Source organism: Saccharicrinis aurantiacus (genome assembly GCF_001660705.2).
Lineage (GTDB): Bacteria > Bacteroidota > Bacteroidia > Bacteroidales > Marinilabiliaceae > Saccharicrinis > Saccharicrinis aurantiacus.
In genome coordinates, this window is record NZ_LYBV02000026.1 from 1 (window position 1) to 57,671 (window position 57,671).

General features: G+C 34.6%; 42 protein-coding genes. 17 read left to right on the plus strand and 25 right to left on the minus strand.

Annotated features, from left to right (window positions below):
* The 3 genes from A8B35_RS10200 to A8B35_RS10210 form a co-directional block, all read right to left on the minus strand.
* Nucleotides 1-529 (minus strand): carboxypeptidase-like regulatory domain-containing protein (locus A8B35_RS10200; RefSeq protein ID WP_171973187.1); only part of this gene is annotated, 529 nt, incomplete at its 3' end.
* Between the two features lie 112 nt (nt 530-641).
* A complete protein-coding gene (locus A8B35_RS10205) occupies nt 642-1,064 on the minus strand; it encodes a hypothetical protein (RefSeq protein ID WP_068472574.1) in 423 nt (140 codons plus the stop codon).
* A gap of 221 nt (nt 1,065-1,285) precedes the next feature.
* Complete coding sequence (locus tag A8B35_RS10210; RefSeq protein WP_068472577.1) at nt 1,286-2,044, minus strand: SDR family NAD(P)-dependent oxidoreductase; 759 nt, start codon at nt 2,042-2,044, stop codon at nt 1,286-1,288.
* Nucleotides 2,045-2,196: 152 nt separating this feature from the next.
* Between A8B35_RS10210 and purL the strand changes: the two genes are divergently transcribed.
* The 3 genes from purL to porT all read left to right on the plus strand — a co-directional run bounded on the left by purL (nt 2,197) and on the right by porT (nt 6,054).
* Nucleotides 2,197-4,419: a phosphoribosylformylglycinamidine synthase subunit PurL gene (gene purL, locus A8B35_RS10215; RefSeq protein ID WP_068472580.1), complete on the plus strand. Its 2,223-nt coding sequence runs from the start codon at nt 2,197-2,199 to the stop codon at nt 4,417-4,419.
* A 136-nt stretch (nt 4,420-4,555) separates the two neighbouring features.
* Nucleotides 4,556-5,287, plus strand: a complete 732-nt coding sequence (ubiE, locus tag A8B35_RS10220; RefSeq protein WP_068472581.1) for a bifunctional demethylmenaquinone methyltransferase/2-methoxy-6-polyprenyl-1,4-benzoquinol methylase UbiE — start codon at nt 4,556-4,558, stop codon at nt 5,285-5,287.
* A gap of 53 nt (nt 5,288-5,340) precedes the next feature.
* Entirely contained in the window at nt 5,341-6,054 is a 714-nt protein-coding gene (gene porT / locus A8B35_RS10225) for a type IX secretion/gliding motility protein PorT/SprT (protein ID WP_068472585.1), read from the plus strand.
* 55 nt (nt 6,055-6,109) lie between these two features.
* On the opposite strand, the gene A8B35_RS10230 is transcribed toward porT, so the two are convergent.
* The gene (locus A8B35_RS10230) at nt 6,110-6,946 is read right to left on the minus strand and encodes a CvfB family protein (RefSeq protein ID WP_068472587.1); all 837 of its coding nucleotides are present in this window, start codon (nt 6,944-6,946) and stop codon (nt 6,110-6,112) included.
* Nucleotides 6,947-7,077: 131 nt separating this feature from the next.
* Between A8B35_RS10230 and A8B35_RS10235 the strand changes: the two genes are divergently transcribed.
* The gene (locus A8B35_RS10235; protein ID WP_068472588.1) at nt 7,078-8,205 is read left to right on the plus strand and encodes a hypothetical protein; all 1,128 of its coding nucleotides are present in this window, start codon (nt 7,078-7,080) and stop codon (nt 8,203-8,205) included.
* Nucleotides 8,206-8,246: 41 nt separating this feature from the next.
* Here the strand turns inward: A8B35_RS10235 and A8B35_RS10240 are convergent, their stop codons facing one another.
* The gene (locus A8B35_RS10240; RefSeq protein WP_068473059.1) at nt 8,247-9,095 is read right to left on the minus strand and encodes an HAD-IIA family hydrolase; all 849 of its coding nucleotides are present in this window, start codon (nt 9,093-9,095) and stop codon (nt 8,247-8,249) included.
* A 212-nt stretch (nt 9,096-9,307) separates the two neighbouring features.
* On the opposite strand from A8B35_RS10240, the gene A8B35_RS10245 reads away from it, so the two are divergent.
* Complete coding sequence (locus A8B35_RS10245) at nt 9,308-10,924, plus strand: ABC-F family ATP-binding cassette domain-containing protein (RefSeq protein ID WP_068472589.1); 1,617 nt, start codon at nt 9,308-9,310, stop codon at nt 10,922-10,924.
* A 57-nt stretch (nt 10,925-10,981) separates the two neighbouring features.
* Here the strand turns inward: A8B35_RS10245 and A8B35_RS10250 are convergent, their stop codons facing one another.
* Together A8B35_RS10250 and A8B35_RS10255 are read right to left on the minus strand one after the other, a co-directional pair.
* A complete protein-coding gene (locus A8B35_RS10250) occupies nt 10,982-11,254 on the minus strand; it encodes a DNA-binding protein (protein WP_068472590.1) in 273 nt (90 codons plus the stop codon).
* Between the two features lie 90 nt (nt 11,255-11,344).
* Complete coding sequence (locus A8B35_RS10255; protein ID WP_068472591.1) at nt 11,345-12,037, minus strand: phosphatase PAP2 family protein; 693 nt, start codon at nt 12,035-12,037, stop codon at nt 11,345-11,347.
* A gap of 106 nt (nt 12,038-12,143) precedes the next feature.
* On the opposite strand from A8B35_RS10255, the gene A8B35_RS10260 reads away from it, so the two are divergent.
* Nucleotides 12,144-13,121 (plus strand): diacylglycerol/lipid kinase family protein, encoded by a 978-nt coding sequence (locus tag A8B35_RS10260; protein ID WP_068472594.1) that lies wholly within the window; start codon nt 12,144-12,146, stop codon nt 13,119-13,121.
* 30 nt (nt 13,122-13,151) lie between these two features.
* Here the strand turns inward: A8B35_RS10260 and yidC are convergent, their stop codons facing one another.
* From yidC to A8B35_RS10330, 14 genes are all read right to left on the minus strand, one after another.
* Entirely contained in the window at nt 13,152-15,008 is a 1,857-nt protein-coding gene (gene yidC, locus A8B35_RS10265; protein WP_068472595.1) for a membrane protein insertase YidC, read from the minus strand.
* Nucleotides 15,009-15,037: 29 nt separating this feature from the next.
* Complete coding sequence (locus A8B35_RS10270) at nt 15,038-16,648, minus strand: CTP synthase (protein WP_068472596.1); 1,611 nt, start codon at nt 16,646-16,648, stop codon at nt 15,038-15,040.
* Nucleotides 16,649-16,755: 107 nt separating this feature from the next.
* Complete coding sequence (gene hemH / locus A8B35_RS10275) at nt 16,756-17,754, minus strand: ferrochelatase (RefSeq protein ID WP_068472597.1); 999 nt, start codon at nt 17,752-17,754, stop codon at nt 16,756-16,758.
* Between the two features lie 5 nt (nt 17,755-17,759).
* A complete protein-coding gene (gene hemG / locus A8B35_RS10280; protein ID WP_068472599.1) occupies nt 17,760-19,127 on the minus strand; it encodes a protoporphyrinogen oxidase in 1,368 nt (455 codons plus the stop codon).
* A 9-nt stretch (nt 19,128-19,136) separates the two neighbouring features.
* Nucleotides 19,137-20,516 carry an oxygen-independent coproporphyrinogen III oxidase gene (hemN, locus tag A8B35_RS10285; RefSeq protein WP_068472600.1) on the minus strand — a complete coding sequence of 460 codons (1,380 nt, stop codon included), beginning with the start codon at nt 20,514-20,516 and terminating at the stop codon, nt 19,137-19,139.
* Nucleotides 20,517-20,577: 61 nt separating this feature from the next.
* The gene (locus tag A8B35_RS10290; RefSeq protein WP_068472604.1) at nt 20,578-20,904 is read right to left on the minus strand and encodes a DUF6787 family protein; all 327 of its coding nucleotides are present in this window, start codon (nt 20,902-20,904) and stop codon (nt 20,578-20,580) included.
* A gap of 16 nt (nt 20,905-20,920) precedes the next feature.
* Nucleotides 20,921-21,952, minus strand: a complete 1,032-nt coding sequence (hemE, locus tag A8B35_RS10295) for a uroporphyrinogen decarboxylase (RefSeq protein WP_068472606.1) — start codon at nt 21,950-21,952, stop codon at nt 20,921-20,923.
* A gap of 109 nt (nt 21,953-22,061) precedes the next feature.
* On the minus strand, nt 22,062-23,354 hold the full coding sequence (gene hemL, locus A8B35_RS10300) for a glutamate-1-semialdehyde 2,1-aminomutase (RefSeq protein ID WP_068472608.1): 1,293 nt from the start codon (nt 23,352-23,354) through the stop codon (nt 22,062-22,064).
* A gap of 75 nt (nt 23,355-23,429) precedes the next feature.
* A complete protein-coding gene (hemB, locus tag A8B35_RS10305) occupies nt 23,430-24,398 on the minus strand; it encodes a porphobilinogen synthase (RefSeq protein ID WP_068472609.1) in 969 nt (322 codons plus the stop codon).
* A 5-nt stretch (nt 24,399-24,403) separates the two neighbouring features.
* Nucleotides 24,404-25,183, minus strand: a complete 780-nt coding sequence (locus tag A8B35_RS10310) for a uroporphyrinogen-III synthase (RefSeq protein ID WP_068472611.1) — start codon at nt 25,181-25,183, stop codon at nt 24,404-24,406.
* Entirely contained in the window at nt 25,183-26,115 is a 933-nt protein-coding gene (hemC, locus tag A8B35_RS10315) for a hydroxymethylbilane synthase (RefSeq protein WP_068472612.1), read from the minus strand. The genes A8B35_RS10310 and hemC overlap by 1 nt, the downstream gene beginning before the upstream one ends.
* Before the next feature lie 9 nt (nt 26,116-26,124).
* Complete coding sequence (hemA, locus tag A8B35_RS10320; protein WP_068472613.1) at nt 26,125-27,381, minus strand: glutamyl-tRNA reductase; 1,257 nt, start codon at nt 27,379-27,381, stop codon at nt 26,125-26,127.
* Nucleotides 27,382-27,450: 69 nt separating this feature from the next.
* The gene (locus A8B35_RS10325; RefSeq protein WP_068472614.1) at nt 27,451-27,798 is read right to left on the minus strand and encodes a hypothetical protein; all 348 of its coding nucleotides are present in this window, start codon (nt 27,796-27,798) and stop codon (nt 27,451-27,453) included.
* A 107-nt stretch (nt 27,799-27,905) separates the two neighbouring features.
* Nucleotides 27,906-29,828 (minus strand): DUF349 domain-containing protein, encoded by a 1,923-nt coding sequence (locus A8B35_RS10330; protein ID WP_068472615.1) that lies wholly within the window; start codon nt 29,826-29,828, stop codon nt 27,906-27,908.
* Nucleotides 29,829-30,047: 219 nt separating this feature from the next.
* Here A8B35_RS10330 and trmD point away from each other — a divergent pair, with 219 nt between their 5' ends.
* Nucleotides 30,048-30,722: a tRNA (guanosine(37)-N1)-methyltransferase TrmD gene (gene trmD, locus A8B35_RS10335; RefSeq protein ID WP_068472620.1), complete on the plus strand. Its 675-nt coding sequence runs from the start codon at nt 30,048-30,050 to the stop codon at nt 30,720-30,722.
* On the opposite strand, the gene A8B35_RS10340 is transcribed toward trmD, so the two are convergent.
* Nucleotides 30,723-33,626 carry a PD-(D/E)XK nuclease family protein gene (locus tag A8B35_RS10340; protein ID WP_068472621.1) on the minus strand — a complete coding sequence of 968 codons (2,904 nt, stop codon included), beginning with the start codon at nt 33,624-33,626 and terminating at the stop codon, nt 30,723-30,725. It lies immediately after the preceding gene.
* 210 nt (nt 33,627-33,836) lie between these two features.
* On the opposite strand from A8B35_RS10340, the gene A8B35_RS10345 reads away from it, so the two are divergent.
* From A8B35_RS10345 to A8B35_RS10375, 7 genes are all read left to right on the plus strand, one after another.
* On the plus strand, nt 33,837-36,653 hold the full coding sequence (locus A8B35_RS10345; RefSeq protein WP_068472622.1) for a 2-oxoglutarate dehydrogenase E1 component: 2,817 nt from the start codon (nt 33,837-33,839) through the stop codon (nt 36,651-36,653).
* A gap of 54 nt (nt 36,654-36,707) precedes the next feature.
* Nucleotides 36,708-37,952, plus strand: coding sequence for a 2-oxoglutarate dehydrogenase complex dihydrolipoyllysine-residue succinyltransferase (gene odhB, locus A8B35_RS10350; RefSeq protein ID WP_068472623.1), 1,245 nt, complete (start codon nt 36,708-36,710; stop codon nt 37,950-37,952).
* A gap of 147 nt (nt 37,953-38,099) precedes the next feature.
* The gene (locus A8B35_RS10355; RefSeq protein WP_068472629.1) at nt 38,100-42,248 is read left to right on the plus strand and encodes a hybrid sensor histidine kinase/response regulator transcription factor; all 4,149 of its coding nucleotides are present in this window, start codon (nt 38,100-38,102) and stop codon (nt 42,246-42,248) included.
* Nucleotides 42,249-42,700: 452 nt separating this feature from the next.
* On the plus strand, nt 42,701-45,715 hold the full coding sequence (locus tag A8B35_RS10360; protein WP_171973188.1) for a SusC/RagA family TonB-linked outer membrane protein: 3,015 nt from the start codon (nt 42,701-42,703) through the stop codon (nt 45,713-45,715).
* A 19-nt stretch (nt 45,716-45,734) separates the two neighbouring features.
* Nucleotides 45,735-47,615: a RagB/SusD family nutrient uptake outer membrane protein gene (locus A8B35_RS10365; RefSeq protein WP_068472631.1), complete on the plus strand. Its 1,881-nt coding sequence runs from the start codon at nt 45,735-45,737 to the stop codon at nt 47,613-47,615.
* 19 nt (nt 47,616-47,634) lie between these two features.
* On the plus strand, nt 47,635-49,362 hold the full coding sequence (locus tag A8B35_RS10370) for a hypothetical protein (RefSeq protein ID WP_139314863.1): 1,728 nt from the start codon (nt 47,635-47,637) through the stop codon (nt 49,360-49,362).
* Between the two features lie 65 nt (nt 49,363-49,427).
* Nucleotides 49,428-49,925 carry a hypothetical protein gene (locus A8B35_RS10375; protein ID WP_068472635.1) on the plus strand — a complete coding sequence of 166 codons (498 nt, stop codon included), beginning with the start codon at nt 49,428-49,430 and terminating at the stop codon, nt 49,923-49,925.
* A 184-nt stretch (nt 49,926-50,109) separates the two neighbouring features.
* On the opposite strand, the gene A8B35_RS10380 is transcribed toward A8B35_RS10375, so the two are convergent.
* Complete coding sequence (locus tag A8B35_RS10380; protein WP_139314864.1) at nt 50,110-50,601, minus strand: outer membrane beta-barrel protein; 492 nt, start codon at nt 50,599-50,601, stop codon at nt 50,110-50,112.
* Nucleotides 50,602-51,370: 769 nt separating this feature from the next.
* On the opposite strand from A8B35_RS10380, the gene A8B35_RS10385 reads away from it, so the two are divergent.
* The 3 genes from A8B35_RS10385 (at nt 51,371) to A8B35_RS10395 (ending at nt 54,412) form a co-directional block, all read left to right on the plus strand.
* Complete coding sequence (locus A8B35_RS10385) at nt 51,371-52,888, plus strand: sulfatase (RefSeq protein WP_075602900.1); 1,518 nt, start codon at nt 51,371-51,373, stop codon at nt 52,886-52,888.
* Between the two features lie 89 nt (nt 52,889-52,977).
* Nucleotides 52,978-53,319 (plus strand): hypothetical protein, encoded by a 342-nt coding sequence (locus A8B35_RS10390; RefSeq protein ID WP_068472641.1) that lies wholly within the window; start codon nt 52,978-52,980, stop codon nt 53,317-53,319.
* 277 nt (nt 53,320-53,596) lie between these two features.
* Entirely contained in the window at nt 53,597-54,412 is an 816-nt protein-coding gene (locus A8B35_RS10395) for a universal stress protein (protein ID WP_068472643.1), read from the plus strand.
* Between the two features lie 57 nt (nt 54,413-54,469).
* Here the strand turns inward: A8B35_RS10395 and glyA are convergent, their stop codons facing one another.
* Together glyA and A8B35_RS10405 are read right to left on the minus strand one after the other, a co-directional pair.
* Nucleotides 54,470-55,750 (minus strand): serine hydroxymethyltransferase, encoded by a 1,281-nt coding sequence (gene glyA / locus A8B35_RS10400; RefSeq protein WP_068472645.1) that lies wholly within the window; start codon nt 55,748-55,750, stop codon nt 54,470-54,472.
* A gap of 108 nt (nt 55,751-55,858) precedes the next feature.
* Nucleotides 55,859-57,637, minus strand: coding sequence for a chloride channel protein (locus tag A8B35_RS10405; protein ID WP_068472646.1), 1,779 nt, complete (start codon nt 57,635-57,637; stop codon nt 55,859-55,861).
* Nucleotides 57,638-57,671: the final 34 nt, after the last annotated feature.

Sequence of the window (57,671 nt, forward strand, 5' to 3'; positions counted from 1 at the left end):
AACCTGCCAACAAACCATCAATTACAGTGCGGGTTTCGTATGCTTCACCTCCTCTTACTAACAGCCTTCCATCATCGTTTGCTGGTTGAGTTCCTGGTAATGTGGTTATGGCACCAATAGCATCTCCAACAGCACCTGCAGTTGTATAAATATCTAATGGTTTAAGAACAGAAGCTTTGCTCTCATCGCCAGCGGCAAAATTCCCTGCAGTTATGGTTACTGCATCAATACTATTTATATTCTCCTTGAGTACAATAAGTAATTTGCTTGTTTTATCAGGTTCAATTTCTTGTTCAAATCTAGTATAACCTAAAAAACGGGCTATTATTATTGTATTTTCAGAATTGGTTTCAATGTGAAAATTACCTTCCAAATCACTTGCTGATCCATCATAAGTATCTTTGAAATATATGTTTACTCCAGTTAAAGGCTTACCTTTTTTATCAACTACAGTTCCAATTACTTTTGTTTGAGACGATATTACAAAACAAAAGCTAAAAAGGTAGATAATAATAATTGTTGTTTTCATTACGTTTAGTGTTTAAGAACAATTCAAAATTGGCTTAACAAAACGTAACAAGAAAAATAGCTTTACTGAGTTGTTGTTTTATTGGGATGAGTGGTAATTATTCATCAATAATTTATCGTAGGGAATCTAAATTACTTTTAAGTTGATCAATTTCAATGTGGCTTGATAAGTGTGATTGAGCAGCCTCAATTGTAGAAATGATATGTGGAGTTACTTTTGAGTTTTTAATGAGTTTGCTGTATAGCGTAGTTATAACAACCTCGTTGGGTTTGTTGGTTAAATAAATTGAATTGCGATATGCATCTAGTTTAGGATCTATATCAAGAAAATTTGAGATGCGATTAAGTTCTTTTAAATTGATATTCAGGTGACAAGTCTGCATATCAACTATTGAATCATAGTCAACCGAATAGTTAGGATGGCTTATTATTTCCTCAACTGATTGTAAAATACTATCAATTGTAATTGTTCCTTTATAAACAATATATAATATTTTACTTTCAGTATCTATTTTATAGTTGATGTAACCAAACATGTTTTATCAGAATAAGAGGGTTATTAAAATGTATTTTTGCCTATTTATTTGTCATAAGACGAATTATTGCTTTGATAGTTACATAATTAGTGAAGTTTTATTTGAAGAGTAGTATTTTGTAGATTAATGATTCAAAACTAAAGCTTAATCTTGTTAGTGATTAAATATTAGGCACTAACAAATAATATGCTGTGCCTAATATTTTGTATTGTAAGGATGTTTTATTTACGATATATATTTGTTGCATCGGCTTGCTGCGTTGGCATTATTAGCATGTCGTTGATATTTACATGGGCCGGACGAGTTACTATATATTCTATCGCATCTGCAATATCTTCAGCTAAAAGTGCATCAACTCCATTGTAAACATTGTTTGCTTTTTCTTGATCCCCACCAAATCTAACTAATGAAAATTCGGTATCAACCATACCAGGAGATACTGATGAAACTTTTATATTATGCGGTAGTAAATCAATTCTCATTCCTTTAGTAATTGCATTTACAGCATGCTTAGTCGCACTATAAACGCTGCCTCCAGGATAGGTTTGTATTCCTGCAATGGATGATATATTTACAATATGACCTTGTTTACGACTCACCATTTCTTTAATAATCTCTTTAGATAGAAATAATAGTCCAGTTATATTGGTATCAATCATTTGTTTCCACTTAGTCCAATCAGCCTGATCAACAGTTTCGGTACCCGATGCTAAGCCAGCATTATTGATTAAAATATCTATTTTGCTCCATTTTTCGCCTAGTGTATTTAATGCTGCAGTAGTTTCTTCTTCATTTCTAATATCAAAGGCAAGAGCTTTTGTATGGATACCAAATTCACTTTGTAGCAAGTTGGAGAATTGATCTAATCTTTCCTTTCTGCGTCCGGTTATTATCAGATTATACTTTAGTTTAGCTAATACCTTAGCAGTTGCCATGCCAATGCCCGAAGTTGCGCCAGTTATAAGTGCTATTTTGTTCATTTACTAAATTTTATTGAGTAATTAATTCTGTTACAAATTTACAATCAGATAAGTAAAGTTGACTACGTATTCTTCGTAAATTTTTATTTACTTTATGGGAGTGATTTCTATTTGGCGATTGAGCAATCTATCGTTACTTAATATTCAATACCATGGGACAGGAAAATATAGCAAGTGAAATTAACCTAACAGCCACTGAACAAGATCTTATATTTGAAATTTTAAAAAGAGAACCCAATTCTCTCGAATTAGAGATGTTTTCCCGTTTGTGGAGTGAGCATGCATCCTATAAAAACTCAATGAAATGGCTACAAATGATGCCTACATCGGGTGATAAGGTAGTTGTTAAGGCTGGTGATGAAAAAGCCGGAGCTATTGATATTGGTGACGGATATGCTTGTGTTTTTAAAATGGAATCCCATAATCACCCCTGTTCTTTTCAACCTCGATTGGGAGCTTTAACGGGTATGCGTGTTGTAACACGAGACGTGTTTGCCATGGGAGCAAAACCTGTTGCATTGCTCGATTCATTGCGTTTCGGAGAGGCAAACAGAGATACTGCACGTTGGTTATTTAATGAAGTTATAGGTGGAATTAGTGAATTTGAGAAAACAATGCGTTTGCCGGTTGTTGGGGGCGAGGTTGTTTTTAATAAAGCATTTAACTCAAGTCCCATTGTTAATAATATGGCAATTGGAATTGCAAAAAAGGATGAGTTAATTTCGGGTACTGCAAGCGGCTTGGGTAACCTTATTTTAATAGTAGGTGCATTAACCGGAAATGAAGGTATTGATGGCGACACTTTTTCAGCAGATTATATTTCCAATACAGAGCAAGACTCCTTTGGAATTGAACAAATGCTCGATTCAACAGTAGAAGGAAACCTGATTAATGCGATTAAAGAACTAAAAGAAGAAGGTAAAGTAATTGGGATTCAAACTATAGGTGCTGCGGGTATTGCCGGAGCAGCAACCGAAATGGCTTCTCGTGGTAATGTCGGTATTACTATAAATTGTGATAAAGTTCCAACTCGTAACGAAAATATGGGATGCAGAGATGTCCTGTTTTCAGAAACGTGGGGCCGAATTTTAGTTTGTATCGATAAGGATAATCTGGCACAGATTCAAGGGTTATTGTCTCCAAAACAGTTGTCATTTGCTGTAGTAGGTGAGGTTGTTAAAGGTGAAAACCTTATTTGTTTAAATAATAATGATGTTGTTGCAGATATTCCAACTAGCTATGTTGGTTTGGGAGGCAAATCACCTATTTATGAAAGAGAGGTAAAAGAGCCAGAATCTAATAATATAAAAGCTCTTAATATTGAGGATATTCCTGAGCCAGAGGATTATCAAAAAGTGATTGCGGAGATGCTGAAGAATATTAATTTATCATCAAAAGAAAGTTTGATGGATTTATTTGATCCATCATTGCAGCATGAATCCTTTAATAATAGTTTTCCTTCAGATGCAGCTTATGTACATATTGAAGAAATTGATAAAACATTAGCCATTTCAATCGATAGTAATTCTAATTATCTTGAGGCAGATCCTTTTGTGGGAGCGCAGATTGCAGTAGCAGAAGCTGCACGTAATATTATATGCGGAGGAGGTGTTCCATTAGCTGTAACTGATTGTTTAAATTTTGGAAATCCATATGATCCTGAAGTATTTTGGCAATTTACAAAATCAGTAGAAGGGTTATCAGACGCATGTGAGAAGTTTAATACACCTATTGTAAGTGGAAATGTAAGTTTCTACAATCAAAAATCTGTTGAAGGCAGAATAACCGCAATTACACCATCACCAATAGTTGGAATGCTTGGTTTAGTTGAGTCAAAAGATCATCATTCAGTTTTACCATTTAAGCATAAAGGTGATGTGATATGTTTAATCGGGGAATCTAAAGATGATATTAATGCCTCAGAATATTTAATTTACTATCATAAGCAAAAAAGTCATGCTGCACCATATTTTAATATGGAAGAAGAATTAGAATTACACGAAATTGTGAAACAAGTAATTCGTAAGAGGTTAGTTCGTTCGGTTCATGATGTTTCAGCGGGTGGATTATTTTTTAATCTTTTAGAATCGGCAGCGCCACTTGGCTTTGGATTTGATATTACAAGCGATGCTGAAATCAGAAAAGATTCATTCCTATTTGGAGAATCTCAAGGTAGGGTAGTGGTTTCTGTAGCACCAAGTTTACAAGATGATTTTGTTGATTTTATGCTTGAAACCGAAACAAAGTTTTCAGTGCTTGGTCATGTAACTAAAGGTGAGGTAAGAATTGATGATGAATCGTTTGGTTTCATTGATGATATAAAATCGGAATATTCAAATTCTTTTAAAGATTGGATGAATAACGAAGACGTTTAATTGCAATATAATAGAAAGATATATTAAAGACTTGCTATTTGTCCACCTAGGTATAAATATGCCGGTCTTTTTAAATTTATTCGCAATTGTAAAATTCTATTGTATTTTTGCCCCTGTAAATTATTAAAATGCAACAATGTCGGTAACTCCATATAAAACGTCTGAAGAGGGAAAGAAAAAGCAAATAGAATCAATGTTTGATAACATTGCTCCTAAATACGATTTTCTAAATCATTTATTATCATTTGGTATTGATAAAATATGGAGGAGGAGAGCTATTGGCTTGTTAAAAAATATTCCTTCTCCCGTATTGCTTGATATTGCTACAGGTACCGGAGATTTAGCTATTGCCGCAATGAAACTAAAACCAAGTAAAATTGTAGGTTTAGATTTATCTGCAGAAATGCTAAAGGTAGGTCAGGAGAAAATCGAAAAGTTGAACCTTACAGATACCATTTCCTTAGTGCATGGCGATTCTGAAAATTTACCTTTAAGTGATAATCAGTTTGATGCTGCTACAGTTGCCTTTGGTGTACGTAATTTCGAGAATTTAAATAAAGGCTTAACTGAAATTTGCAGGGTTTTAAAGCCAGGAGCCAAGTTTGTTGTACTTGAGTTTTCTAATCCATCTTCATTTCCTTTTAAGCACATCTATCAATTCTATTCTAGTAAAATATTACCATGGTGGGGCGGCTTGTTTTCTAAAGATAAAGCAGCGTACGAATATTTGCCAGAATCTGTTGCAGCATTTCCTGAAGGACAGGCTTTCGTAAAAGAACTTGAAGCTAGTGGTTTTACTTCGTTAAAAGTATGGAAACAAACTTTTGGAGTGGCTACAATTTATTTTTCTGAGAAGAAAGTACAATAAAACATAATATTCAGAGTTTTATATTTAGTATTGATTGATAAAAAATATTTGAATTGAAGCATTTAATTATAGTATTCTTTTTAGTGTCTTTGGGTTTAGGTACAAATGCCCAATCATCAAAGAAAAAGGTTGTGCCAAACCTTGTCACATTCGATCAAAAAAGACTGCACTTTGGTTTTTTAATAGGTGTGAATACTATGGATTTTACCATTCATCATTCTGGTGCTTCAACTCCCGAAAATGGTAATAATCCACTATATGCCTCAGTTGAAAGTTTAACTCCGGGTATAAATCTGGGTATTGTAAGTAGTTTACGGTTAAATCAGAATTTTAACCTAAGGGTTCTTCCAGGTATAAGTTTTGGACAGAGAAATCTTTCTTATATTGATGAAAATAAAGTTGAGAAAGAAGACGACCTTCAAATTAAATCTACCTTTATTGAGATGCCTATTTTGATTAAGTATAGCTCATCACGTATAAAAAACTACAAGCCATATTTAGTAGCAGGTATAAATCCACGATACGATTTGGCAAAAAGTAAGCAGGACGGTTTGGCTCTTAATAAAATGGATTTATACTACGAAATAGGGTTTGGTATCGATTCGTACTTAAATTACTTTAAACTAACTACTGAATTCAAGATATCAATCGGTATGTTTGATGTATTAAACCATGAGGGTACAGGCGATATGGTAGACTTACCATATACACAAGCAATTGATAAACTTACTTCAAATATTTTTCAGCTTACCTTCTATTTTGAATAAAAAATGCCAAGATTGTTAAACCTTGGCATAATGTATTTTATAAATAAAATATAGCTTATTTTACTAACCTTATTCCTCCATCTTCAATGGTAATAATTCGTTGTTTGTAAAGTGCTCCAATCGCTTTCTTAAAACTCTTTTTGCTGATACCAAACATTCTTGAAATCTCATCGGCAGGACTTTTGTCCGTTACAAGCATAAAACCATCTTCTGATTTTAGTTTGTTTAAAATATCCTGAGAAATTCCATCAACTTTTTGATAGCCTGGTTTCTCAAGGCTTAAGTCAATTTTGTCGTCTTCTCTAACTTTTTTAATATAGGCTTTTACCTTTTCGCCTTTGTGTATATCTCTAAATACTTCATTATGATAAAGCATCCCAGAGTGGGTACCATTAATAATAGCTTTATAACCAAGGTCTGTTTCCTGAAATATCATGATATCTACCTCTTGGCCTTCTTCATATTCAGGCGGTAAATTATCTAAATACTTTTCAACTTTAGACGACGCTGCAATACGGCCACTTTCATCATCTAAATAAATATAAACAGGATAGTATTTCCCTTCCTCAATATCTAATTTTTGCTCTCTAAATGGTACTAATAAATCTTTAGGCAAGCCCCAGTCTAAAAAGGCACCTACTTTACCTACAGATATGGCTTTTAAATAGGCAAATTCTCCAACAATAGCATGTGGCATTTCAGTAGTAGCAATTAGTCTATCTTCAGAATCTAAGTATAGAAAAACCTCTAATTCTTCATCTACTGTACAATTAATAGGTACATATCTTCTTGGAAGTAAAATTTCGCCTAGTTCTTCCCCTCCATCAAGGTATAGCCCAAAATCTAAATCCTTTACAACCTTTAAAACATTATAATTACCTACTTCTACCATCGTACTCTATATATTTATTTGCTGCAAAGATATACAAAACATTGAGTAAATTTACTTTGTTATCATAACGGCACTGTTATTGTTACCGGAATTTTGTAAATTTCTATACTAAACTAAATAACATAAAAACGATGCATCATTTAAAACTTATTTTATCCCTAATCATTCTATTCTCAGTATCCTCGTGCTCTTTATTAAATATTGCTATTGAATCAGATGTTGTTCCTCTGCCAAAAAGAGAACTTAATACACGTATGGCTGTCCGATCTTTTTATCATGACTTTTCTGGGAAAGTAATATTGGCTGCGGATTCTATCTATCAAGTATCAGAAGATGTTGAAATAAAAGGACGTGCTTTAAAATGGAAGATGAGTGCAACAGGGGCAGCAGCAAGTGCAGCCTATCAAACGGTACCACAAGTTTCGTTGGTTGATACTTGGTTGCTTTGTTTACAAATGGAAGATTATTTTAATAGTAGTTATGGTGATACTATTTTTCATACAAATACACATTTGGCGAGTGAGGTTTCTGCAGAATTGAGTAAGGAAATTAGCTTAGTTGCAAAATCGCTTTATGGCAAAGAGTTTAAAGATCTAGAGTCTTTTGTAAATCAATATGCGAAAGAACATGCGGTGCACGAAATGTTTTTTCCTAGAGAGAATATCATGCCTAGTTTAGCAGAGTATCTTGAAATTCCAGATACCAGCTATGTTGAAACAGTAGGTTCTGCTGCTGAAGTGATGAATGATTTTACAGATCGCTTAAGCGGATATAATACACAAATAGGCAATCAACTAAATTGGCAAAAAGATTTATTTACCCTAAAATGGGAGAATGACAGCTTAAGCGAGAAATATCTTGAGAAAGCAGATTCTTTATCTGCAACAATAAATAGGTTGGCAATTATTGCACAAGAATCACCCGAAATGTTAGGTATAGTTGCAGAGCGTATGCGCGAGGAATTAACGCCTCTTATTTATCAGATGAATAATGGTATGGAAACGTCGATAATGCAACTTTCTCAAGAGCGTGACTCCTTACAAAAGTTTATTCATGAGCAACGTGCAATTTTGGTGGAAGATATGAATGCTACAGGTGCTAACCTTATAAAGGAGACCACAGAAAATGTTGGTAAAATGATTCGATCAGTATCGTGGGTATTAATCATTTTAGTGCTTGTATTAGCGGGCGTAATGTTTGGAATTCCATTTTTTGCAGGTTACCTTTTAGCTAAGGCTAGATTTAAAAAGAAAGAATAAGATCAATATAAAGCTCAGGCCATAAACCTGAGCTTAATTTTTTAGTCTAATACCGAGTTGCAAATATAATTCGGATGTATATTTTTATCTTTAATCAACTTTTCTGCTTGATTGGCTAGCGTACTACCCGATAGAACAAGTACAGTGTCAATGCCAAAATTATTGGCTCCAATAATATCAGTATCTAAAGTATCCCCAACCATTACAATATCTCGTTTTTCAATCTTTTGCTTTGCATTAACCATATTAAAGCCAAATTGAAAGATGCTTTCAAAGGGTTTTCCAAATTTAAAAAACTTGCGATCAGAAACAGCTTCAAACATGTTTGCCAAACTACCAATTGCAATAGCAGTATCTTTATCGTTAACCGGATAAATTAAATCGGGGTTAGCCACAATCACAGGAATGTTAGTTGATCTAATAGCATTTAAGGTACAATTAATACCTTGTTTAAAATCATATCCACTATCATCAAATAACATGATAGCTCCTAACTCGGCATAATTATATTCAGAGTCTTCCTCTATTTTTACAGGAATTAACTCAGCATTTTTTATATAGAATTCTGAGCTTTTTCTACCTAAGTATGCTACTTTATTTCCTGGACTAATGTTTTCTTTTAAGAATGATTCAGCCATCATAGCAGAAGATACTATATTCTCAGCTTTAATTGTATCAATACCTTCTTTGTGATATGCTTCAGCTAGTAATTCAGGAGAGCGTGAGGCATCGTTTGTAATAATGTAAAACTGAATGTTCTCTTCTAAAAGAAAATCCAACATTTCCTTAACACCTTCAATTGCACCGTTATGTTTTTTAAGCACACCATAGGCGTCAAAAAACACAACTTTATAATTTAATACTACATCTTTAAATTTCTGTAATTTCATATTGCTAAGAATAAAATTTGTTTGGCAAACATAGTTAAGTAAATATTTATTTGCCATTAAGCCTGTTAATAATTAGGGATATTTTCAATAAACATTAAAAAATCATCATTATTAAACATTAGTTAACAAATAAGAAGAGGTAATGTAAGGTTTGGTGAATTTAAATAATTAATTTTGCGCTCCTTTTTAGATATAAAGCAAAACATATACAAATGATTACAGTATCGAATTTAAGAATTCAGTTTGGTAAAAGAATACTTTTCCAGGATGTTAACCTAAAATTTCTTCAGGGTAACTGTTATGGTATTATTGGGGCTAATGGTGCTGGTAAGTCAACTTTATTACGTATTCTAAGTGGTACTCTTGATTCAACAGGAGGAACAGTAGTGTACGGACCAAGTGAGCGCTTATCGGTACTGAAGCAAGACCACCATGAGTTTGATGAGCAAACCGTTTTAGATACGGTATTAATGGGTCATCAACCTTTGTGGGATGTAATGCATGAGAAAAATGCGTTGTATGCCAAAGAAGATTTTTCGGATGCAGACGGTATAAAAGCTTCTGAATTAGAAGAGAAATTTGCTGAAATGGATGGTTGGAATGCAGAAAGTGATGCAGCCAATTTATTAAGTGGTTTAGGTATTAAAGAAGACCTACACTATTCGCAAATGGAAACTTTACCTGGTAAGGTAAAAGTAAAAGTTCTTTTGGCGCGTGCCTTATTTGGTAAGCCAGAAAACTTGTTGTTGGATGAGCCAACTAATGATTTAGATTTAGAATCGGTACAATGGTTAGAGAATTACCTTTCTAATTTCGAAAATACTGTTTTGGTAGTATCCCATGACCGTCACTTCTTAGATGCCATTTGTACGCATACTGTTGATATTGATTTTGGTAAAGTTAAATTGTTCTCAGGTAACTACAGTTTCTGGTATGAGTCAAGTCAATTAGCATTGCGTCAGCAGCAACAACAGAACAAAAAAGCAGAAGAAAAGAAGAAAGAACTCCAAGAGTTTATTTCTCGTTTTAGCGCGAATGTTGCTAAGAGTAAGCAAACAACTAGTCGTAAAAAAATGCTTGAGAAACTTAATGTAGACGATATTGAACCTTCTACACGTAAGTATCCAGCATTGATTTTTACTCCAGAAAGAGATCCAGGTAATACAATATTAGAGGTGCGTAATTTAAGTAAAACCGTTGAGGGGAAAACTTTATTTAAAGATGTATCTTTTAATGTTGAGAAAGATGATAAAATCGTTTTCTTATCAAAAGATCCTAGAGCGATGACTGCTTTCTTTGAGATTATTAATGATCATGAAAAACCAGAGACAGGTGAGTATCGTTGGGGACAAACAATTACTACAGCATATTTACCAGTAGATAACTCAGAGTTTTTTAATAACGATTTAAATCTTACTGATTGGTTAGCTCAATTTTCTAGCGATACCACAGAAATGTTCTTAAGAGGTTATTTAGGTAAAATGTTATTTTCAGGAGAAGAAATCTTCAAAAAGAGTAGTGTTTTATCAGGGGGAGAGAAAATGCGTTGTATGATATCTCGTATGATGCTTAGGAATGCTAATACAATGATTTTAGATACTCCAACTAACCACCTAGACTTAGAATCAATTCAGGCATTTAATGAGAAATTAACGCAGTTTAAAGGCATTGTTTTGTTTTCTAGTCATGACCATGAGTTTATTCAAACAGTATCTAATCGTATTATCGAGTTAACTCCTAATGGAATTATCGATAAGCAAATGGATTACGATGATTATATTTCGGATGAAGCTTTAAAAGCGAAGCGAGAAAAAATGTATCAAGAATAATATTATATTTATTTATACTAAAAAAGGGCTGAATTTCAGCCCTTTTTTTATTGGTTCTTAGTTGTACTCATAAACTTTTTTCTTACCCTCTAAAATGTCTTTGGCAAGTTGTAAAATTGTTGTGTCGTCTAGTTCAACAATACCACCATCAGGTCCGGGTTCAATGTGAAACCCTACACTTCTGCCTTGGCGATAATTATACCCTCCAAAATAGTTCCGCACTGTTTCTACGTTTAATTCCAAATCATTAGCGATAGTTCGCATGCTGCCAATAGGTAGACTGTCTTTTAGCTTTCTTAACTGGTTAAAAGTGATTGTTGTAGTACTCATAAGCCATCTGATTTTAAAATTTGAAGTCCCATTAATTTAAGAAAAACAAATTGCAATTAAAACAGATTTAACATTTAAGTAATTTCTAGGTTAGATTAAAACTTTAGAGGAAAGTAAAATTATTGCGAAACTAATGATACCCGCAAATACAATCTGCAAAATATCTTTACATTGAAACTGTTCAGCTACCCCACGTTTTAAACCTTTACCATTGAAAAAAGTAAGTCTTATAAATCGAGGCGTTAAAGTAATGTATATTTTGTATACAATTAATGCGATAATGCTTCCTAATAGTAAACCTCCTAATACATCGCCTGGGAAATGAACACCTAAGTATATACGTGAATACGATATTATTAAAGCCCAAATAAATATAAATGCTGAGAAAACTTTGTTTCTGAATACTAAGGATGTAAAAACTGCTATTCCCATTGTGTTAGCTGCATGTGAAGATACAAAGCCATACGTACCACCTCTGTATCCATTTACAATTTTTACAAAATCTTGTAATAACGGGTCATGAGTTGGGCGGAAGCGAGCTATTGTTGGTTTTAAAAATCCAGACGATACTCTATCACACAGCACAATTAAAATGATTATAGCAATAACAGAAATCCAACTTTGATATTTTTGGTTTTTTATAATGGTATATAATATCATTACATATAAAGGTATCCAAACAGTTGTGCTAGATATAATCCACATAAAATTGTCCCAAAAATCTGTGTGGAAGTAATTTAAGAATAATAATAATTGACTGTCTAAATCAAGTAATGCTTGCATTCTCTAATATTTAAAGTATTTAATATAAATCTATTATTGAAAAATCATCAGTGTTAAATTTCTCACTACATTTGTTACCGACAATGATACAAAACTTACGTGTTATATGATGAATAGGTTACTATTTCTTATAAATCCTGTTTCAGGAATTGGGAAGCAGCGTACAATTGAGAAATTAATTGAATCAGAATTAGACAAAAATAAGGTACAAGCAGATGTGGCCTACACTCAATACAAAGGACATGCCAGAGAACTTTCGGCCGGAGCTGTTGATGATTATGATGTAGTTGTTGCCGTTGGAGGAGATGGAACTGTAAACGAGGTTGCATCTCGTTTAGTAGGGACAGATACCGCCTTAGCTATTATTCCGGCCGGTTCAGGTAATGGTTTAGCTCGTTACCTCCAAATACCTTTACGTGCACAAAAGGCGGTTCAGGCTTTAAATTATATAAATCTTCGGAAGATAGATACCCTAAAAGTGAATCAGTTTTGCTCAGTAAATGTTGCAGGTGTTGGTTTTGATGCTCATATAAGTCATAGTTTTGAAGGGCGAAAGTTACGGGGGCCATTGAGTTATGCACAGCTAGTTTCTGCTGAATTTGCAAAGTACAAAACCAACTTTTTTAAAGTTACTATAGATAACGAAAAGAGCTTTAAAGATGTATTTCTAATAAGCTTTGCTAATTCATCGCAATATGGAAATAACGTTTATATTGCCCCTAATGCTAAAATTGATGATGGCTTAGTTGATGTATGTGTTATAAATCGTTTTCCTAAAATAATTGCAGGTGCTATATTGTTAACCTTGTTTGGTAAAACAATGGAGCAAAACGATTTTGAGGAGATAACTAAAGCCAAGCATATTGAAATAGAAAGTGATGATGAGATAAAAGGACATATAGATGGAGAACCGGTAATGCTAGGAAAAAAGGCTATTGTTAAAGTAGTTCCGTTATCATTAAATGTGGTGGTACCTCCTAAGCACTTAGTGGATAGATGGACAGATCCTTTTGTAGAATTTATCCCGAATATTGAAGATTTTGTAAACGAGTATATATTAAACAAAAAAAAGGAAGACCAATAGTCTTCCTTTTTTTGTATAGAGTAAATAATATTACTTTTTCTTTTGAGCAGCTTTAGCTTTTTGTTGTTGCTTAGCCATCTCTTCTAGTCTGGCTTGAAAACCTGATTTCTTTTTCTGAGGTTTCTTTTGATTCGCATTTAGTTTTGCTAAAATAGCTTCTTCATCAACAAAACGTCTAATTAATACGGTTTGGAGAATAGTAATTAACGTTGAGATGAAATAGTAATAACTTAAACCAGCAGCGTAGTTATTAAAGATGAATAAGAACATAATAGGCATCATATACATCATGCTTTTCATTCCAGGCATCTGACTTGTAGATGCTGTCATCTCTTGATTCATCTTAGTGTAAACAATATTAGTTACTGCCATTAATAATGTAAACAAACTAATATGGTTACCGTAGAAGCTACTAATTAATGGGATGTTTGTGGTCCACTCAAAAATTGAATCGTAGGTAGATAAATCGGTTGCCCATAAAAAGCTTTCTCCTCTTAATTCAATTGAGGCAGGGAAGAAGCGGAACATGGCAAACAAAATAGGCATTTGTAATAACATTGGTAAACATCCGCCAAGTGGGCTAACACCAGCTTTACGATATAGCCCCATTGTGGCTTGTTGACGCTCCATAGCTTTATCAGCAGGTATCTTCTCGTTAATGGCATCTATTTGAGGTTTTAAAACTCTCATTTTAGCGGATGACATATACGATTTATATGTAAGAGGGAATAAGGCTACCTTAATTAATAAAGTTAAAATTAAGATTATTAATCCATAACTTGCAATTGAGCCTTCTAACCAATTAAATACTGGGATAACAACAAAACGGTTGATCCAACCGAAAATACCCCAACCTAGAGGAATCATTTTGTGTAGCTCAATGTCCTTGTACTTTCTAAGCGTTAAATAATGGTTTGGACCATAATAAAACTGAAAATCTTGAGAACTTTCAATGCCACCTTCATAAGGTATTACTAATGATGATTTGTTAGTAGAAATAACTTGAGATCCTTCTATATCATTTACCACTGCAGCAACAGACCCACTTGTAAACTTATCTTTTGCAATAAATACAGAAGCAAAAAACTGATCTTTGTAGGCTACCCACTTTAAAGGTGTACGAATTTCTTCTTCTCCTGATTTTCCTTGTATTTCATCAATATCATCTTGATCATATTTAAAGAAAATACCTGAGTTTTGAAGTTCATTTTTTCTACCCTTTTCTTGAGCGAAAACATTAACTTTCCAATCAAAGTCTAAACTACCTCTATTGGTTTGAATAATACCATCCATATTTTTCTGAGACATGGTCATATCAATCATATATGAATCCTCAGGCAATGAATATGTAAAGGTCAATTCTTGATCATCTGCTGTTTGCAACGCGTAAGCAATAGATGTTTTAGAACTTGAATTTAACTTATTGAAAAATAAGTTATTTGTGTTGAATGGTTTATTGTTATGGTAAAAGTTAAAACCAAATGTATTGTTTTCACCATCAAATAAAATTAATGGTTTTTCATCATAGGTTTTAAAATCTTTTAATTCAACAGAATAAACTTTACCACCTTTATTAGAGAAAGTAATTTTAACCAAATTATTTTCTAAAGTAGAAAACTCAGTTTCTCCTTTTATCGCATTTGAAAAAGAACCAAATTTCGCTTTTAATTCTTCATCACTGGTTGTGTCAGCAATTGATTCTGTAATTTTATCAGCAATTGGCAATGCGTCTTTTGCAGCTTCTTTTTCTTGTAAAGCGGCAATTTGATTTTGTCTGTTAAGTTCTCGCTGTTTGGCAAGTTCTTCTTCACTAGGCTTATTCATCCACCAAAATACTCCGAGTATTAAGGTTATAAGTACTAGTCCTGTAACGGAATTTTTATCCATTTCTTAGTGAAATTTTATTAAGAATTAGCTTATTTCTTTTGTTGTTTGATTGCAGCCTCTATAAATGCCATAAAAATTGGATGTGGCTTTAATACTGTACTGCTGTATTCAGGGTGAAACTGTACCCCGGTGAACCAATCTAGTTCTGGAATTTCTACAATTTCCACTAAATCAGTATCAGGGTTAGTTCCTGATGCAATCATACCATTTGATTCGAATTGCTCTATATAATCATTATTGAATTCGTAACGATGGCGATGACGCTCTGAAGTTTCATTCCCTTCGTATGCTTTATAGGCATTGGTATCATCTTTAAGCTTACAAGCATAGGCTCCTAAACGCATTGTACCACCCATATCAGATACATTTTTCTGATCTTCCATTAAATCAATAACCGGAAATTGTGTTGAGTGATCCATCTCGGTAGAATTTGCCTTGTTAAGGTTGGCAACATTACGTGCAAATTCAATAACTGCACATTGCATACCTAAGCAAATACCTAAGAAAATCTTATTGTTCTCACGTGCATATTTAACCGCAGATAACTTTCCTTCAATACCTCTGCTTCCAAACCCTGGAGCTACTAAAACAGCATCCATAGCTTCAAGTTTGCTAGCTGCATTTTCGTTAGTAATTTCTTCAGAGTGTATTAAATGAATTTTAGCTTTTCTATCGTTATAGGTGCTCGCGTGAATTAATGCTTCAATAATTGACTTATAAGCATCAGCTAACTCAACATATTTACCAACAATACCAACGTTAATTATTTCGGTGGCATTTTTCATCTTGTCAAGGTAGTTTTTCCAAAGTTTTAAATCAGGCTTCTTGCTAATTGGTAAGTCCAACTTCTCAAGAACAATTTCATCTAAACCTTCTTCCTGCATTTTAACAGGTACCTCGTATATGGTTGAAACATCAATTGATTGTATTACAGCACGTGGGTTTACATTACAGAATAATGCAACTTTACGTCTGATATCGCTACCCAATTCCTTCTCTGTTCGTAAAACTAATACATCAGGCTGAACTCCAGCTTCTAATAATGTTTTTACAGAGTGTTGAGTAGGTTTCGTTTTTAATTCGCCAGAAGCATTTAAGAAAGGAACCAAGGTTAAGTGTATAACCATTGCTCTATTTCCTAATTCCCATTTTAACTGACGCACAGCCTCAACATATGGAAGTGATTCTATATCACCTACAGTACCACCAATCTCAGTTATTACAACATCAAATTTGTGCTTTGTGCCCAATAATTTAATGTTACGTTTAATTTCGTCGGTGATATGTGGTATAATTTGAACGGTTTTTCCTAAGAAGTCGCCTTTTCGTTCTTTATTAATTACATTTTGATATATTCTACCTGTAGTAACATTATTTGCTTGCGATGTAGGAGTATTTAAGAAACGCTCATAGTGACCTAGATCTAGATCAGTCTCAGCACCATCTTCAGTTACATAACATTCTCCGTGCTCGTAGGGGTTTAAGGTACCTGGGTCAATATTCAAATATGGGTCAAGTTTTTGAATAGTTACTTTATAGCCTCTCGACTGCAATAATTTTGCCAATGAAGCTGAAATAATTCCTTTTCCCAATGATGAGGCAACACCTCCTGTAACAAATATATACCTAGTATTCGGCATGTACTTTTTATTTTATATTAAACCAAAAAAATCAAAGCGCAAAGGTATAAAAAATATAGTGTTTGTGGGGATATTAGTTTAAAAGTTTGTTAACGAAACTTTTATTCTTAGTTAATAATATTGGTAATGGCTTTTACCCAATGATCTGAATCGTTAAGACTTTCTACTAGCGTGAGCTTTTCGCCACCAGCCTTTAGGAAATCTTGTTCGTATTCATATGATATTTCAACTATGGTTTCTAAACAATCGGTTACAAATGCTGGAGCAACTACAAGAATCTTCTTTTTTCCATCCGCAAGTAGCTTCATCAGTAATTCATCAGTAAATGGAGTTAACCAGTTTTTTGATAAACGCGATTGAAATGATACAGAGTAATTTTTTGAATCGATGTTAGAAGCAGCGGCTAATAAACGTGTAGTCTGGTAACAGGTTGCTTTATAGCATTTACTGCCATAATCAGGCATCTGTTTCTCACATATACATTGAGCTCCGCTGTGTTGCGGGTGTAATTTTTCAACCTGGCGAATAGGTAGGCCATGATAGCTAAATATTACATGGTCATAACTATTCGGTTGCTTTGCTAAAATATTAGTTGTGAAAGCCTCAATAAATTTAGGATGATTATAAAATTGATCGACAAAAGATATATCCGCTTCAATTTTTAGCTTCTTAGATAGGCTTTCAATATTCTTTATTGTTGATAAAGTTGTTGATGTTGCATATTGCGGATACATGGGAAGTACCTTAATTTCAGTATGCTTATTTTTTTTAATTTCAAGTAAAGCCTTTTCAACACTTGGATTACCATAACGCATTGCAGAGTATACTGTATACTCACCCTTTGAATGGTGATTAAGTTTATCGCGTAAGCTATTTTGATGGTATAAAAGTGGAGAACCTTTACTAGTCCATAATCGTTTGTATAATTCTGTAGAATTATTTAATCTGAAAGGGATTATTATTCCGTTAACCAATAATTTACGAGCTAACCACGGAATATCAATTACGTATTTATCGTTTAAAAAAGGCTTTAAAAAACGTTTTACTGAAGGTTTGTCTGGTCTATCTGGTGTACCAACATTTACTAATAATAATGCTTTTCTCATATTAACTAAGAGTTTTCAATAATTTGGATAGCAATGTCTTTGGCTTGTTTAATACGATCTGCCATACCTATACCATCTCTGATATTACCGGCAATTATTAATCCCGGATATAGCTTTTCTAATTCTTTAATTGTTTCGAAACGATGTTTTGAAGTTATTTCGTATTGAGGAATAGCGTGTTTGTACCTATTTATATGTATTAAATCAGGGTTTTCACTGGAATTTAGAGTTTCCCTAATTTCTTTCTTAACAATAGACGTCAACTCATCATCAGTCATTTCAAAAATATCAGGACGTCTAACACCTCCCATGAATACTGAAAGAAGTGCACCTTCTTCTGATTTTCTGCCTTTAAAAAGCGAACCCGTAAATAAAATACCTAAAGCATCACGTTTTTCAATGGTTGGGTTTAATCCTCCAAAAGCATTTAAAGGAATTCCTTGCCATTTTTTATAGCCGACAATTACTTGGCATACCTGAGCGTATTTTGTGTCGTTTATTGGTTTCATATTTTTATCAGAAATAAAAGAGAAAACCTTACTTAAAGCATAGCCACCAATTGTACTAATAACTCTTTGAGACGGAATTGTTTGAGAACGGTTTGGTGTTACAATAGTGCTGACATACTCAGGCTTCTGATAATCAATATTAACATTAGCTTCACTAATGATGTTCTCTTCACCAATTGCTTTCACTAGGGCTTTCACCAAATTAGATAAGCCACCCTCTGCCGAAAAAACCTTACCCGTAGCCTTTTTTTGAAGTTCTGTTTTAGGTTCCTTCTTCTTTTTGAAGCCACCTTTTATAAAACTGCCATACTTTTGTTCTAAGTTATACAACTTTGGCAATGCATATTTTGGAATTAAGGTTTCAGGATTACCTGCATAAATTCCGGATATAAATGGATTAACGGCATAGTTTAAAAAGCTATCACCCAAGCGTCGCCTAACCATATCCGCTAATGTTTCATTTGGGTTAGTTCCTCTGGGTTTGAATGGTTCGCTTAAAATACCAAGTTTATCTTTTCTTGAAAATAAAGGGGTTTTAAAAAAAGCTATTGGGTTTGATGGAAGCGAATTCCATTTGTTGTCTTTCCAAATCCAACGATTATTTGCTTGAGGATTTGCAATTTCAAGCGTTACGTCATTTTTTAAATCCTCAAATAATTGAACTGTTTCAGCATTGCTTAAAGTACCCGTATTAGGACCGATTTCAAAAGTAAAACCATCCTTTTTAATGGTTTGAATTACACCACCAATATGCTTGTTTTTATCAATCACCACAACAGACTTACCAGCTTTGGTAAGATAATAAGCCAACGTTAAGCCAGTTAATCCTGATCCAATAATTACAATATCTTTACGGGTATTCATATGCTGGGCTTATAATGATTTTGAATATTGTTTTTCGCTTTGTTTCAAGGCTGGATCAAATGCAGCTACAATGTTTCGTATAAAAACGGTACCTAATTCAGTAATATGAATTTCGTTTTCATCGTAGCTTAATAAATCATCCGCTTTGAAGCTTTCTAATACTTCTGCATTATAACCAACTGTTTGTTTTATTTTATCAGCTGATATATCTAATGATTCGCCAAGTTTATACCAATTGATATATTTATTACACATCAATTCATTAATTACTTCACGTATTATAATCTCGTGAGCTTTTACCTTGTAGCCCTTTTCAACAGGAAGAATACCTTTGTTAATTTGGCTTATATATTTAAATTGATCTTTTGTGTTTTGTGCATAACCTTCGGTTAATTGACCAATACTTGATACTCCAAAACCATAAACTTGTCCGGTAGTACGTTTGGTACAATATCCTTGAAAATTACGATGTAGTTTATGATCGTTTAAGGCAACGGCCAACTCATCTTCAGGAAGAGCATAGTGATCAAGTCCAATTGGAATGTAACCGCCATCTTTCATTAATTTATACGCGGTTAAAAACATTTCCATTTTTTCTTCAGCATTTGGCAATCCCTTTTTCTCAAGAATACGTTGGTGCGTTTTCATCCAAGGCACATGCGCATATGAGAATGTTACAATTCTATCGGGACGCATGGCAATTGCCTTTTTTATAGTTTCGCCAAAGCTTTCGGCATCTTGCTGAGGTAATCCATATATAAAGTCGAGGTTAACCGACATCTTTGGATCGTGCTTTTTCACGTATTGAATCAATTCATCAACAGGAAGTGCAGATGGTAAACGGTTTACGTTTCGAAGAATGTCAGGATCAAAATCCTGAATTCCGAAGCTAAAACGATTAAAACCAGCATCAAATAGCTGGTCCATATATTCCCATGTTAATAGTGCGGGGTTACATTCTATAGCAATCTCTGGGTTATCAATGAATTCAAAATTATCAAATAATAATTGATTCAATTCTTTTAAGAAAACCGAGTTAATTGCATTTGGAGTTCCTCCACCATAATGAATTTGAGTAACTTTTCTGCTTTTATCAATGTCCTTAATGGTTAGTCTGATCTCTTCCTTAACTGCATCAATATACTTTTTAACAGCATCGTCGTTTACCATTACAATGAAGTTACAGCCACAATAAAAACAGATTTGTTTACAAAACGGTATGTGAATATAGAATCCAATATGATTCGGGTCACTCAGGTTTGAAGCTGTAATTAATGAGGTGTAATCATCACCTGAAAAAGTATCGTTGAAATGATTTGCAGGTGGGTAACTCGTATATCGAGGTACCTGCACATTATATTTTTCTAATAGTTCGTTACTAACCTTCATCTTCTTTTGTGTTGTGTCAAAGTGTTATTAAATAAGTATGAAATATTAATCAATACTTATATTAAACCGTTTGATGATTTGTATCTTTTTCTGATTGGTTCAACTCTTTCTTTTTTCGCTTAAAGCGAGAAAAGCTTTTCTTTTGAAAATTATAGAAGAATCTGAACTGACCGCATAATGTACCAATAACAATTAACAGTATTTGGTAGTTTATAATAAACAGCGGAATCTTTATCCAAAGCGATAATTCAGTTTCAATTCCTAAAAGATTAAAAATAAAAGTTCGCACATATAGCGAGGCTGAACCAGCTGCGGAAAATACAAAGAGAATAACTACTAATTGAAAATTAGAGTTGATTCCCCATCGTGTTTTTAATGACTTTAACATTGAGTATAATTAGTATTTATCGTTTCCAATCGGCAGCTTTAATCCAATCGGCTAAAAACTTGGCATTTTCGTATGGGATATCCGGTAAAAATCCATGACCAAGATTGATTATCCAGTCGTGATTTTTACTACCAAAGTCTATGTATTGATTCAGTTTGTTTTCAATTGTTTTTTGATCGGCATAAAGTAAGCGAGGATCAATATTTCCTTGTAAGCCAATAGATGAATCAACCCACTTACGAGCAGTTTCCATTGGAGTTTGCCAATCAATACTTAAAAAGTCACACATGTCAGGGGTAATATCCTGAATACCCGCACCAATTCCTTTGGGGAAATAAATAAACGGTGTACCTGTTTCGCGCACTGCTTGAGCAATTTTTTTAACAGCAGGAATAAATAATTCTTGGTATAGATCCCATGGAATTAGACCTCCGTGCGTTTCGAATAGCTGAAATACCTTAATTCCATTTTTAACTTGCTCTTTGGCATAAATAATTGAAAGCTCAGTAATAGCTTCAACTATTTTTTTAACCATTTCCTTATTTTGGTATAGGTATGTAGTAGTAACCGGAAAATCTTTACTTCTTCCGATCCCTTCGAGCATATATGAAAGAACAGTTAATGGCGCTCCACAAAATCCGATTAATGGAATATGTGCAGGCTTTTTTGCCATAATCTGTTTAATTACCTCGTAAATGTATTGTAGCTTGTCGGGTTGAGGATTTAAAACCTCAAGTGGGTTAGCTCTTTCAGATAAAGGCACATCAAACTCGGGCCCTCTATCTGTAAATTCCAATCCCATTCCCATGGCATAGGGTATAACTAAAATATCCGAAAATAAAATAGCTGCATCAACACCCAAATCATTTATAGGAAGTAAAGTAACATCAGCTCCAAGCTCTGGCTTTTGCATCATTTCCCAGAAACTATGTTTTTCCTTTAGTTTCATGTATGAAGGAAGCACACGTCCTGCTTGTCGCATAAACCAAAATGGCGGACGTTCAGTTTTTTCTCCAGCTAATGTTTGTAATAATATAGAGTTACTCATCTATTTAAATTTTCTTCAATTTTAGAAAGGAGGTTATAAATAATACCCCCTTTCATTTAGTATGTATAAGCCTACCGTTATAGGTTAACCTATGTAAGCTTCAAATGTTTTATTGTAATTGTTTTAGTGCATCGAAGCTAGCTTCAATTGTTTTTTGTAAATCGGCCTCGCTATGGGCTATAGATACAAATCCTGCTTCAAATTGCGATGGGGCAGCATAAATACCCGCTTCTAATCCCAATTTAAAATATTTTGCATATAATTCTGTATCACAAGTCATCACATCACTAAAGTTTTTAACTTCTTTTTCTTTGGTAAAGAAAAGTGTGAACATTGCACCAACTTGATTTATTACAGCAGGGAAGCCTAATTTATCAAGATTACTTTGTAAGCCTTGTACATAAAAATTAGCTTTTTCCTCTAGCTTCGCATAAAAATCAGGTGTTTCGTTTAGGATGCGTAGCGTTGTTAAACCAGCTGCCATAGCCATTGGATTTCCGGATAAGGTACCGGCTTGGTAAACTGGGCCATTGGGAGCTAAGCAGTCCATTATTTCTTTTTTACCACCGTAAGCTCCAACGGGTAAACCACCACCTATAATTTTCCCTAAGGTTGTTAAATCAGGAGTGATACCAAAAAGTTCTTGAGCGCCACCTTTGGCAACTCTAAAACCAGTCATTACTTCATCAAAAATTAAAACAGTACCGTTGTCAGTACATGCTTTGCGTATACCCTTAATAAATTCATCGCTTGGGCGGATGACCCCCATATTACCTGTTACGGGTTCTAAGATTAGTGCCGCAATTTGGTTTGGATACTTTGTGAATAGATCTAAAACAGAATCCAAATCATTGTAACTAGCCATTAAAGTATCGCTTGCAGTTCCTTTAGTTACACCAGGTGAATTTGGAGTACCCAGCGTTAAGGCACCCGAACCTGCTTTAATTAAAAAACTATCGCCATGACCATGGTAACAGCCTTCAAATTTAATTACTAGGTCGCGTTTTGTGTAGCCTCGCGCCAAGCGTAAAGCACTCATTGTTGCTTCAGTACCTGAGTTTACCATACGAACGCTTTCAATAGAGGGAACCATTTCGCAAATTAAATTGGCCATTTCGGTTTCCATAAGGGTAGGGGCCCCAAAGCTAGTGCCGTTTAATACCGTTTGGTTTAAGGCTTCTACCACAGCAGGATGTGTGTGTCCTAGAATCATAGGTCCCCAAGAACCTACGTAATCAATATATTCGTTATCGTCAATGTCAGTTATCTTAGAGCCTGACGCACTTTTTATAAATAATGGGTTTCCTCCAACAGAATTAAAAGCACGTACTGGAGAATTTACTCCTCCTGGGATATGTTTTATTGCTTCGGCAAAAGCCGCTTTGCTATTTTGAGTATTCATTTTTTGCGATTTTTAAATTTTTAGATGAGAATAATGTTTAATCATTTGCTCTCATTTAAAATCTTGTGATTAAACCTATAATTTGTCCACAACATCTTGAGTGTGGTATGAAATAATAACATCAGAGCCTGCTCTTTTAATCGAAGTTAAAACTTCAAGCGTGATGCGTTCTTCATCAATCCAACCTTTTTCGGCAGCTGCTTTGATCATTGAGAATTCGCCACTTACGTTGTAGGCAGCAATTGGTATGTTAAATTCGTCTTTTACGCGTCTGATTATATCTAGGTAACTCAAGGCTGGTTTTACCATCACAATATCGGCCCCTTCAAAAATATCAAGCTCTACTTCACGGATAGCTTCGTTTGAATTGGCAGGGTCCATTTGGTAGGTTGCCCTATTTCCGAATTGAGGAGCACTTTCTGCAGCATCTCTAAATGGTCCATAAAAAGCTGAAGCGTATTTGGCGGAGTATGCCATAATTGGCATGTTTTTAAAGCTATTTTCATCTAGAGCGGCTCTAATAGCGGCTACTCTTCCGTCCATCATGTCGCTAGGTGCAATCATATCAACACCTGATTCAGCTAAAGAAACGGATTGTTTAGAAAGTGTGATTAATGTAGAGTCGTTATCAACATCACCATCGATAATAGTACCGCAATGTCCGTGTGTGGTATACTCGCAGTTACAAACATCAGCAACAATAAATAACTGGGGCACTGCTTTTTTAATAGCACGTGCAGCTTGTTGTACTATACCATTTTCTTGGCAAGCAACCAAACCATGCTCGTCTTTATGTTCAGGAATACCAAATAATAAGATTGATTGAACCCCTTTATTATATAGTCGTTTACATTCTTCAACCAATAAATCAACAGATAATTGATAGTTGCCAGGCATACTACTTATCGGATTTTTCACATTTTGTCCGTAGCGTACAAATAAAGGCATAATTAAATCGTCGCGAGTTAACTTAGTTTCGCGTATCATATTGCGAGTTACCTCAGTGCTTCGTAAGCGGCGTAATCGAGTTGTGGGAAACGACATAGTTGTTATATTTTAATGGTTGAATTGTTTTTGTAATAGTTTAATATGGCATCACACAAACCTTTGTTTGTTGGTGTGTCTGCCATTGCCAAAGGTTGATACCCCTTATTTATAGCTGCCTCTGTAGTTGTTTTGCCAATGCATACTAATTTTAAGTTGTTGGCTTTTGTTACCTTATTTAGGTTGTTAACTGCCGAGGGGCTTGCTGTGATGATTAAATCATATTCATCTTTCTCAATCCTATTAATTATAGAATTATCAATGCTCGATGGCATTGTGTTATGGTAAATATTTATTCGAGTCAACTCAATATTAGGATCGGTATTTTCTAAAATCTGGTTGGGAGAAAGATTGCCCGTTGGCCATAGTACTTTAATCGATTCCCCATTAATATACTTGTTGAAACGTACCGCAAAATCATAACCAGTTTTAGCATTAGCATCAAATGCGATATTAAAGCCAGCTTTTTTGATTTCCTCGGATGTACGGTATCCTATGGAAGTAATTTTAATTTTATTTAGAAGTGTTTTATAGTTGTCAAGTTTCTTAAAACAATCAAGAAAGAAATTAAATCCAAAAACACTAGTAAAGGCAATGTGCGAAAATGACTCAAAATTATTTAGCGCAGAATCAATATTGTTGTTTTGTGCTGCACTAAGTTCAATTAATGGAAATTGAATTAGTGTGCCACCTTCATTTTCTATAAGTTCAATCAAATCCTTGCTTCTATTTGCAGGCCTGGTTGAAATAATGGTTTTACCTTCTAATAATCTTTCTTTAATCATTATAAGTTTTCTCTTATTTGATTAAGAATAGTTGTTGCACCCAAATTAACCAATTTATTGGCAAGGTTTTCTCCAAGCTCTTTTGAATTTTCAATAGATGCTGTTGCACTCTCTTTTAGGTAACTTTTGCCATCTAAAGAAGCAACAAAACCTGTTAAGGTAATTTGGTCTCCCTTTACTGAACTATATGCTCCAACAGGAACCTGGCATCCACCTTCAAGAGTTCTCATAAATGCACGTTCGGCATCAACTTCTATCTCGGTTTCAGCATGATTTATTTGTTTTAATAGATCGTTTACTTGTGTATTGCTGCTAGCTGTTTCAATGGCAATTGCACCTTGAGCAACAGCAGGAATAAATTCTGTTGGATCTAAAATCTCAGTAATATGTTGGTCTAATTCTAATCTTTGAAGGCCTGCAGTAGCCATGATCATACCATCGCACAGGCCATCTTCCATTTTTTGTAAGCGAGTATTTACATTTCCTCTAATGTCAACAATTTTAACGTCCTTGTTTACTCTTCTGAGGTTAGCAATGCGTCTCAAGCTTGATGTTGCCACTGTATGTTCTGCAGTTAGTTCGCTAATTTTAAGACCATTTTTACTTACGAATGCATCTCTAAAATTTGCACGTTCTAATACTGCAGCTACCTTAAATTCGCTTGGTAATTGTGTAGGCAAATCTTTAAGGCTATGTACTGCTAAGTCAATTCCTCCATTAAGTAATTCAACTTCAAGTTCTTTTGTAAATAAACCTTTATCTCCAATTTTCGATAAGGCTACATCAAGTATCTTATCACCTTTGGTTTTGATGATTCTTACTTCGGTGCTGAAATTAGGAAATGCCTCGTTAAGTATATCTTGCACTTTGTGGGCTTGGTAAAGTGCTAGTTGACTACCACGAGTACCTATAATTATTTTATTGTCTGTCATTTTATCTGATTAAGAATCAAACTTAAAAAGTTGCTCTATGGAATCCAAAGACTTTGTGGATTCCCCGTTTTTAGTAACATCTTTTAAATTCCTTATAAAGCTCCTGATGCATTTTTGGGTAAGTAGGTTGGTGTATTTTTCTATTTCCTTAGCTAACTCTGGCGTTAAGTTATTTTTGTATTCATTTAATTCTTTAGCACTCAGTTCTTGAAGGTTATTGGTGATAGAATTAATTACTGGACGTAATGAACGACTATTTAACCATGCTATTGAATCACTAACCAATTCATCAATAATAATTGTAGCACCATCTACACTTAATGCACGTTTTTCACTGTGTGAATCAACAATCTTTTGTAAATCATCTACACTGAAAAGTTTTACTGCAGTTAAGGAGTTGATGTTTTTATCTATGTTTCTAGGAACCGATAAATCGATATACCATTGCTTTTTATTGTCACGGTCGTGCAATGCTTTTTCAACATCTTCTTTTGAAATTAGATATTTACCGGCATTTGTTGCTGTGATAATAATATCGACTGATGATAAGTGCTCGTGAAAATTAGCAAACAAAATAGGGTTGGCTTCAAGGTTGTTAGCAACTTCTAGTGCTTTTTCATTTGTTCTGTTCGTGATCGAAATATGTTTTACTCCTCTGTGTTTTAAATTTTGCAATGAGAGAACACCTGTTTCACCAGCTCCGATTATCAGTACTTTACTGTTTTTAAAATCAGTGGCTTCTTTCTCACAAAGATCATTGGCAACGTAGCCAATAGAGGTTGCCCCTTTTTGAATTTCAGTTTCGCTGCGAACCCTTTTGCTGCACTCAAAGGCCTTTTGAAACATACGCATTAAAACGGCATCCGTTAGGTTAGCCTCTGTCGCTGTTAGGTAGGCATTCTTTATTTGGTTTACAATCTGGTTTTCACCAATAACCATAGAGTCAACACCTGAAATTACGGTAAATAGATGTTTGATTGCATCGGCTTTGGAGTAATGATAAAAGTAATCACTATAATCTTCAGATATATCAAGTACTTCATGCACTTTCTTTAGCATATGAGCTCGCGAACGCGAAGTACAATCCGTATGTCTTGAATAGTATATCTCAGTACGATTACATGTTGCAATAATTACAATTCCTGTAATTTCAGAATGTTGCATCAAATATTCCGCAGTTGGAATTATTTTGTCTGGTGCGATGGAGAATTTATCTCTTACGTCAATTGATGCTGTTTTATGATTTAATCCAAGTATCCCTATCATTAATAATGCTTTCAGTTAAATAAATAGTCGGCTTAATTCACTGTAATTATAGGCCGATATTGCAATTTATTAAACCAAAAATGGGGGCGGGCGAGAGGTAATTTCTTCAGCATGTTGTACTTGAAAAAAACTACAGGTAAAAGAAATTAAAGGGATTTGTTTCTTATTAAAAAGAGTGTTTTTTGCCTTAATTAGCAGTTTGTTTTCAATAATTTTATTTTGAGTACAATTAAAGCTTTGAGAAGTGTAAGCTTTTGAGTCTTCAAAAGAATGAGCATCAACATTTATTTCAATGTCAGTTAAGCTTAGAGCATTGCCTTCATCGGAATTTAACACCATACTTCCATAGCCGCAGATATATACCGCAACTAAGATAATGTATGTTATATGTGAAGTCAGAACTCCGAAAAAGAACATATTGATGTTTTAAATGTGTTGGCAAAAATACTATTTGAATAGCTAAAAAACAAAAAAGCTACCTCTTAGTTCATAAGGTAGCTTTAGTATTTTAAATTAACTAGGTATTAGTCAATTCTATTTAGCATTTTAATTTTCTCTTTGAGTAATTCAATACTACGTTTTCCATTTTCTATTTTACGTTGGAAATCTTTTAGCATAGAATCAGCATTTTTACTTTTTGAGAAGAAACCAATGTTGTTTTCCCATGTGGTTATATCGGCTTCAAGTTGTTTTAATTTAAGCTGAAGCTTATGACGCTCTTGGTATACTTTATCATCAGAGTTGCCAGAGTTCTTAAGATTCTCAATTCTATTTCTGAATTTCTGAACATTCTTATGATACTCATCCATGTTGAGTGAATCGAAATGCTTGTTTATTTCATTTCTAAATTCTTGGTTCACATTGTCTTTTTCCTTGTAAGGAACGTGACCAATCTCTGAAAATTGTTTTTGAAAAGCCTGAAGAGCCTTAAACGTTTCTTCGTTATCTTCTTTGTTTACAAAAGCCTTTACTTCAGCAATTAAAGCAACCTTTTTGTCTAGGTTAGCAACTTGAGATGCATCTGCTTTATTTGCATTTTTGCTTTTGTTATCAAAAAAGAAATCGCAAGCAGCTCTAAATCTGTGCCAAATTGCATCTGATTGTCTGCGAGGTACTGGTCCAATTTGTTTCCAATCTTTCTGGATTTTTATCAGAGCTTCACTCGTTTTACGCCACTCAGTACTGTCTTTTAATTGCTCTGCAAGTTCGCAAAGTTCAACCTTTTTATTGTAGTTGTCTGATTGCTCATTTTTATAATCCTTGAAAAACGTTCTTTTGTTTTCAAAGAATTTGTCACAAACCCCTCTAAAGCGTTCGTAAATTGTATTATTATCTTTTTTAGGAGCAAAACCAATCGTTTTCCATTTTTGTTGAATGGCAATTAATTGCTTGCTTTTTTCTTCCCACTGTTTTGGCGATTCTATTTTGCCAGCAACAATTTCTTCAACTTCCTCGCAGAGTTTAGTTTTAGCTTCAAGGTTAGCGGCAAGTTGTACCTTTAAACCTTCAAAATATTCTTGATGTTTTTGATTTATTTTAGTGGTTGCGGCTTTAAAACGCTCCCAAAGTTCATCCTTAAGTTCTTTAGGTACCGGACCTATTTCACGCCATCTGTCGTGGTATTTTTGTAAGGTTTTAAAACTATTAACAACGGCTGTTTCATCAATTAAAAGCTCGGCCTTTTCGCATAGTTCTGTTTTTAGAACAAGGTTCTTTTTTAGATCTAAATCTCTTAGTTCTTTATTGATTTTTACATAGTCGTAGAAGTTTTCAACATGTAAGTTGTACGTATCCCAAACATCTCTAACTTTAGCTTGTGGTATCTGGCCTATTTTATGAAATTGCTGTTGTAACTCTCTAAAATCATGGAAGGTCTCGTTCAAAGATTCTTGTCTGTTAAGAAGGTTTTTAATCGCCTCAATAATTTCGTATTTAGCTACTAAATTGGCTTCTTTTTCAGCTTCTATTTTATGAGCAACTTCTGATTTCTTAGCCTTGAAATCTTTTATCAATGCCTTTGCCTCTGATTCGAAATGATCAATAGGTGGAGCAAAGTTTTCTTCAGGTTCACCTGATTCAAGAAATTTTTCTTTTAGAACGGCTAATTCTGCATGATATATTTTATAAAAGATAGATTTTATATCTTCAACTTCATCTTTAATCTGAAGTACTTCAAAATTGCGTGTGATATATCTTAAACGATCTACCAATTTTTCTCTTGATAAAACTGATAAATCAACTTTATCAAGTTCTGGTTTTTCTTCTTCAACCTTTGCAGTCTCTTCTGTAGTTTCTTCTACAGACTCGATAGGCTTACTCGTTTCTTCAACTGGAGTTTCAGAATTAGTATCAGAAGATACATTCTCAGGTGTCTTATTTTCAGTGTTTTCAACTGAATTCAAATCTTGTTCTTCGTTTCCAGATTTGCTTAGATCATTAGCTTCCATCAGCGTATAAGTTCGTTAGCGTTAAAAGCTCTATCTATGATAGAGTTTAATTGGCATTAATAATTCAGTACGAATATATTATATATCCTTAAAAGCGCAAATTTTTTACGCTTATAATAGTTGCTATGGAGCGATAAAAATTCAATAACCGTAAATAAAATTGTAATGGCTCTTAATTGTAATTCTGATAAATTATATTTGCGAATAAATTTTAGAAGTATGAGAATTGATATTTTAACCCTATTCCCCGAAATGTTTGTTGGACCATTAACAGAATCAATTGTTAAGCGTGGGCGCGAAAAAGGGTTGATTGATATACAATGTCATGATATAAGAGACTATACTAAAAATAAGCATAAAAAGGTTGATGATTATGCATTTAGTGGTGGTGCAGGGATGGTTATGACCATTCAACCCATTGCTGATTTAATTGAGAAGCTGAAAGCTGAAAGGGAATATGATGAAATTATTTATGTAACTCCTGATGGTGAAACTTTGAATCAGGGGATTGCAAATAGATTATCCTTGAAGGGTAATTTAATGATTTTATGTGGACATTATAAAGGTGTGGATCAGCGCATACGTGACCATTATATTACCAAAGAAATTTCTATCGGAGATTTTGTTTTAACAGGGGGCGAGTTAGCTGCCGCAGTTATTGTTGATTCTGTGATTCGTCTGATTCCGGGTGTAATTTCTGATGAAACTTCGGCATTAACAGATTCTTTTCAGGATGGTTTATTAGCACCTCCGGTTTATACTCGTCCGGCTGAATATAATGGATGGAAAGTCCCAGATATTTTACTTTCAGGTGATGAGAAAAAAATTGAAGCATGGAAAGAGGAGCAAGCCTATCAACGCACAAAAGAACGCAGACCAGACTTGCTTAAGTAATTATTTACCACAAATGTTTGCATAACTGCAGTTTTTGCAATTATCAATGTGTGTGGTTTGCTTAAATGCTACATTGGCGTTAAATAAATCTTCAAGGTGTGTAAATAATGTATCCTTAAATTCATCTTTTACCATATTAAGAGTAAGTGTTTCGGCTTTACCTCTAGCAGGTCCTTTTTTTAATGAATAATCATTGCTAGTAAATATCTTTTTAACCCAAACAACACCAGGGATATATGTTTGTGGTGACTTTTCGTTCTCTTGCAGTATAGAACTATATAATAAGGTCTGAAATATGGCCTTTAGTTTTTTATGCTTCTCTTGTTTAAATAAATCTTCAATGTTTGAGAACTTATCGTCGCCTGCACCAGTTTTATAATCGATAACTCTTATTGAGCCATCCTTTTCATCTAATCTATCAATAGTTCCACCTAGGTTCACAATAGTAGAGCTGTTGATTTTAATTTCGGCATTTACTACTTTTTCTAATCCAAGTAATGTAAATGGAGCATTTTCTTTTTCTGCTTTAAGAAATTGAATGATGTATTTTTTAATAATGTCAAAGATGAGCACATTCTGACCTTGAATGTCTTTAAAATCGGAATTATCAATTGTGTGGGTGAAATACTCCTCAAACGACTCATGTAAAATGCCGTCAATTTTCTTTTTATCTTTTAATATTAAATCAATGTGTTCTGATTTAATTTCTTGATTAAGCAGGTTGAGATAAAGCTTTTCGATGGCTTCGTGAAATAGTGTTCCAAATATCCTAGGGTCAATATCTTCAGTAACTTCATCAGGTTCATGTGCCTTTGTAACATACTTGTAGTAAAATCGCATTGGACATTCAAAGTATGTACTTAAAGCACTTGGCGATAGTTTTTTGGTATTTGGTAATAAATAAGCACTTAAGATATTCATTACCTTTTCATCTTTTTCTACAAAAAATGTTGGCGTATTGCTAATGTTTAGGTCTTCAGATACCGTAGAAAATTTCAGCTTATCACTAGGATATTCATATTTTAATTGAAATAGGAAACGACTCATTTCACCAGATTGCATTCCTTGTGCAGCTGAATTATAAAGAAGTCTTACATTTTTTGCTCTATGTATTAACCTGTAAAAGTAGTAAGCAAATATGGCATCCTGATGTTCAATGGTAGGTAAGTTAAAGGCATTTCGTAATACATATGGAATAAGTGAGTTGGTAGCACCGGTTTGTGGAAATACACCCTCATTCATATTGAGTACAACTAGGTTCTCAAAATCGAGTGCTCTTGTTTCTAGGATACCCATTACTTGCAGACCTTTAAGAGGCTCTCCACTAAATGGGATGCTTTGCATTTCTGCAGACCTCTTGTATAGTTTAATCCAAGTATCGTTTTTAATTGAAATAGAAAGGTTTTTTAATAAATCACTTATGTGATTGACCAATAAATAGGATTGGTAAATAAATTCTTTCTCAATGCTGGTATCTACAGCAGTTAAGGTTTTGAAAGATTGATAAACAGTGAAAAGGATATGGTTTAAATATTCGGATAAATTTTCGGAGCTATCTATGTATTTAAAAATCGAAGTTAACAGATGGGTGCATTGCAACTCACTTGCTTCAATATATGTTTTGTTTTTTGATACAATATCTTTTGCTAGTTTCTGATGTGTTTTGCTATCTAATGGTTCTAAATATTGGTGGGTGAGTATTGGAAGTACATTTCTAAAATAGAACCAGGTTTTGCCTTGCTTTGTTTTTCTGCAGTTCTTTTGTAATTCAAATATTAACTCAATTAAACCATATGCAGGGGTGTTTTTCATCGGATACCCCATTGTTATATTGATTGATTTTTCCTCTTTGGGAATACCATGAAGAACCGGCAAAAGCATATTCTCATCTGTTAAAATAACTGCTGTTTCAGTGGCTTTAATGTTATTTTTTGAGTCGAAAGACTCGGAATCAATATTTTTAAGGAATTGATTAATTACCTGTGTTTGCGTTGTGCTCGAAGCTACTGAGGTAATTTCGATGTTAGGAAGTGTTTTGTTTTCTGGAAACTTCCAATTGCTTGGAGCTGGAAAGTTAATTAAATTATCTTCCATAAAATGCACGGCTTCCGCTCTGGTTGGTGTTTCGTGCATTGATTTTTTCATTTGATTAGCGTTTAAAAGCCATGGTGTATAATCCCAAATAAAATCTGCCTTATCAGTAATCCTTAAGTGATGAAATAGTTTTTCTTCGCATCTATTTAGCGCGTTGAATGCCACAAAAATAATTTTAGGATGTTTGATATTAAGAGGTTCTTTATTATCAATGTTGTTGGCAATGGTTTTATAAATTTGTCCCTCATAACAAATGTTTTTTAAATGCAGACGTTTGTTAAACTCCTCATAAACATCATCTAACTTTTCCCAAATTTTCACGAAATCGGTTTGATGTTCAGACAGCTTATTGGGATTAAAGCTAGCCCAGAAACTTTTTATTACTTTAATTTGATCCTCCGATAGAAAGCTATAATCATCTTCAATTTCCTTAATGGCCAATAGGTTGGTATATACTTGTTTTGCATCGGCTCTATACTTATCTATATCATCAAAGTCGTTAAGTATAATTTCACCCCATGGAAGAAAATCGTCGAAAGACACACCTGTTTTGTAAATATCTTCGTAAACCTGATATAGTTCAAAATCCAACGTGAGTTTATCGGCGACTGGGATGGTGCTAAAATCCTGTATAAACTCATTAATTGTTAGTGTTTTGGGAGCCCATATTGGTTCTGAAACCATCTTCTTTAAATGCTCTTTAAAAAAAAGGCAAGCTCTTCTACCTGGAAAAACAAAACAAAAGTCAGTTATTTTGGTTTGGTATGTATTGTAATAATATGTAGCTAGTTCTTTTAAAAAAGTATCCATTTTGTAAAATGTTTCTTTAGGTGCGATGCAAAAATAAAATAAGAATGCTTAAGGGCACTCTTATATTTTATTTACTTTTTTTAGAATGAATAAATATTGCGCAAAAAATGATTTTTTGTAAGTTAACGATATCTTAACAGGATAGAAATTACATATATTGCAATTAAATATTAGTAATGATCTACAGCGCAAAATAATTATTGTACTTCTATGGGAGAATTTTCATTTATTGGTAATAGCGATATTGATTCGATAGAACAGCTATATCAGAATTACTTGGCAGATCCGGAATCCGTGGATCCAAGTTTTCAACAGTTTTTTAAAGGTTACGAGTTTGCGCGTAAAAATTACGAAGCGCCAACACATGGGGTTGTTGGTAAAGAGTTTAATGTTCTCAACTTAATTCATGGCTATCGTCAGCGGGGGCACTTATTTACCAAAACAAATCCGGTGCGTAATCGCCGTCAGTATTTTCCAACTTTAGATTTGGAGACTTTCGGATTAGAAACAAAGGATTTAGATACTGCATTTGAAGCAGGGAAAGAACTTGGTTTAGGAAAAGCCAAACTTAAGGATATAATAAGTCATTGTAAACGTACTTATTGTAGTTCGGTTGCAGTTGAATACCTATATATAAGACATCCAGAAGTAGTAAGGTGGCTTCAACAAAAGATGGAGGCTGTGAAGAATACTCCTAATTTTTCTGTTGAGAAAAAGAAATATATATACGACCAGTTGAATGTTGCATCTGGTTTCGAAAATTTTATCCATAAGAAGTTTGTTGGTCAAAAACGCTTTTCTCTCGAGGGTTGTGAGGGGATGATTCCGGCATTGCAAGCTATCATTAATAAAGGTGCCGAACTTGATGTTGAAGAGTTATTTATTGGAATGGCACATAGGGGAAGGCTAAATGTGCTAGCCAATGTTTTAGATAAACCTTATCAGAACATTTTTAAGGAGTTTGTTGCGGATGAATATGAAGAAGGGATTTCTTTAGGTGATGTAAAATACCACTTAGGATATCAAAATGATATTTCAGCTTCAAATGGTAAAAAGTTGAGAGTTAACCTAGCACCAAATCCATCTCACTTAGAAACTGTAGGTCCAATAATTGAAGGAATTACAAGAGCTAAGATTGAACATAAATACGATAATAATTATAATAAAGCTATTCCTATAATAATACATGGTGATGCTGCAATTGCAGGTCAGGGTGTTGTTTATGAGGTGGTTCAAATGAGTCAGTTGCCAGGTTATAAAACTGGGGGAACAATTCATGTTGTAATTAATAATCAGGTAGGTTTCACAACTAATTATTTAGATGCACGCTCGAGTACTTATTGTACCGATGTTGCCAAAGTAACACGAAGCCCTGTTTTTCATGTTAATGGCGACGATGCCGAGGCCATGGTTTATGCCATGGAATTGGCTGTTGAGTTTAGACAAAAGTTTAATGCTGATGTTTTTATTGATGTATTAAGTTATCGCAAATATGGACATAACGAAGGTGATGAGCCTAGATTTACGCAGCCTACTTTATATTCGGCCATTGCAAAACATCCAAATCCTAGAGATGTTTATGGCAAAAAGTTGATAGAAGAGGGTGTATATACGAATACTGAAGTACAAGGGCTGCAGAACAACTTTAATGAATATCTTGAAAAGGAATTGGCTGCATCTAAATTAATTGATAAGGTTGCCATCCAACGCTTTTTACATGATGATTGGGTTGATTATAGATATTCGCGAAAAGAAGATTTTGTTAAGTCAATAGACTCAGGTATAAGTGAAGAGAATGCGAAACAATTGACTGATAAATTGACTGCTCTTCCTAGTGATTTGCCTTTTTTTAGAAAGGTAAATAAGATAATGGAGGATAGAAAAAAAATGGTGGCTAACGATAAGCTTGATTGGGCTATGGGCGAATTGTTAGCCTATGCTTCTTTGGCTGAGGATGGACACCCAATTCGCCTTAGTGGTCAGGATTGTATCAGAGGAACTTTTGCGCATCGCCATGCAGGATTAACTATTGAAGATACCGATGAGCAGTATTTCCCGTTAAATCATATTTCCGAAAATCAAGCTCAGGTAAAAGTATATAACTCACTGCTATCAGAATATGGAGTGATGGGTTATGAATATGGATATTCACTAGCAACTCCTAAAGGATTAACTATTTGGGAAGCTCAGTTCGGAGATTTTTATAATGTTGCTCAGGTAATTATCGATCAATATATATCTTCAGCAGAAGAAAAATGGGGTTTAATGAATGGTTTAGTCCTTCTGTTGCCACATGGTTTTGAAGGGCAAGGGCCCGAACATTCTAGTGCTCGTATTGAGCGGTTTTTATCATTAGCTGCTAATAATAATATGCAGGTTGCGAACTGTACAACTCCAGCAAATTTCTTCCACATTCTTAGAAGACAGATGAAGAGAGAAATTAGATTGCCGCTGATTGTTTTTACGCCTAAAAGTTTATTGCGTCATCCGAAATGTACTTCTACTCTTCAAGATTTATCAGGTAACTTCCAGGAGGTGATTGATGATGATAATGTAGATGTTGAGTCAGTAAAACGATTGGTGTTTTGTAGTGGAAAAGTGTATTACGATCTTTTAGCACGTAAAGAAGAACTTGATGCAAAAGATATTGCTTTGATAAGAATTGAACAGTTACATCCATTTCCAAAGGAGCGATTAGATGAGATTGTTGCTAAATATAAAAATGCCTTAGTCAACTTGTGGGTTCAAGAAGAACCTGAGAATATGGGTGCATGGAAATATATGCGGGCTATGTTTAAGGCAATAAAAATGATTCCTGTAGCTCGATTAGCAAGCGGAAGTCCAGCAACCGGACTGAATGGCTTGCATGTAATAGGACAGAAAGAGATTGTTGATAAAATATTCAGACCATGTAATTGTGAGTTGAAGAATAAGTATTGTGGATTGCAATGTGCAGAAGGTAAAGACAGACAAGAAGCACTGAAACAGCATATGTATTTCCCACAAAAATCTCGTTTTTCAATTTAATAAATACACAATAAACAACGTGTACTTAAGTGTACTGGAATAAAATTGCAAGTTATGATTATTGAAATAAAAGTACCATCGCCAGGAGAGTCAATAACAGAAGTAGAAATAGCTTCATGGTTAGTTAGTGATGGTGATTTAGTAACAAAAGATCAAGAATTAGCAGAAATAGAATCAGATAAGGCAACCCTTACTATTGCTGCAGAACAAGCTGGTAAAATAAAAATTTTATTAGAGCCCGAAGTTTTAGTTGAAGTAGGTGCTATAGCATGTACAATTGATACATCAATTGTTCCAAAAGAAGGAGCAGAGCCTGTTACTCCGAAAGCAGAAGAAAAAGTAAAAACAACAGAGGAGTCGAAACCTGATGTTAAAGAAAAGGCTTCTGTACCTAATGAGTTATCAAAAGTTAAGGTAAGTCCGGTTGCTCAAAATATAATGGAAGATGAGGGTTGGACTGTTGAAGATGTTGTTAAAGGTCTGCACCGAATTTCTAAAAAAGAGTTAGAAGCAGTAAAAAATAATGTCAATAGTGCAGTTTCTTCTGGTTTAGAAAATGAACCAAAAGAAAGAGCATTGGATAGAAATAAAATGAGCTCCTTACGCAAGAAGTTGGCTCAGCGTTTGGTTGCTGTAAAGCAAGAAACTGCAATGCTTACTACTTTCAATGAAGTGGACATGACTAATATTATGGCACTGCGTAAAAAGTACCAAAGCTTGTTTGTTGAAAAGCACGGTGTTAAACTCGGTTTTATGAGCTTTTTTATAAAGGCATCTGCATTAGCGATGGCAAAACATCCAATGGTAAACTCAATGATTGATGGTGATGAAATAGTTACCCCAAATTACGTAGATGTTTCTGTGGCAGTTCAAACGCCTAAAGGCTTAATGGTTCCTGTTATTAGAAATACAGAATCTATGAGCTTAGCTCAAATTGAAGACACACTAAAGCAGTTGGCTGTAAAAGCAAGAGCTGGAAAAATAAGCTTAGATGAAATGACAGGCGGATCATTTACGGTCACCAATGGAGGTGTATTTGGTTCTATGTTGTCAACTCCACTTATTAACCCTCCTCAATCCGCTATTCTGGGTATGCATAATATTGTTGAGCGCCCAATGGCTGTTAACGGAAAGGTTGAAATTCGACCAATTATGTACACTGCTTTATCTTACGACCATAGGATAATTGATGGTAAAGATTCTGTTGGCTTTTTAGTAACTCTTAAAAAGATGTTAGAGAACCCTGAATTAATGCTTACAGGCGGCGATGAATTAGAAAAATTAGTGCTCGATTTATAGAAATAATCCTGTTGAAATAATAACATACCCCCGATATATTCATCGAATGTATCGGGGGTATTCTTTTTTAGAATCGTAAAAAAAAATATCTATGTTTGTAATTCCTCTTACCCATATCGCTAAATACCGTAAAATATAAACTAAAGTATGTTGCAAAAGATATTTATTACAAGCCTTTTAATTTTAGGATTCTTAGTTTCAATAACTGCAGAGGAACGCATACTTAATTACTCAAATAAATATACCATTAATAATGGTTTAGCTCATAATGGGGTAACTTCAATATTAGAAGATTCAAGAGGCTATATTTGGGTAGCAACATTCGATGGTTTAAATAAGTATGATGGTTATGCTTTCGAATCGTACCGGAATACTATGGATAAAGATTTATTTAAGAGTAATAGAATACGTACCCTTTTAGAAGATTCAAAGGGCAATGTGTGGGTTGGTACTGATGAAGGTATCTCAATCTACGACTACCAAATGCAACAATTTAATATACTCGATATTCCTAACGATTTGGCGAGTGTATATAACAGACCAATGGTTCGTAAGATAGTAGAGAATACAGATGATAAAACATTTGTAGTTGCTACAGAAAACAGCGGGGTATGGATATTTGATGATAACTATAATTTTATTGCGAGTTACAATGCACCTCGAAGTATTGCAACCGGTAATGGTGATATTGATTTTTACGATGCTATTTTCCTAGGTCAATCAAATTATCTTTTTGCCAGTAGCCGAGGAATCATCTTATTTAATATTAAAACTAAAGAATTTACTAAGATATTTAAGAATCAAGTTGCTCGTATCGCATACTCACTTAGTAAGATTGATTCATCTAGCTTAATAGTTACTTTATCTCGAGGTGTGGGTGTTATTAATTATAAACATTCACCTAAGGGTCCTCAATTTGAGTTTAAAGAAAAGGTTTTAACAGATTATCAATTTAATGTTTCTGCCATTGATAATAATAGTAGTCTTTGGCTTGGATCTTCCAAAAAAGGAGGCATTATTCAAGTACCTAATGTAAACTCAATAGATGAAAGTAAAATAACAATACATGCGCCTATTGATAGTTATGTTGAGCGACTAAAGGTTAGTTGTTTCGGAATAACAAAAAATAAAGGTTGTTGGGTGGGTACTTTTAATAAAGGTATGTTTGAGTTTGAATCTATCACAAATCCATTCTTTACTTTTACAAAAAACAGAAAAGATAAAAGAATACCTCTTGATGATGAGTTTACATTTCTGAGCATTTACGATGATGAAAGATTTTTGGTTGTATCAAGAACAAAAGGCCTGTATATATATAATATCTTAAAGAAGAAATTTGAGAAGTTACCATTTAATATTAATGCAGAAAAGGCAAGTATAGTTAAGGCAGCTTATAAAGACTCGCGCGGAAATCTTTGGTTAGCTTTTAGAGGTTCTAATGAAATTGGACGAATAAGACCAGATAAACCTTGGTTACAAATTGCTGCTGATAATTCAACTTTTGCCCGTGATTTTTCAATGCGTTCTATAGTTGAGGATGCAGATAGTAATATTTGGATAGGTGGAACAAGCGGAATTATACGTATTCGATTAAACCAAAGTAATACCGTTAAATCTTTAGAGCGATTAGATAAACACTTATTCTTTAAAGATAGAGGTGCACCAGAGGTTCATAGGTTATATTCGGATAAAAAGAACCATTTAATTTGGGCAGGTACTAAAACAGAAGGTATATATCGCATAAATACCAAGGGTGCGCGAACACTTCAGGATGTTAGGTTGGATATATATAAGCGAGATGTTAAGAAACCAAATTCACTATCGAGTAATTCGGTTACTTCTTTTATTCGTTTAGAGAATGATGAATTCTGGATTGGAACCGAAGGCGGCGGTATATGTAAGGTACTCAATAGTACTGCCGAACCTAAATTTCTTCCATTCACTGAAAAATCAGGATTGTCAAATAATGTAGTCAAAAATGTTTTAGCAGATAACGAGCATAATTTATGGGTTTCCACTAATATTGGCTTAAATAAATTTAATCCAAAAGATAAACGATTTAGAGTTTACGGAGCAGAGGAGGGCCTACCATTTGAAGATTTCTGGTACCCTGGGTTTAATATGGCTAATGGTACGCTTGTTTTTGGAGGACTTCAAGGATTCGTATGTTTTAATCCTAAAGAGTTGGCCTATCAAGAGCCATTACCAAATGTAGAGCTTGGCGATTTAAAATTGTTTAATAAGAGTGTTATGCCTGGCGATACTATAAATGGTAGGGTATTGTTAAGTGAACGAATTAATAATCTGAATAAAATTACACTTCAACATGATGAGAATGTTTTCTCAATTGAAGTTAGATCACTCCATTTCTCAAACCCCAAAACACATTACGTAAAGTATAAAATATTACCTATAAATGATGAGTGGATTGAAGTGTCCTCCGATCAGCGTAATATATATAGTAATGGTTTGCCAGCAGGTACCTATACCTTAAGAATTGTTGCATCCAATTCGTTTAATAAATGGACAGAGCCTCGTGATCTAGAAATTGAAATATTGCCCCCGTTTTGGAAAACAGGAACAGCCATGTTTTTATATATGATTGGACTTGTAATTATATTGCTGATAATACTAAGGTTTGTTCAGCGTGTTTCATTTTTAAAGCATAGTGTAGAGCTTGAGCAAATTGAAAAGAAGAATGCATCAGAGGTTAACTCTGCCAAGCTTCGATTCTTTTCTAATATCTCTCACGAAATTAAAACACCATTAACCTTAATTTCCGGACCAATTAATTTGTTGTCAGAAAAGTATAAGTCATACCCAGATATTTTCGAAAACCTTAATAGAGTGCAGCGTCAGTCACGCAAGATTTCTCAATTAATTGATCAGGTTCACGACTTTCAACGATCAGATGCTGATTTACTTGAAATGCACCACACTCAATTTAGTGTGGATATGTTTATCGACGACTTAACTACGGACTTTAACTTTTTGGCTGATCGCGATAATAAAAACCTCGTAATTAATAATAATCAGAGTGGATTGTTTGTGTGGGCAGATCGTGATAAGCTTGAAAAAATAATAAACAACTTATTAAGTAACGCATTTAAATACACAACAGCAGAAGATACAATTACAGTTGATTATGGTGTTGAAAATAATGAGTTGTTTATTAAGGTAAAAGATACGGGTAGAGGAATTGACGAAAGCGATTTGCCTCACATCTTTGAGCGGTTTTATCAATCAAAAATCAAGCATGGAGCATATATTGGTGGCTCGGGAATAGGTTTGGCATTCTCAAAAAGACTTGTAGAAATGCACTATGGCAATATCACAGCAGAGAGTGAAGTGCATGTTGGTACTACTATTACTGTGCAATTACCAATTTTAAAACAAACAGATACAGCTTCAATTAGCGAAGAAAAGCAGCTGCTTGCGCAAGAGGAGAAATTAGAGGTAAAAGCAAATGAAATATCAAGTAGTGTTGAAGATTTAAAAGGTTTATCTGTTTCTGATGACCTTAAAAATTCAAGGATATTCTTTGCTGAGGATAATACAGAAATGAGGAATTATGTATCCGGTATTTTGTCCGATTTTTTTGAGGTTAAAACATTCAAGAATGGTCAAGAGTGTATTGATGCAATGCACGAAGAATGGCCCGATTTAGTATTGAGCGATGTGCTCATGCCTGAATTAAACGGATTAGAATTGTGTAAAAATATTAAGGGTGATATTAAAACCAGTCATATTCCGGTAATCTTACTTACGGCTTGTACTACTATTGATGATCAAATAAAAGGAATACAAGAAGGTGCCGATGCTTATATACAAAAACCCTTTAATGCACAGCACCTACTTACAAGTATTGAGGCTTTACTTACCAATAGAGCAGCTTTACGTGAAAGGTTTAAGGTAGAAATACCATTAAAGCTAAATAAAGAAACAGACAATATAAACGATACGGTTTTTCTAGAAAAGCTGTATAATATAATGGAAGAGAATTTAGATAACCAGAATGTTGATTTTAATGACATTGCTCGTAAATTATACTTAAATCGTACGCATTTCTATCAAAAGGTAAAAGCTGTTACAAACCAAACACCTTTTGAGTTGATACGCATGTATCGTATCAAGAAAGCTGCTGAATTTTTTGCTCAAGGAACTTACTCCGTAAATGAAGTCTTTATGATGACTGGTTTTAAAAGTAGATCACATTTTACAAAATTATTTAAAGAGAAATATGATGTGACCCCTGGTAAATATGCCAGCGAGGCACTAAAGAGAATTAAAGAATAAGAATTAAGAATATTGATTACAAAAGCTGAAACTATTACTATGGTTTCAGCTTTTTTTTGCGCCTATATTGAGCGAATCTGCTTAAAGAATGTGTTGTAATAGCATAACTTATTCAATCAGGGCTACGTTAATAGTTGCAAAAGCATGTTTTAAGTTGTTTTTTGAGTAGTGTGGGTGTTTTGTGTTTAATTGATTGTTGTGTAATGTGTTGTGTTGTTTTTGGGGTAGGCTGCATTTGCTAAATTACCTTGAAGTACAACAAGATTATTAGGACACACCAGTGTAATTAACAAAAATTAGAGATTTGTTACGGAAATTATAATGATGTGATTCTGTCTTGATGAATCTCTAAGCAAAAATCCAATTAATATTCTATGATGATGAAATTAATGATGATTAAAAATCGGCATAAGAGTCTCCTTCTTATGCTATTTTGCACTTTGTTTTTAAGCGTGAGTGCACAAAATGGTAACTTAAAGGTAACGGGTGTTATCGTAAGTTCAGAAGATAATTTACCTATCCCAGGGGTAAGTGTTGTTGTAAAAGGAACAACAAATGGAACCATTACTAATATGGATGGGGTCTACAATTTAGCAGCCAAAAAAGGAGATGTACTTGTATTTAGCTTTATTGGTATGCAAATTCAAGAAAAAACAGTTGATAAGGCAAAGATAGATGTGCTAATGTCTCCTGAGAGTTTTGATATTGATGAAGTTGTGGCCATTGGTTATGGTGTTCAGAAAAGAAAAGAAGTAACCGGAGCAGTTACTCAGGTAAAAAGTGATCAGATAGAAAATTTTGTAACGCCTGATTTAGGTTCTGCACTTCAAGGGCAGGTTGCCGGGGTTACGGTTAATGCATTATCTGGTGAGCCAGGAGAAGGGTCTAGTATCTTGATTCGTGGACTTTCATCTATTACAGGAGGTAACGATCCGCTTTGGGTTGTTGATGGTATACCTCAACCTTCAGATCCTCGTTTGAGTATGAATGAAATAGAGAGCTTAGATATCCTTAAGGATGCCGCCTCATGTGCTGTATACGGTACGCGTGGAGCAAGTGGGGTTATCTTAGTTACCACAAAGGGTGGTACCGAGGGTACGGCCAAGATTTCTGTTACCGGGTCATATGGTATTAGAAATATCATGTCGGGTACTCCGGTTATGAATTCTACAGAGCAATTGTATTTTGAAATGAATAGAATCAACTACGTTGATGAAATGAGTGGTGTCGATAATTTAATCACCAATCAGAATCCGCATTGGTTAGCTAATGAAAGTAACTTAGATGATATGTTTTTAAATGATAATTCTATGACACAGAATTATGGAATAACGATATCAGGAGGTACCAAGCAAATGTCTTACAGTTTAGTAGCAGGATATTACGAAGAAGAAGGGGTGTTTTTAAATTCAAACTTTAAACGCTTTAATACTAGAGCAAATACGGTTTATCGTTCAAAGAATAATAAACTATCGATAAATGGTAGCATTGCTGTTATTCTAGAAGATAAACAAAAGCCTGGCACTAACTTTTTAAATACTATACTGAAGTATAAGCCTTATCAGCCACAAGTCTCTCCAGATACAGAGTTAGCAGAGGCAGGTTCAGGTACTGATCGTAACAATATGAATGCTGTATTAACAGCAATGAATAAAAAAGATAATACCAATACGGATCGAATTAACACGAGCTTCCTTTTAAATTATGAAATCATTAAAGGTTTAAAGCTTAGAGCTCAGGGTGGTGTTGCTGTAATTAATACCAACCAATCTCTATTTAATCCAAGATATGCTCTTGATCTTAATTTTGATGAGGGTAGAGAAGAGGATCTAACAAAGAGTTATAGCGGGTTTGCTTCTACAAGAGCAGCTAATTACAACGCTGAAACAGGGTTAAACTATACTACAAAAATTAATAAGCATCATAAAATTACAGGTTTACTTAACTTCTCTTACGAGGAGTATAATTCAGGTAAGATACAGGGTCAAAAACAAGGTGTTTATAACAACAATGTTGAGGTAATTAATGGAGCTACCATATTTCCTACATTGGAATCACTAGGTTATAGAAAAACAGTAACCATAGGAACATTAGCTCGTGTGCAATACGATTTTAAAAGTAAGTACATGCTAAGTGCTTTGGTACGTAGAGATGGATCCTCTCGATTCGGTTCAGAAAATCGTTGGGGTACTTTTCCTTCGTTCTCTGCCGGATGGAATATTTCAGATGAAGACTTCTGGAGTACAATGAGTAACACAATTAACTCATTAAAGTTAAGAGCGAGTTACGGACAAACGGGTAATGATAAAATCGGTGATTATCTATATAATAACCTTTATGTATTTGGTTACGATCAAGTGTTTCAACAGGGAGCTTCAGATATTCATAATATTGGAGTTATTCAAGATTCATATGGAAACCCTGATGTAAAGTGGGAAACTTCAATACAGCAAAATATTGGTATCGATATGGGGTTTTTATCTAATAAAATAACATTCAATGCCGACTTCTACAATACCGAGAAAAAGGATATGTTATTTCCTGTGCGCCTGCCAACTTCTGCAGGTGTGGGAACTAAAGGTACGTATACTGCTAATGTGGGTAATATGCGTAACCTAGGTTATGAACTTGCTGCACGTTATCGTTTTAAAACAGGCGATTTTAGTTGGGATTTAAGCGGAACCTTCACGCAGAATAAGAATGAGGTATCTGATATGTATGGTGAAACCGAAATTATTTACACTACCGGGCAGGTAATAAGTGGCGATGCATCTGCTGTAGCTACTACAATCGCAGATGGGTACGAAGCAGGAGCTTTCTTTTTGTATCAAACGGATGGCATAGTTAAATCAGATGCGCAATTGGCCGAATACCAAAAATTGGTTCCAACGGCACGTTTAGGGGATCTTATTTATAAAGATATGAATGGAGATGGTGTTATCGATGATAAAGACAAAGCTTATTCAGGTTCTGCATTTCCTGATTTTGAAACAGGTTTAAATATTAAAGTAGATTATAAAGGATTTGACTTGTCAATGCAATGGTATGCCAGTGTTGGCGCTGAAATTATTAATGGTAGTAAAGCAACTGCCTTTACGTGGGGCCGTCACAGTGACTTAGCTTATATGTGGACGCCTAATAATCCTGATTCAAATATTCCAATTTATGTGGGAGATTCAAAAACTCATCCGAATTATTCTGGAGCAACAGATTTATGGGTAGAAGATGCGTCTTATTTGCGATTAAAGATGGTGAGTTTAGGATATAATTTTTCAAATCGTATCACTCATAATTTAGGGATGAGTAACATGAGAGTTTATGTAACTGCTCAAAATCCGCTAACAATAACTAACTACGAAGGATATGATCCTGAAATAGGAAGTTCAAATCTTAATAATAGAGGTATTGATAGGGGTAACTATCCGGTTAGTGCGCTTTATTTAATAGGTTTAAAACTAGACTTCTAATTAATAAAAAGTTATTACAATGAAACGATATACATATTTATCATTAATAGCCCTACTACTAGGAGTGTTTGTTACAAGCTCATGTGTAGATAGTTTGCTCGATCAAGACAATCCTAACGGGATTAATAAAGAAGACTTTTATACTACTTTAGATGAAAGTGAAAGTGCAATAAACTCGCTTTATTCTACAATGAGAAATCATTGGATTGTAAGCGCTAAAGAAGAATCTTTACGTTCTGATTTAGCTTGGCCAGGCAGACGTTCAGGAAACATTGTTGCCAATAACGTTTTTTATAATCAAACATATCTTGATATCACAAAGGATGTTGATGAAAAATGGGCAGCTTACTATCAAGGAATATTCCGAGCAAACCAGGTTATAGAGGGATTAAATAAAATGAAAAGGGAGTTAACAACCACCGATGAAAGTCTTCTTAAAAGGTGGGATATGCAAATGGGAGAAGCTCGATTTTTCAGAGGTTTATTTCATTTCTATGCACACTCTCTTTATAACGATGGTAAAGTATTAATAAGAGATACGGTGCCTGTTAGAATTACCGATTTTAACACGCCATTATCAAGTTCTGAAGATGTGATTGCATTCTTTAGAAAGGATTTAAAATTCGCTTACGAAAATCTTCCTTTACCATCTGAAGTTACTGAAAGTGGAAGAGTTACTAAAGGAACTGCAGCTACTATTCTTGGTACCTCACATTTGTATCAGCAAGAATATAGCGAAGCAAGTATTTACTTTAGTGAGGTGATAAATGACCTTGGATATTCTTTAGAAACAGATATTAGCAAAATGTTTACTGATGCAGGAGAGTTTAATTCAGAATCAATATTCGAGATTGCTTATTCTTCAGAGATTTTGCCAGAATTAAGCCAGTGGGACGAAGAAAGTATGCACAATCGTTGGGCTCGTGGATTTGCTCCTTGGGGTGTGCCACAAGGAACTACTGATTGTGTGCCAGCTTCTTGGTTAGCTTATGAATATTTTGTGGATTCTATTAATATTAAGGACCCACGCAATTTATACGAGAAGGATTATTCTACTCTTAAACCAGAAGGTGTTGCTCCTATTTATCAAGAGTCTTCATTGAGAGCAAGAGCAATGGTTGCCATACCAACAAGCTTTGAAACGCCTTTCTATTTAGATATGAATTCTGCTAAATTGAATGTATTTAAAAATTTAACACCGTGTTTCTGGAAAAAATATACCAATCATGATATCACCGATAGTGAAAATACTATAATGGGTGTAAACTGGAAGTCACCATGTAATGTAATAATGAATCGTTTGTCTGATGTGTATTTAATGCAAGCAGAATGTGAATTGTTAGGAAATAATAATGTTAATAATGCATTAGAATTAATTAACGCTATTCGTGATAGATGGGGGTTGATTCATTTAGGTCCTGATGCTGATACGGATACACACACTTATGATGGAGTTACTTATGATAAAATATCCTTAATGAAACATTTAATGTTCAAGGAAAAGCCTCTTGAGCTATCTGCAGAAGGGCATAGTATTAGAGCCATTGATATGCGTAGATGGGAAAAAATTCCAGAGCTTTCTTTTAGTATTAAGCAAAGGTTTCAGGAATTGAGTAACGATAGTTACCATGTAGAACCATACAAATTACCACAAGAAGTTTCGTCACCAACAGTAAATAAGCCAGACGCTATGGCTAGCGTTCGTAATCAGTGTGTGATAAAAAAAGGCGCAGTTGTGTATGATCCAACTAATCCTGATCATGCAGGTTATAAAGATGAAGAAGCATTTTGGAGAGCTTACTCAAATATGCCACAAGAATTTTTAAATGCCAAGTCTTTTTATAAGAGTGCTTATTTGCCTATACCATTAAGCGAAAAGCAAAATAACCAAGCATTATAATTATTTATAGTTAAACGATATGAAGAATAGAATATATATCATCTCATTAGTCTTAATTAGCATGTTATATGCTTGTAAAGATGAATATGAGGCGCCAATGTTTTTGGCTGATGCCTCGTGGTTAATAAGCGAAACTAATAATGTACGTATTAACGAAGGAATATATGTTATTAACGAAGGGCACTGGATTTCATTTGCTGATTTATCGCAAGGTACACTCAGTCATACCTGGACTATTAGTGATGGAACACAATTTATGAAAACAGGTTTTGGAAAAGATGAAGAAGATTACTCTCAATTCGTAATTCCAAATTCGGGTAATGTGAGTGAAGATGCAAAAATTCATGTGTACTTTGGTGATGCAGGAGAAAGAACGGTTCGTTTGTATAATACCTTCCCTGATTCTGTAGCATTTACATCCACAGGAACTTATAAGAATAATGGAGAGTTAGAATACCCAGGTGATACTTTAGTATCGCATAAAGTGGGAGATGAGTGGGTTATTGATACTACTTTTGTTGTAGATGTATATGCTGATGTTCAGCCAGAATTCTATATTTATAAAGCCTTAGAATCTGGAGATAGCTTAGTGTATCATTTAAAAGCAGGAGAAATTTATACGATAGAGGATTCTCTTAATTTTGCCCAAGTAAACTTAGAAATGGGGCAAGAGTTGCGTGTAATTGATTCTACAAAATTCGATAGACCTGATGGTAGAGAATGGGCTATAGACCATGGACTCAAGAATCCTACAAAAACCGAAGCTCTAGATACGCTTATCTCTTTTGATTCATTAGATACACTAGTGATGGGTAGTATAAAGGTGTTTCGAATAGCACCAGAGAATATTGTTTCAACTTTAATACCGGTCATCGTTAATGTTGGACCTTCGAGTGAGTCTTTTAAAGTCAATGGAGAAATATATGAAACTTCGGTTAAAGAAGATAACTCTTTGAGCTTTACGGTTTCTGGTTCCGTAGGTAAAATTGGTGCTAATGCAGCTAATGCATTTACTGTAAATGTAGATGGAGTTGGAGCAGTTGATGTTTCTAGTGTAAAGACAGACCGCGATAATGCAAGTGTTTTGGTTTTATCATTATCAGCAAATATTTATAATAGTGATGTAATAACAGTTGCCTATCAACCGACAAGTGAAGATCAGCAAATTCTGAGACAAGATACAAGAGTGCTCGAAGGATTTGATGCACAAACAGTGGTTCCATATTTTACAAATTTAGTTTATAATACAGAAATAGCAGGTATCGAGGTAACTCATTCAAATACAGGTAATGGTGCTGGTGCTGATGGCTGGTGGGTAGGCGCTTCAAACGAAGGAGGTATCTATCAACGAAGTACTGACCAGGCAAATTCAGGCGAAGCTTCAATGCGATACAATAGCGATATATCAGCAGATCCAGCAGGGATAGCTAATATGACTTTACAAGGCTCTAAATTATTACAAGGTTTACCTACGGATGTAAGTAGATATAGAGTATCTATTTCTATTTATCTTGATGCAGCAAATACCATGGTAGAATTTTATTCCGGTCCCAAAGGAGCGGCTAATACCACATCATGGGATATCAGCAGTACACCAAGAGGTCAGTGGGTGAAATTAAGTCAAGATGTAGATATAAGCGCTGATAATATATCTGAGAATAGATATGATTTTGTTGTGAAAGGAAATGGAGCAGGTCAAATATTATATTTTGATGATTTTGAAATAGCTCCTCTATACGAGAGATAAGTACTTTTTAATTATTGTATGAGTTATTTACATTTATGCGAATGAGTTATCTTAAAAAATAAAAAATGAACAATATATATAAATACAGTTTATTGGCAGTTGTGTTTGTGCTTACGCTTACAAGCTGCGAAAAAAAGGAATGGCAAAACAACCCTATTGAAAAAGTACCTGTTTATGCAATATCAGATATTGAGCTAACCACACCTGATGTTCATGAAACGGAAAGTTCAGTAGAAAGTATTGATATTTACGAAAATCAGGCGATTCATATTTCAAAAACAGCAAGTTTTCTAACTCAACAAAAATTAGAAGCAATTGCTGTGCAAATAGCAGAGGGTGTTACATCGATCGACTATACTGCCATCGGAGAGTTTTATTTTGTATCAATAGATGAAGAAACAGGATTCCCTGAGGCTGATACTATTGTTAATCCCCATTATTCATATATGATAATGAATAATAAAGGAACTTTAGATATAAGTAAAATGGATGGAGAAACAAAAGAAGTGATTCGTTCTTACGCTTTAAAAGCTAAGGTATCAGAAAAATATTTCCCACTTTAAGTTAAAAGGTACTTGTTGTGTGTACATAAATAAAGAAGCCTCGCACATAGCGGGGCTTCTTTTGTTTATTCTCAAAACTCAATAAATATAGGTCGGGCACGCCTACCTATATCCGGAGTAAGGGTCACTAAGTTCGGAGCAATAACTAGGAATGCTTCTTTGTGAGATAGAGTAATGATGCCTTTTAAAAATGAAAATAAACCGACATCGTTAAATTGGTAGCATCTAAACCAAAAAATGAAGTGCTTATATCGTCTCTGTTATCACTATAATTAATAGTATCGAAACTGAATAAATTAGTAGAGGCAACAAACGACCATTTGGGAGTAAACCAATATTGCAAACCGGGTCTAATTTGAATTCTAAACTGACTGTAATTATCTGCGCCACCAAAAGCCAGAGTACCATCTCCAAAAAACTTAAACTGTTCAGTAACCCCAAGGTAATACCTAAAATAAGGTTCAATAAGCCAATCATCATCAGATAGAATTAAATTAGCACCCAATCCCATATTTTCATTAAACAACATGCCCCATTGCGGACTAAGATTCCAACCATCATTGTCGCCACCATTGAAGCCAATGCCGCCACCAACCCACATTCCTTTATTCTCCTTTTGTGCCATAGCGCCAATAAAAAGCATGCACATTACTGTTATTACAAGAGTCTTTTTCATAATTAACTAATTATTGATTTATACTTTATGATATAACTAATATACTGCGAATAACAATAAAGCACCAGTGTACATGGGTTTATGTGAAAGTATTTTATCCGTAAATAAGTTATTCTTACGCTTAAGTAAGTATTAAACTAACAGATACATTTTTCGAAACGAATAAAACATTAGAGGGTACAAATTAGGTATTCTATCGTCTAATAAAATATACCAAGTGCATAACTTTGTTACTAATTGTACGATTAATGAATTTGTAACGAAACTGTGAAGTGTACAGATAAAAGGTGAAGCTGATGTTATTTTTCAGAAATAATAGTCACTATTTCATATCTAAATAATTTACAGTTGTAGTCAATAGCGTCCTAAATGACTTTTAAATTTAAGTCAAAACTATTAACGAATAGTTTATTATCGCAATGTATTTTTTCATAGACTTATATTTAAGCGCCTTGTTGTGCTGGCCTCTTTACAAAAGGCTTTTGTTTTAGTTGGAGCTTTAGTAAGACTGGCTAGCTGAGAGCTTTGCTCTTAGATCCGCCAGCCGCACTTAAGCTACAAATAAATAAGAAAGGTTTTTGTAAAGCAGCCTTGATCTTTTTTGCTTCGTTTTTTCTATCAAGAGAAAAAATGAAGTTGGGTCTGCCGGCAGGCAGGTTTGGGCAAACAGCCCAATACGTTTTGATTATTTATCCCAATATTGAGTTATCGTAGAAAACTCGATGAATTGTTCATGTTAGTTATTATGCATCATAAAAATATTATTACAATGTCTATTTTAATAAAAACGGTGTTTGCAGTGTTCGTTATTTTTCTTTCTATCCCACTACAAGCGCAAAAGAATACAAAACCAAACGTACTTTTTATTGCCATTGATGATATCAATGATTGGGTAGGTCCCTTGGGCGGACATCCGCAAGCCAAAACGCCAAATCTCGATAAGTTTTGTAAAGAGGGCTCTGTTGTATTTAAAAATGCAGTTTGTGCAGCTCCTATATGCGGACCATCACGATCGGCTGTTTTATCGGGTTTTATGCCAAATAATACAGGGGTTTATGGCAATGCTACTAATATTTTAAATACCCCCATTGGTAAAACACACGCCATGTTACCCGAGTATTTTTCAAAGCATGGTTATTATACTTTGTCCGATGGTAAAATATTTCATAAGCACGCCACGGCACACGGTGTCGATTTTGGGCATTGGGCCTTTGATGAGCATCACCGCTCGCGCCGATATGTAAAAGAAGGCATTAAGCAAGAAACATTGTATAGTGCAAAGGGAGTTATAGCTGGCAAAAAGAATCCGGATTTTAAAGCTGCCTCTGGAGCAAAGTTAAGTTGGGCTTCAACCAAGTGCGATATTGATGGTACGGTAGATTATAAAGTGGTTAATTGGGCTAAAGATAAATTGGCACAAAGTTATGAGAAACCCTTTTTTATGGCTGTGGGACTTATTAAACCTCATTTACCATGGATTGTACCGCAAGAGTTTTTTGATATGTACGATTTAGAAACCATTCAGACCCCTGCACTAAATGAATCAGATTTAGATGATATTATCAATCCTAATGGTAAACTAACCCACAAACCAGATGCTGATTATCAGTGGGTAAAAAAGCATGGACTAGAGAAGGAGGCCACACGTGCTTACTTGGCAAGTATTAGTTATGCCGATGCCTGCTTGGGTGTATTATTCGATGCGCTTGAGAATAGTCCCTATGCCGATAATACTATAGTGGTTATTTGGGGAGATCATGGTTGGCATTTAGGCGAGAAATTAAGATACAAAAAGAATACACTATGGTCTGAAGCTACTAAAACGCCCTTTGTTATTCGTACACCTGATATGCATAAAATGGAGTATAGCGACAGAACGGTTAGTTTAATCGATATTTACCCTACACTGGTTGATTATTGCGGTTTGCCCGATAAGCAATTAGATGGCGTAAGTATAACCAAGTTATTATCTAAGCCAAATAGCAAATGGCAACGTCCGGGCATTACGGTATCCGCTAGTGGTACATCTGTAATGGGAGAGCGCTGGCATTATATCAGTAACCTATCCGGTTCCGAGGAGCTGTACGATTTAGATAACGATGCCTTAGAGTGGAATAACTTAGCATCAAACCCTGAATATAAAGATATTGTAAAGTCAATGAGGGTATGGGTGCCAAAGCATACAGAAGTTGCAGAACGCATCAATTATAAGAAACCTCCTAAATATGTTGATGCAGATGCTGACCCACGCATAAAAGAAGGTCGAGATTTGCATAAACTCAAATAACATTAGAAGAGATTATTACGCAGGTGATAATCTCTTTTTTGTTTTTCTATAGCGCTGTTTTATTACATTTGTACAGTAAAAATGAAGCAATGGATATTAGCGGAAAGTATAAGTTTACCGAGGATTTTGGATATGGAAAAGATGAAGGAGAGGCTTTTGTTATTCAAACAGGCTCAAAGCTAGAAGGCACCATGTCGTTTACTGAATCTATCGAAGGCGATGACCCATTTACGGTGGAGTGTATCATCGAAGGTGATGTAAATAAAGAGCAGGTTGAAATTAGGGTGAAAAGTTTCAAAACAAACGATGTTGAGTATTATCCAGAAACCAGAGTAGGTATAATTAATAATAAAGGCCAAATTGTAGGTTCTAGCGAAGATGAGCAAGGAATTTGCGGTGTTTTTGTATTTACGCCTATAGAAGATGTTTAGTGGCGTAGGTGATTTTTTTATTGCATCGCTATTGTTTCGGAATAAAATTAGCAGCAGACAATGGAATTAAGGGCTTACTCACAGTATTTCGAAGCAAATTTAAACGAATAAAATTTGTAACTTTATAAATATACAAGCGTATAAACATATACTACTTCGTGTTGTGTTTAACGAAACACATCATACTTTCTCTCCACGGTATTATTTTACCGTAATTCGTTGGTTAAAATAGAGGTCTAACTATTTTACCTTGCTTCAGATACTAAAAGACAATGTGATGAAAAATGTTTTATTACTGTCCGATTTTTCAAATACTGCGCGTAACGCAGCATTATATGCTCTTAAGATGTTTCAAGGTGAGAATGTTAGATTTACCTTGTTAAACTCCTTCGATCTTGAATTTAGTGGTAGCCCTTATGTGGTACAATTAAAGGATGAACTCGCTTTGGAAAGCGATAAAAGTCTAATCTCAGAAGTTGCAATCTTGCAACGTGCTTTTCCCAATACGCTTATTCAAGTAAAATCCATTTTCGGATCATTAATACAAGCTGTGCATGAGTTTATTTCCGATTATCAACCCGAGTTGGTTGTTCTTGGGTGTAGGGGCGAATCTGCATTAGAGAATTTTTTATTAGGCTCTAATGCATATGAGGTTATTAAAAACATTAATGCACCTATTTTGGTGGTTCCTAAAAGCGTGGAGTTTAAAAAGCCTGATAAAATTGTTTTTGCAACCGATTTAAAAGATGTTGACAATGATGAGGTAATTCAACCCGTCAGAAATATTGTAGATAAATTTCAATCGTCTCTTATGTTGGTTAATGTATTAGATGATCAACATGTAAACAGGTTAGATGCAGAAACAAAGATTGCAGCGCATTTCCCAAAAATAAATCTCAGTTTTAATTTTATCGAGGGTGATGATATTGCCAAAAGTATTCATGAGTTTGCTGATGAAAACGATGCAGAGATGATTACTTTGGTTAGGCATAATCTAGGGTTTCTTGATAGGCTGTTTAACCCAAGTGTAACAAAAAGAATGGTAATGCACCCTGAGCATCCCATGTTAATATTGCACGAAGAACTTGAATAGAAAGCAAAAAAAAGCCGACTCCTTTTTCTGAAGTCGGCTTAAAACATTATTTATTTTCTAGTATGCAAATAAAGGGAAATCCTTCATCATTGCATTAACTTTTTTAGCTACGTTGCTAAGTAAAGCTTCATCTTCAACATTTGAAAGCACTTCATCAATTAAGTCTACAATAGGAGCCATGTGCTCTTCTTTTAAACTTCTGGTTGTTAAAGCAGAAGTACCTACGCGAATACCAGAAGTTTGGAATGGACTTCTGCTATCATAAGGAACCATGTTCTTGTTGATTGTAATATCAGCTTTTACCAATGCTTTTTCAGCAACTTTACCAGTTAACTCAGGAAACTTAGTTCTTAGGTCAATAAGCATTGAGTGGTTATCTGTACCTCCCGAAATAACTTTATATCCTTTATCGATAAATGCTTGAGCCATAACCTTAGCATTCTTCTGAACTTGTGTTTGGTATTCAATATACTCAGGCTGAAGTGCCTCTAAAAATGAAACCGCTTTTGCAGCAATAACGTGCTCTAATGGTCCACCTTGTACACCTGGGAATACTGCAGAGTTTAATAACGAAGACATTTTACGAATAACTCCTTTAGGAGTTTTCTTTCCCCAAGGATTATCAAAATCTTCTCCTAATAAAATAATACCACCTCTTGGTCCACGTAAAGTTTTGTGAGTTGTAGAAGTAACAATGTGTGCATGTTTAACAGGGTTTTCTAATAATCCAGCAGCAATTAAACCAGCAGGATGGGCCATGTCAACCATAAACAAAGCACCAATCTCATCAGCTAATCTTCTCATGCGAGCATAATCCCACTCACGAGAATAAGCAGATGCTCCACCCACAATTAATTTAGGTTTGTGTTCGCGAGCCAATGATTCCATCATTTCGTAATCCACTAAACCAGTATCTTCTTTTACAGTATAGGCAATTGGCTCATATAATAAACCAGAACTATTTACCGGAGAACCGTGAGATAAGTGACCACCATGTGATAAATCTAAACCTAAAAATTTATCTCCTGGATTTAAAACAGCCATAAAAACAGCCATGTTTGCTTGTGCACCACTGTGTGGCTGAACGTTTGCATATTCAGCACCATATATTTTACAAAGACGCTCAATCGCTAACGATTCACTTTGGTCAACAACTTCGCAACCGCCATAATAACGAGCACCCGGGTATCCTTCGGCATACTTATTTGTCATGTATGAACCCATCGCTTCCATTACTTGCTCACTTACAAAGTTTTCAGAGGCAATTAGTTCAATGCCATTAAGCTGGCGTTGATGTTCTTTTTTAATCAGATCAAAAATTTGTTCGTCGCGTTTCATACTCGTTATTGTATTTTAGTTTTTGAAATGTAATTTCTATCTATTTGGGTTAGTACCTGATTTATTTAGGATTGCAAATTTAAACTTTAAATAGATTTATTAAAATTTTTATTCATCGGAAAAGTGAATTAACACTCTTCGGTATACCGAGAATATCTTCGACTTTGAAACAAAGCCCATGTATTTATTGTTTTCGATAACCGGAAGATTCCAAGCGCCAGTTTCTTCAAACTTCTTCATAACCGAATCCATACTCTCGTTAATCTCAATAAAACCAGGAGGAACTTGCATGAAATCCTCAACTACCGTATCGTCGTATCTATCATGGTTAAACATGATTTCTCTAATGTCATCGAGTAAAACAATTCCTTTTAGCTGACCTTTAGAACCAATTACTGGAAATAAATTTCTTTTTGCTTTAGATATGGTTTTCACCATTTCTCCAAGCGTATCGGTTGATTTAACGGTTAGGAAATCAGTCTCTAATACTTTATTGAGTCGCATTAATGTGAGTACTGCCTTGTCTTTATGGTGTGTTAATAACTCTCCTTTTCGTGCAAGTTGTTTAGTATATATTGAGTGTGGTTCAAAATACATAATTGTCAAATAGGAGATTACACTCGTCATCATTAATGGAGCAAACAATTCATATCCATGCGTAATTTCTGCTATTAGAAATATAGCTGTTAGTGGCGCATGAAGAACACCAGCCATAATTGCAGCCATACCAACTAAAGTAAAATGACTTTCGGGTAGTTCAACTAAGCCCGTCATGTTAATTATCCTTGCAAAGAAATATCCGGTTACACCGCCAGTAAAAAGTGACGGAGCAAAAACTCCACCAACACCACCACTACCTGTTGTGGCTGCTGTAGCAAACACTTTAAATAGAAGAAGCATTCCTAGCAAAACAACAAGCATCCATTCGTTATCTTTTAATTGATAAAATAATGAATTGTCGAAGAGTAATTGGCTATCTCCATTGAGCAGACCAGTTATGGTTGAATATCCCTCCCCATATAGTTGCGGCATTATAAAAATCAGAGAACTTAGTATTAATCCTCCTGCAGCAACTCTTAACCAAGGGCTATTTACGGCTCTTAATTTATTCTCAGACCACATTAGCATACGAGAGAAGTACAATGAAACAAAACCGCCCAATACACCAAGTACAATATAATATGGGATATTGTTTAATATAAAAGGGGTTTCCAGAGTCCATGAAAATTCGGCAGCATCGCCAAGAAAGAAAAATGCCACCATTGCAGCACTAACCGCAGCAATTAAAAGCGGAATTAATGAAGCCATGCTCAAGCCAAGCATCAATACCTCTAGTGTAAACACTAGTCCGGCAATGGGAGCCTTAAAAATACCAGCAACAGCTCCTGCAGCACCACACCCAATAAGTAGTGTGATGGTTTTATAATTCTGATGGAATAGCCTTCCCAGAGATGAGCCTATTGAAGCCCCGGTTAATACAATGGGTGCCTCAGCACCAACCGACCCACCAAAACCAATTGTGAAAGTACTGGCAATTATAGACGAGTAATTATTATGGTTTTTAATTTTGCCACTGCCTTTACTAAGGGCATAAAGAATTTTAGAAACACCATGGCCTAAACTATCTTTAATGATATTTCGGGCAAAGATGACTGATATAAATATACCAATCATTGGCAGAATTAATAATACGTAGTTTTGAGAATCTGTTTGTAGGTGCCCCGTAAGAAGGTGATGAGTGAAGTGGATGAGGTTTTTTAACAAAACTGCTGCTAATCCGCTTAAAAGGCCAACCGCTAAACTTAATATTAATACAAAATTACGTTGATTAATATTTTTAACGCGCCAAATTAAAAATCTTCTAAATATAATTGATGCTTTTGCCATAGAGGGTGCAAAAGTAATTAATTAATTAGTAGAA

Coding starts and splice junctions, on each gene's coding strand:
- odhB (WP_068472623.1), top strand. CDS start 36,708: ATGATTATTGAAATAAAAGTACCATCGCCAGGAGAGTCAATAACAGAA.
- A8B35_RS10385 (WP_075602900.1), top strand. CDS start 51,371: ATGTCTATTTTAATAAAAACGGTGTTTGCAGTGTTCGTTATTTTTCTT.
- A8B35_RS10245 (WP_068472589.1), top strand. CDS start 9,308: ATGATTACAGTATCGAATTTAAGAATTCAGTTTGGTAAAAGAATACTT.
- hemL (WP_068472608.1), bottom strand. CDS start 23,354: ATGAATACTCAAAATAGCAAAGCGGCTTTTGCCGAAGCAATAAAACAT.
- A8B35_RS10345 (WP_068472622.1), top strand. CDS start 33,837: ATGGGAGAATTTTCATTTATTGGTAATAGCGATATTGATTCGATAGAA.
- purL (WP_068472580.1), top strand. CDS start 2,197: ATGGGACAGGAAAATATAGCAAGTGAAATTAACCTAACAGCCACTGAA.
- A8B35_RS10250 (WP_068472590.1), bottom strand. CDS start 11,254: ATGAGTACTACAACAATCACTTTTAACCAGTTAAGAAAGCTAAAAGAC.
- A8B35_RS10330 (WP_068472615.1), bottom strand. CDS start 29,828: ATGGAAGCTAATGATCTAAGCAAATCTGGAAACGAAGAACAAGATTTG.
- yidC (WP_068472595.1), bottom strand. CDS start 15,008: ATGGATAAAAATTCCGTTACAGGACTAGTACTTATAACCTTAATACTC.
- A8B35_RS10365 (WP_068472631.1), top strand. CDS start 45,735: ATGAAACGATATACATATTTATCATTAATAGCCCTACTACTAGGAGTG.
- hemE (WP_068472606.1), bottom strand. CDS start 21,952: ATGAGTAACTCTATATTATTACAAACATTAGCTGGAGAAAAAACTGAA.
- A8B35_RS10290 (WP_068472604.1), bottom strand. CDS start 20,904: ATGTTAAAGTCATTAAAAACACGATGGGGAATCAACTCTAATTTTCAA.
- A8B35_RS10205 (WP_068472574.1), bottom strand. CDS start 1,064: ATGTTTGGTTACATCAACTATAAAATAGATACTGAAAGTAAAATATTA.
- trmD (WP_068472620.1), top strand. CDS start 30,048: ATGAGAATTGATATTTTAACCCTATTCCCCGAAATGTTTGTTGGACCA.
- hemN (WP_068472600.1), bottom strand. CDS start 20,516: ATGAAGGTTAGTAACGAACTATTAGAAAAATATAATGTGCAGGTACCT.
- A8B35_RS10325 (WP_068472614.1), bottom strand. CDS start 27,798: ATGTTCTTTTTCGGAGTTCTGACTTCACATATAACATACATTATCTTA.
- A8B35_RS10370 (WP_139314863.1), top strand. CDS start 47,635: ATGAAGAATAGAATATATATCATCTCATTAGTCTTAATTAGCATGTTA.
- ubiE (WP_068472581.1), top strand. CDS start 4,556: ATGTCGGTAACTCCATATAAAACGTCTGAAGAGGGAAAGAAAAAGCAA.
- A8B35_RS10405 (WP_068472646.1), bottom strand. CDS start 57,637: ATGGCAAAAGCATCAATTATATTTAGAAGATTTTTAATTTGGCGCGTT.
- A8B35_RS10240 (WP_068473059.1), bottom strand. CDS start 9,095: ATGAAATTACAGAAATTTAAAGATGTAGTATTAAATTATAAAGTTGTG.
- A8B35_RS10255 (WP_068472591.1), bottom strand. CDS start 12,037: ATGCAAGCATTACTTGATTTAGACAGTCAATTATTATTATTCTTAAAT.
- hemC (WP_068472612.1), bottom strand. CDS start 26,115: ATGACAGACAATAAAATAATTATAGGTACTCGTGGTAGTCAACTAGCA.
- A8B35_RS10210 (WP_068472577.1), bottom strand. CDS start 2,044: ATGAACAAAATAGCACTTATAACTGGCGCAACTTCGGGCATTGGCATG.
- A8B35_RS10395 (WP_068472643.1), top strand. CDS start 53,597: ATGAAAAATGTTTTATTACTGTCCGATTTTTCAAATACTGCGCGTAAC.
- A8B35_RS10390 (WP_068472641.1), top strand. CDS start 52,978: ATGGATATTAGCGGAAAGTATAAGTTTACCGAGGATTTTGGATATGGA.
- A8B35_RS10230 (WP_068472587.1), bottom strand. CDS start 6,946: ATGGTAGAAGTAGGTAATTATAATGTTTTAAAGGTTGTAAAGGATTTA.
- glyA (WP_068472645.1), bottom strand. CDS start 55,750: ATGAAACGCGACGAACAAATTTTTGATCTGATTAAAAAAGAACATCAA.
- hemH (WP_068472597.1), bottom strand. CDS start 17,754: ATGAGAAAAGCATTATTATTAGTAAATGTTGGTACACCAGATAGACCA.
- A8B35_RS10380 (WP_139314864.1), bottom strand. CDS start 50,601: ATGAAAAAGACTCTTGTAATAACAGTAATGTGCATGCTTTTTATTGGC.
- A8B35_RS10310 (WP_068472611.1), bottom strand. CDS start 25,183: ATGATTAAAGAAAGATTATTAGAAGGTAAAACCATTATTTCAACCAGG.
- hemB (WP_068472609.1), bottom strand. CDS start 24,398: ATGTCGTTTCCCACAACTCGATTACGCCGCTTACGAAGCACTGAGGTA.
- A8B35_RS10340 (WP_068472621.1), bottom strand. CDS start 33,626: ATGGATACTTTTTTAAAAGAACTAGCTACATATTATTACAATACATAC.
- A8B35_RS10375 (WP_068472635.1), top strand. CDS start 49,428: ATGAACAATATATATAAATACAGTTTATTGGCAGTTGTGTTTGTGCTT.
- A8B35_RS10260 (WP_068472594.1), top strand. CDS start 12,144: ATGATGAATAGGTTACTATTTCTTATAAATCCTGTTTCAGGAATTGGG.
- hemA (WP_068472613.1), bottom strand. CDS start 27,381: ATGATAGGGATACTTGGATTAAATCATAAAACAGCATCAATTGACGTA.
- A8B35_RS10235 (WP_068472588.1), top strand. CDS start 7,078: ATGCATCATTTAAAACTTATTTTATCCCTAATCATTCTATTCTCAGTA.
- A8B35_RS10270 (WP_068472596.1), bottom strand. CDS start 16,648: ATGCCGAATACTAGGTATATATTTGTTACAGGAGGTGTTGCCTCATCA.
- hemG (WP_068472599.1), bottom strand. CDS start 19,127: ATGAATACCCGTAAAGATATTGTAATTATTGGATCAGGATTAACTGGC.
- A8B35_RS10355 (WP_068472629.1), top strand. CDS start 38,100: ATGTTGCAAAAGATATTTATTACAAGCCTTTTAATTTTAGGATTCTTA.